Source organism: Pseudomonas sp. PGPR40 (assembly GCF_022014505.1).
Taxonomy (GTDB): domain Bacteria; phylum Pseudomonadota; class Gammaproteobacteria; order Pseudomonadales; family Pseudomonadaceae; genus Aquipseudomonas.
On record NZ_JAKLSP010000003.1, the window covers coordinates 113,646 to 169,106 of the forward strand.

At 56.7% G+C, this 55,461-nt stretch carries 59 protein-coding genes and 5 pseudogenes (2 of these 64 running past the window's edge); 25 read left to right on the top strand and 39 right to left on the bottom strand.

Annotated elements, in window-relative coordinates:
- From MEB48_RS04400 to MEB48_RS04410, 4 genes and pseudogenes are all read right to left on the bottom strand, one after another.
- Window positions 1-424 carry the 5' portion of an N-acyl homoserine lactonase family protein gene (locus tag MEB48_RS04400; protein ID WP_237882246.1) on the bottom strand. 389 nt of this gene lie to the left of the window's left edge, so only the first 424 of its 813 coding nucleotides appear in the window; it begins with the start codon at window positions 422-424; its stop codon lies off the left edge, out of view.
- A gap of 76 nt (window positions 425-500) precedes the next feature.
- Complete coding sequence (locus tag MEB48_RS29100) at window positions 501-911, bottom strand: NAD-binding protein (protein WP_269137398.1); 411 nt, start codon at window positions 909-911, stop codon at window positions 501-503.
- Window positions 909-1,439 (bottom strand): annotated as a pseudogene (locus tag MEB48_RS29105) (NAD(P)-dependent oxidoreductase); the annotation flags it as partial. The gene MEB48_RS29100 and the pseudogene MEB48_RS29105, both read right to left, overlap by 3 nt.
- Before the next feature lie 69 nt (window positions 1,440-1,508).
- On the bottom strand, window positions 1,509-2,183 hold the full coding sequence (locus MEB48_RS04410; RefSeq protein ID WP_237882250.1) for a GntR family transcriptional regulator: 675 nt from the start codon (window positions 2,181-2,183) through the stop codon (window positions 1,509-1,511).
- 192 nt (window positions 2,184-2,375) lie between these two features.
- Between MEB48_RS04410 and MEB48_RS04415 the strand changes: the two genes are divergently transcribed.
- Genes MEB48_RS04415 through MEB48_RS04430 form a run of 4 tightly spaced genes read left to right on the top strand, consistent with a single transcriptional unit; the run spans window position 2,376 to window position 7,074 of the window.
- Window positions 2,376-3,503 (top strand): zinc-dependent alcohol dehydrogenase family protein, encoded by a 1,128-nt coding sequence (locus MEB48_RS04415; RefSeq protein ID WP_237882253.1) that lies wholly within the window; start codon window positions 2,376-2,378, stop codon window positions 3,501-3,503.
- 14 nt (window positions 3,504-3,517) lie between these two features.
- Entirely contained in the window at window positions 3,518-4,951 is a 1,434-nt protein-coding gene (locus MEB48_RS04420) for an aldehyde dehydrogenase family protein (RefSeq protein WP_237882255.1), read from the top strand.
- A 33-nt stretch (window positions 4,952-4,984) separates the two neighbouring features.
- Window positions 4,985-6,652 (top strand): MFS transporter, encoded by a 1,668-nt coding sequence (locus MEB48_RS04425; protein ID WP_237882257.1) that lies wholly within the window; start codon window positions 4,985-4,987, stop codon window positions 6,650-6,652.
- A gap of 29 nt (window positions 6,653-6,681) precedes the next feature.
- Window positions 6,682-7,074 (top strand): carboxymuconolactone decarboxylase family protein, encoded by a 393-nt coding sequence (locus tag MEB48_RS04430; protein WP_237882259.1) that lies wholly within the window; start codon window positions 6,682-6,684, stop codon window positions 7,072-7,074.
- Between the two features lie 80 nt (window positions 7,075-7,154).
- On the opposite strand, the gene MEB48_RS29110 is transcribed toward MEB48_RS04430, so the two are convergent.
- Entirely contained in the window at window positions 7,155-7,280 is a 126-nt protein-coding gene (locus tag MEB48_RS29110; protein ID WP_269137387.1) for a hypothetical protein, read from the bottom strand.
- A gap of 183 nt (window positions 7,281-7,463) precedes the next feature.
- Between MEB48_RS29110 and MEB48_RS04435 the strand changes: the two genes are divergently transcribed.
- The 6 genes from MEB48_RS04435 to MEB48_RS04460 are packed head-to-tail and all read left to right on the top strand — an operon-like array spanning window position 7,464 to window position 11,111.
- Window positions 7,464-8,102 carry a TVP38/TMEM64 family protein gene (locus MEB48_RS04435; RefSeq protein ID WP_237882261.1) on the top strand — a complete coding sequence of 213 codons (639 nt, stop codon included), beginning with the start codon at window positions 7,464-7,466 and terminating at the stop codon, window positions 8,100-8,102.
- A 10-nt stretch (window positions 8,103-8,112) separates the two neighbouring features.
- Window positions 8,113-8,496, top strand: a complete 384-nt coding sequence (locus MEB48_RS04440) for a nuclear transport factor 2 family protein (protein ID WP_237882262.1) — start codon at window positions 8,113-8,115, stop codon at window positions 8,494-8,496.
- A gap of 56 nt (window positions 8,497-8,552) precedes the next feature.
- Window positions 8,553-8,939 carry a nuclear transport factor 2 family protein gene (locus MEB48_RS04445; RefSeq protein WP_064052537.1) on the top strand — a complete coding sequence of 129 codons (387 nt, stop codon included), beginning with the start codon at window positions 8,553-8,555 and terminating at the stop codon, window positions 8,937-8,939.
- Between the two features lie 44 nt (window positions 8,940-8,983).
- Window positions 8,984-9,433 (top strand): SRPBCC family protein, encoded by a 450-nt coding sequence (locus tag MEB48_RS04450; protein ID WP_237882264.1) that lies wholly within the window; start codon window positions 8,984-8,986, stop codon window positions 9,431-9,433.
- A 56-nt stretch (window positions 9,434-9,489) separates the two neighbouring features.
- Window positions 9,490-10,080, top strand: a complete 591-nt coding sequence (locus MEB48_RS04455; protein WP_237882266.1) for a flavin reductase family protein — start codon at window positions 9,490-9,492, stop codon at window positions 10,078-10,080.
- On the top strand, window positions 10,077-11,111 hold the full coding sequence (locus MEB48_RS04460) for an aldo/keto reductase (RefSeq protein WP_237882268.1): 1,035 nt from the start codon (window positions 10,077-10,079) through the stop codon (window positions 11,109-11,111). The genes MEB48_RS04455 and MEB48_RS04460 overlap by 4 nt, the downstream gene beginning before the upstream one ends.
- A 49-nt stretch (window positions 11,112-11,160) precedes the next feature.
- On the opposite strand, the gene MEB48_RS04465 is transcribed toward MEB48_RS04460, so the two are convergent.
- From MEB48_RS04465 to MEB48_RS04480, 4 genes are all read right to left on the bottom strand, one after another.
- Entirely contained in the window at window positions 11,161-12,456 is a 1,296-nt protein-coding gene (locus MEB48_RS04465) for an NAD(P)/FAD-dependent oxidoreductase (RefSeq protein ID WP_237882270.1), read from the bottom strand.
- 104 nt (window positions 12,457-12,560) lie between these two features.
- Complete coding sequence (locus MEB48_RS04470) at window positions 12,561-13,304, bottom strand: SDR family oxidoreductase (RefSeq protein WP_237882273.1); 744 nt, start codon at window positions 13,302-13,304, stop codon at window positions 12,561-12,563.
- Between the two features lie 72 nt (window positions 13,305-13,376).
- On the bottom strand, window positions 13,377-14,480 hold the full coding sequence (locus tag MEB48_RS04475) for an alkene reductase (protein WP_237882275.1): 1,104 nt from the start codon (window positions 14,478-14,480) through the stop codon (window positions 13,377-13,379).
- 50 nt (window positions 14,481-14,530) lie between these two features.
- A complete protein-coding gene (locus MEB48_RS04480) occupies window positions 14,531-15,112 on the bottom strand; it encodes a TetR/AcrR family transcriptional regulator (RefSeq protein WP_237882277.1) in 582 nt (193 codons plus the stop codon).
- A 140-nt stretch (window positions 15,113-15,252) separates the two neighbouring features.
- On the opposite strand from MEB48_RS04480, the gene MEB48_RS04485 reads away from it, so the two are divergent.
- Complete coding sequence (locus MEB48_RS04485) at window positions 15,253-15,600, top strand: LysR family transcriptional regulator (protein WP_237882279.1); 348 nt, start codon at window positions 15,253-15,255, stop codon at window positions 15,598-15,600.
- A gap of 108 nt (window positions 15,601-15,708) precedes the next feature.
- Window positions 15,709-16,341 carry a TetR/AcrR family transcriptional regulator gene (locus MEB48_RS04490; RefSeq protein WP_237882281.1) on the top strand — a complete coding sequence of 211 codons (633 nt, stop codon included), beginning with the start codon at window positions 15,709-15,711 and terminating at the stop codon, window positions 16,339-16,341.
- A gap of 33 nt (window positions 16,342-16,374) precedes the next feature.
- Here MEB48_RS04490 and MEB48_RS04495 read toward each other — a convergent pair whose 3' ends face one another.
- Window positions 16,375-17,577: a pyridoxal phosphate-dependent aminotransferase gene (locus MEB48_RS04495; protein WP_237882283.1), complete on the bottom strand. Its 1,203-nt coding sequence runs from the start codon at window positions 17,575-17,577 to the stop codon at window positions 16,375-16,377.
- A gap of 279 nt (window positions 17,578-17,856) precedes the next feature.
- Here MEB48_RS04495 and MEB48_RS04500 point away from each other — a divergent pair, with 279 nt between their 5' ends.
- Both MEB48_RS04500 and MEB48_RS04505 read left to right on the top strand, forming a co-directional pair.
- A complete protein-coding gene (locus MEB48_RS04500; RefSeq protein WP_237882285.1) occupies window positions 17,857-18,528 on the top strand; it encodes an NAD(P)-binding oxidoreductase in 672 nt (223 codons plus the stop codon).
- Window positions 18,525-19,181, top strand: a complete 657-nt coding sequence (locus MEB48_RS04505) for an NAD(P)H-binding protein (RefSeq protein ID WP_237882286.1) — start codon at window positions 18,525-18,527, stop codon at window positions 19,179-19,181. The genes MEB48_RS04500 and MEB48_RS04505 overlap by 4 nt, the downstream gene beginning before the upstream one ends.
- On the opposite strand, the gene MEB48_RS04510 is transcribed toward MEB48_RS04505, so the two are convergent.
- Window positions 19,178-19,759 (bottom strand): TetR/AcrR family transcriptional regulator, encoded by a 582-nt coding sequence (locus tag MEB48_RS04510; RefSeq protein ID WP_237882288.1) that lies wholly within the window; start codon window positions 19,757-19,759, stop codon window positions 19,178-19,180. The two genes, MEB48_RS04505 and MEB48_RS04510, sit on opposite strands and share 4 nt — an antisense overlap.
- A 133-nt stretch (window positions 19,760-19,892) precedes the next feature.
- The gene (locus MEB48_RS04515) at window positions 19,893-21,338 is read right to left on the bottom strand and encodes an APC family permease (RefSeq protein ID WP_237882290.1); all 1,446 of its coding nucleotides are present in this window, start codon (window positions 21,336-21,338) and stop codon (window positions 19,893-19,895) included.
- 374 nt (window positions 21,339-21,712) lie between these two features.
- On the opposite strand from MEB48_RS04515, the gene MEB48_RS04520 reads away from it, so the two are divergent.
- Both MEB48_RS04520 and MEB48_RS04525 read left to right on the top strand, forming a co-directional pair.
- Window positions 21,713-22,726, top strand: a complete 1,014-nt coding sequence (locus MEB48_RS04520; protein ID WP_237882292.1) for a helix-turn-helix domain-containing protein — start codon at window positions 21,713-21,715, stop codon at window positions 22,724-22,726.
- 63 nt (window positions 22,727-22,789) lie between these two features.
- Window positions 22,790-23,677: a LysR family transcriptional regulator gene (locus MEB48_RS04525; protein WP_237882294.1), complete on the top strand. Its 888-nt coding sequence runs from the start codon at window positions 22,790-22,792 to the stop codon at window positions 23,675-23,677.
- Window positions 23,678-23,722: 45 nt separating this feature from the next.
- Here the strand turns inward: MEB48_RS04525 and MEB48_RS04530 are convergent, their stop codons facing one another.
- The 5 genes from MEB48_RS04530 to MEB48_RS04550 form a co-directional block, all read right to left on the bottom strand.
- On the bottom strand, window positions 23,723-24,250 hold the full coding sequence (locus MEB48_RS04530) for a DUF1097 domain-containing protein (protein WP_237882296.1): 528 nt from the start codon (window positions 24,248-24,250) through the stop codon (window positions 23,723-23,725).
- A 140-nt stretch (window positions 24,251-24,390) separates the two neighbouring features.
- Window positions 24,391-25,512 carry an LLM class flavin-dependent oxidoreductase gene (locus MEB48_RS04535; RefSeq protein ID WP_237882298.1) on the bottom strand — a complete coding sequence of 374 codons (1,122 nt, stop codon included), beginning with the start codon at window positions 25,510-25,512 and terminating at the stop codon, window positions 24,391-24,393.
- A 47-nt stretch (window positions 25,513-25,559) separates the two neighbouring features.
- Window positions 25,560-25,976 carry a carboxymuconolactone decarboxylase family protein gene (locus MEB48_RS04540; protein WP_177410650.1) on the bottom strand — a complete coding sequence of 139 codons (417 nt, stop codon included), beginning with the start codon at window positions 25,974-25,976 and terminating at the stop codon, window positions 25,560-25,562.
- 97 nt (window positions 25,977-26,073) lie between these two features.
- A complete protein-coding gene (gene ribB, locus MEB48_RS04545; protein ID WP_237882300.1) occupies window positions 26,074-26,721 on the bottom strand; it encodes a 3,4-dihydroxy-2-butanone-4-phosphate synthase in 648 nt (215 codons plus the stop codon).
- A 44-nt stretch (window positions 26,722-26,765) separates the two neighbouring features.
- The gene (locus MEB48_RS04550; protein ID WP_237882302.1) at window positions 26,766-27,269 is read right to left on the bottom strand and encodes a flavin reductase family protein; all 504 of its coding nucleotides are present in this window, start codon (window positions 27,267-27,269) and stop codon (window positions 26,766-26,768) included.
- A gap of 147 nt (window positions 27,270-27,416) precedes the next feature.
- Between MEB48_RS04550 and MEB48_RS04555 the strand changes: the two genes are divergently transcribed.
- Window positions 27,417-28,043, top strand: a complete 627-nt coding sequence (locus MEB48_RS04555; RefSeq protein ID WP_237882304.1) for a glutathione S-transferase family protein — start codon at window positions 27,417-27,419, stop codon at window positions 28,041-28,043.
- Between the two features lie 17 nt (window positions 28,044-28,060).
- Window positions 28,061-28,822, top strand: coding sequence for an SDR family oxidoreductase (locus MEB48_RS04560; protein WP_237882306.1), 762 nt, complete (start codon window positions 28,061-28,063; stop codon window positions 28,820-28,822).
- A 109-nt stretch (window positions 28,823-28,931) separates the two neighbouring features.
- Here the strand turns inward: MEB48_RS04560 and MEB48_RS04565 are convergent, their stop codons facing one another.
- The 12 genes from MEB48_RS04565 to MEB48_RS04620 all read right to left on the bottom strand — a co-directional run bounded on the left by MEB48_RS04565 (window position 28,932) and on the right by MEB48_RS04620 (window position 43,176).
- Window positions 28,932-30,173: an alpha/beta fold hydrolase gene (locus MEB48_RS04565; RefSeq protein ID WP_237882308.1), complete on the bottom strand. Its 1,242-nt coding sequence runs from the start codon at window positions 30,171-30,173 to the stop codon at window positions 28,932-28,934.
- A gap of 166 nt (window positions 30,174-30,339) precedes the next feature.
- Window positions 30,340-31,074, bottom strand: coding sequence for a GntR family transcriptional regulator (locus tag MEB48_RS04570; protein WP_237882310.1), 735 nt, complete (start codon window positions 31,072-31,074; stop codon window positions 30,340-30,342).
- Window positions 31,075-31,349: 275 nt separating this feature from the next.
- Entirely contained in the window at window positions 31,350-33,029 is a 1,680-nt protein-coding gene (gene ggt, locus MEB48_RS04575) for a gamma-glutamyltransferase (RefSeq protein WP_442969062.1), read from the bottom strand.
- 221 nt (window positions 33,030-33,250) lie between these two features.
- Complete coding sequence (locus MEB48_RS04580) at window positions 33,251-34,510, bottom strand: cation:dicarboxylate symporter family transporter (protein WP_237882315.1); 1,260 nt, start codon at window positions 34,508-34,510, stop codon at window positions 33,251-33,253.
- 112 nt (window positions 34,511-34,622) lie between these two features.
- Window positions 34,623-35,048, bottom strand: a complete 426-nt coding sequence (locus MEB48_RS04585; protein WP_237882317.1) for a VOC family protein — start codon at window positions 35,046-35,048, stop codon at window positions 34,623-34,625.
- 381 nt (window positions 35,049-35,429) lie between these two features.
- Window positions 35,430-37,397 (bottom strand): SDR family NAD(P)-dependent oxidoreductase, encoded by a 1,968-nt coding sequence (locus MEB48_RS04590; RefSeq protein WP_237882319.1) that lies wholly within the window; start codon window positions 37,395-37,397, stop codon window positions 35,430-35,432.
- A 24-nt stretch (window positions 37,398-37,421) separates the two neighbouring features.
- Complete coding sequence (locus MEB48_RS04595; RefSeq protein ID WP_237882514.1) at window positions 37,422-38,042, bottom strand: hypothetical protein; 621 nt, start codon at window positions 38,040-38,042, stop codon at window positions 37,422-37,424.
- 10 nt (window positions 38,043-38,052) lie between these two features.
- On the bottom strand, window positions 38,053-39,534 hold the full coding sequence (locus tag MEB48_RS04600; RefSeq protein ID WP_237882321.1) for an aspartate aminotransferase family protein: 1,482 nt from the start codon (window positions 39,532-39,534) through the stop codon (window positions 38,053-38,055).
- On the bottom strand, window positions 39,531-40,208 hold the full coding sequence (locus MEB48_RS04605; protein WP_237882322.1) for a class II aldolase/adducin family protein: 678 nt from the start codon (window positions 40,206-40,208) through the stop codon (window positions 39,531-39,533). The genes MEB48_RS04600 and MEB48_RS04605 overlap by 4 nt, the downstream gene beginning before the upstream one ends.
- Window positions 40,205-41,833, bottom strand: coding sequence for a xylulokinase (locus MEB48_RS04610; RefSeq protein ID WP_237882324.1), 1,629 nt, complete (start codon window positions 41,831-41,833; stop codon window positions 40,205-40,207). The genes MEB48_RS04605 and MEB48_RS04610 overlap by 4 nt, the downstream gene beginning before the upstream one ends.
- Window positions 41,834-41,842: 9 nt before the next feature.
- Window positions 41,843-42,724 carry a TorF family putative porin gene (locus tag MEB48_RS04615; protein ID WP_442969063.1) on the bottom strand — a complete coding sequence of 294 codons (882 nt, stop codon included), beginning with the start codon at window positions 42,722-42,724 and terminating at the stop codon, window positions 41,843-41,845.
- 26 nt (window positions 42,725-42,750) lie between these two features.
- Window positions 42,751-43,176, bottom strand: a complete 426-nt coding sequence (locus MEB48_RS04620; protein ID WP_237882326.1) for a DUF2147 domain-containing protein — start codon at window positions 43,174-43,176, stop codon at window positions 42,751-42,753.
- 156 nt (window positions 43,177-43,332) lie between these two features.
- Between MEB48_RS04620 and MEB48_RS04625 the strand changes: the two genes are divergently transcribed.
- From MEB48_RS04625 to MEB48_RS04635, 4 genes and pseudogenes are all read left to right on the top strand, one after another.
- A complete protein-coding gene (locus MEB48_RS04625; protein ID WP_237882328.1) occupies window positions 43,333-44,010 on the top strand; it encodes a TetR/AcrR family transcriptional regulator in 678 nt (225 codons plus the stop codon).
- 436 nt (window positions 44,011-44,446) lie between these two features.
- Window positions 44,447-44,932: an AraC family transcriptional regulator ligand-binding domain-containing protein gene (locus tag MEB48_RS04630; protein WP_269137389.1), complete on the top strand. Its 486-nt coding sequence runs from the start codon at window positions 44,447-44,449 to the stop codon at window positions 44,930-44,932.
- A pseudogene (locus MEB48_RS29115) lies at window positions 44,917-45,027 on the top strand (AraC family transcriptional regulator); the annotation flags it as partial. The gene MEB48_RS04630 and the pseudogene MEB48_RS29115, both read left to right, overlap by 16 nt.
- 21 nt (window positions 45,028-45,048) lie before the next feature.
- The gene (locus MEB48_RS04635) at window positions 45,049-45,510 is read left to right on the top strand and encodes a helix-turn-helix domain-containing protein (RefSeq protein ID WP_237882518.1); all 462 of its coding nucleotides are present in this window, start codon (window positions 45,049-45,051) and stop codon (window positions 45,508-45,510) included.
- Between the two features lie 56 nt (window positions 45,511-45,566).
- On the opposite strand, the pseudogene MEB48_RS04640 reads toward MEB48_RS04635, so the two are convergent.
- Window positions 45,567-45,662 (bottom strand): annotated as a pseudogene (locus tag MEB48_RS04640) (transposase domain-containing protein); the annotation flags it as partial.
- Window positions 45,663-45,937: 275 nt separating this feature from the next.
- A pseudogene (locus MEB48_RS29225) lies at window positions 45,938-46,266 on the bottom strand (LysR family transcriptional regulator); the annotation flags it as partial.
- 144 nt (window positions 46,267-46,410) lie between these two features.
- Between MEB48_RS29225 and MEB48_RS04650 the strand changes: the two are divergent.
- Genes MEB48_RS04650 through MEB48_RS04660 form a run of 3 tightly spaced genes read left to right on the top strand, consistent with a single transcriptional unit; the run spans window position 46,411 to window position 48,776 of the window.
- A complete protein-coding gene (locus MEB48_RS04650; RefSeq protein ID WP_237882330.1) occupies window positions 46,411-46,860 on the top strand; it encodes a MarR family winged helix-turn-helix transcriptional regulator in 450 nt (149 codons plus the stop codon).
- Window positions 46,844-47,593, top strand: a complete 750-nt coding sequence (locus tag MEB48_RS04655) for an anthrone oxygenase family protein (RefSeq protein WP_237882331.1) — start codon at window positions 46,844-46,846, stop codon at window positions 47,591-47,593. The genes MEB48_RS04650 and MEB48_RS04655 overlap by 17 nt, the downstream gene beginning before the upstream one ends.
- A gap of 10 nt (window positions 47,594-47,603) precedes the next feature.
- Window positions 47,604-48,776, top strand: coding sequence for an FAD-dependent oxidoreductase (locus MEB48_RS04660; protein ID WP_237882334.1), 1,173 nt, complete (start codon window positions 47,604-47,606; stop codon window positions 48,774-48,776).
- Between the two features lie 245 nt (window positions 48,777-49,021).
- Here the strand turns inward: MEB48_RS04660 and MEB48_RS04665 are convergent, their stop codons facing one another.
- From MEB48_RS04665 to dmpH, 8 genes and pseudogenes are all read right to left on the bottom strand, one after another.
- Window positions 49,022-50,083 carry an aromatic ring-hydroxylating dioxygenase subunit alpha gene (locus MEB48_RS04665; protein ID WP_237882336.1) on the bottom strand — a complete coding sequence of 354 codons (1,062 nt, stop codon included), beginning with the start codon at window positions 50,081-50,083 and terminating at the stop codon, window positions 49,022-49,024.
- Between the two features lie 11 nt (window positions 50,084-50,094).
- Window positions 50,095-51,045, bottom strand: coding sequence for a PDR/VanB family oxidoreductase (locus MEB48_RS04670; RefSeq protein ID WP_237882338.1), 951 nt, complete (start codon window positions 51,043-51,045; stop codon window positions 50,095-50,097).
- A gap of 109 nt (window positions 51,046-51,154) precedes the next feature.
- Window positions 51,155-51,457: pseudogene (locus tag MEB48_RS04675) on the bottom strand (OprD family outer membrane porin); the annotation flags it as partial.
- A gap of 101 nt (window positions 51,458-51,558) precedes the next feature.
- Window positions 51,559-52,908, bottom strand: coding sequence for an MFS transporter (locus MEB48_RS04680; protein ID WP_237882340.1), 1,350 nt, complete (start codon window positions 52,906-52,908; stop codon window positions 51,559-51,561).
- A gap of 179 nt (window positions 52,909-53,087) precedes the next feature.
- Window positions 53,088-54,107 carry a 4-hydroxy-2-oxovalerate aldolase gene (gene dmpG, locus MEB48_RS04685; protein ID WP_237882342.1) on the bottom strand — a complete coding sequence of 340 codons (1,020 nt, stop codon included), beginning with the start codon at window positions 54,105-54,107 and terminating at the stop codon, window positions 53,088-53,090.
- Between the two features lie 10 nt (window positions 54,108-54,117).
- The gene (locus MEB48_RS04690) at window positions 54,118-55,050 is read right to left on the bottom strand and encodes an acetaldehyde dehydrogenase (acetylating) (protein ID WP_237882344.1); all 933 of its coding nucleotides are present in this window, start codon (window positions 55,048-55,050) and stop codon (window positions 54,118-54,120) included.
- 1 nt (window position 55,051) lies between these two features.
- Window positions 55,052-55,243: a 2-hydroxymuconate tautomerase gene (locus MEB48_RS04695; RefSeq protein WP_237882346.1), complete on the bottom strand. Its 192-nt coding sequence runs from the start codon at window positions 55,241-55,243 to the stop codon at window positions 55,052-55,054.
- Window positions 55,244-55,253: 10 nt separating this feature from the next.
- A protein-coding gene (gene dmpH / locus MEB48_RS04700; protein ID WP_237882348.1) for a 2-oxo-3-hexenedioate decarboxylase crosses the window boundary here: on the bottom strand, window positions 55,254-55,461 show its 3' end. 593 nt of this gene lie beyond the right edge of the window; only the last 208 of its 801 coding nucleotides appear in the window; its start codon lies off the right edge, out of view; it ends in the stop codon at window positions 55,254-55,256.

Below are 55,461 nucleotides of genomic sequence, written 5' to 3' on the forward strand. Positions count from 1 at the left end.
TCTCGACGTCATAAGCTTCGTGCGCACATTTATGTGCCATGTGCCGCCCGGTTGCGAACACCATCTCGCTGTCTTGAAGGTGATAGGTCGCCGATGGGAACAGATCGAAGTTACCTACATGATCGTAATGCAGGTGGGTGATGATGACGTTGTCGACTGTGGACGCCTGGATCCCGAGCGCGCGTAGTGATTCAGCCGGGCAACGGATGAAGTCTCGCCCGCGCTGTTGGGCAGTAGCCTGGTTGAAGCCAGTATCAATCACCCAGGTGCCGGTGCTGTTGGTCGCGACCCAGATAAAGTAATCCATGGGCATCGGCCCATCATGCGGGTCGCCGCCGAGGAAGTTCAAGGAGGCGGTACGGCGATGCTCAGCATATTTCACCGCGAACACGTCAAAAGGCTCAATCGCGGGGGCGATGTGCATGGTTCGGATACTCAGAATTGGACGAAGAGCCGGGGCGTAGCGATGACGCCCCGGAACGTAGCGCGCAGCTTGTCGACTAGCCGTGAGCGTCAATGATGCGGTACATCTCGGTGTGATCGGTCTGTGGCGTGGTGCTTTGCGCTGCTTCCTGCCAGACCGCCAGGCACTCATGCCCGAGCTTCATCTGCTGCCCCATCTGCTCTGCAAGGGTGACGGCGATTTTCAGGTCCTTGACCATCAGTTGCAACGCAAAGCCCGATGCGTAAGTGCCGCTAAGCATGAACTGGTTGACCTTGTTGGCCGTGGTGAAGTTACCGCCGGAAGCATTATTGAGCACGCTGGTCATCACCGCGGGGTCCACACCGAATTTCTCGCCCACATGCAGCGCTTCGACGGTGGCCAACAGCCCAGTGGCAGACACAAAATTGTTCAGCGCCTTGACCGCATGGCCTGCGCCATTTGGGCCTACGTGGGTTGAACTACCCATGACGTCCAGCAGCTCGCGGTGCTGTTGGAGCACCTCGGCATCCCCGCCCACCATGATTTGCAGCGTCCCGGAAATAGCGCGTTTGACGCCGCCTGAAACCGGCGCATCCAGAAAACTCAGCCTGAACTCACTTAACTGTTTAGCTAACGCCTGGGTTTCGAGCGGCTCTGAGGAACTCATGTCGATGATGCATGCCCCCGGCTCCAAGCGTTTGGCGACGCCATAATCGCCCACCAGGACCTGATTCACGATGCGAGAGTTGGGCAACATCGTGATGACGATATGGACGTCCGCCAGCGACTGTGCGTTTTCCAGGCGACGAGCGCCCACCTCGGTACACAACTCGCTGACGGCCTGATCATTGGTGTCACTCACTAATAAGGGATAACCGGCCTTGGCAATGAGACTTGCCATCGGGCGCCCCATCATTCCCAGACCGATGAACAGGACTGTGGGACGCGTGCCTTGGTTAACGTCGTTCATAGTATTTCTCGCTTGTAGAATTATTCTCTGGCCACTTCGCACATATGCCGTGGCCTGCTTTGTGAGAACACCCTAAGCATTGTAATACAATATGTCAATAATACACACGAACCATCAATCGTTACTTTCCAGCATGCCTAACGCAGCATTTTCGGCATTCTTGATGTGCAGTTGCGCAGCCTCGCGTGCGCCTTCCGCATCACGAGCCTTGATGCGAGCCACCATTTCGTCAATTTCCGCCAGGCTCTCGGCCAAGCGCTCAGGACGGGAAAACGAGGTAGCGCGCAGCAGGTTAATACGCGACAGGAGCCCCTGGAGCACCTCGTTGATCAGGCGGTTACCGCTCCCCCCCAGCAGTACGTCGTAAATTTTTGTCTTGGCGACCAGCAGTGCCCGACGATTGGGAATCTTCGCCTGGGCGTGTAACTCCTTCACGGTCCGCTCCAGCGCTTTGATCTGCGCGGCATCCGCCAGGCGCGCGAACTCATGCACCGCGAAGCCCTCAAGCAAGGCGCGCAACGCATAGAGCTCCTTGGCCTCGCGAATGTCTAGGCTGGCGACCACGGGCCCTTTGTGCGGCACGATCACCAGTAGCTTTTCCGCTTCAAGTCGACGCAGTGCCTCACGCAACGGCGGCCGACTCACCTGCAACAGCTCGCACAGTTCACGCTCGACAAGCCGTTCGCCTGGCGCGAAGCGGCCATTCATGATCGCTTCACGCAGAAACGTCTCGACTTGGCCGCGCAAGGTTTCCGGCCGGCCCATCACCGGCATTTCTTCGTTTTCCATTCCTGTCTCCGTGGCCTTTGGTGACACGAGGCGCACCTACGATCTGATTGATTGACCGGCATATTGTATTGCAATTTTTTCCGGGCCGCTGTGCAACAACCGTATTGTTGATCCTGTAAGATTGTAATACAGTGATACGAAGCAAGGGTTATCTCAACTTTACAAAAACAATTGATTCAGAGGAAACCTCACATGCAAATCAGAGCCGCCGTGCTAGACCAGATGGGTTTGTCCGCTCCATTTGCGCAAAGCCAACCCTTACGCATCACCACGATCGAGCTTGGCGACCCAGGACCGGGTGAGGTATTGATCAAGATAGCCGCCGCAGGCATCTGCCATTCCGATCTTTCAGTGATCGAAGGGGTGCGGCCGCGCCCACTGCCGATGGTGATTGGCCATGAGGCAGCCGGTGTCGTCATGGCGGTTGGGCCTTATGTCGACGACTTGGTTGTGGGTGATCATGTCGTGACTGTTTTCGTCGCCTCCTGCGGCCATTGTGTTGAATGCTCGGGCGGGCGCCCTGCCCTTTGCGCCCCCGGCGCGGTGGCGGGCGCGGCCGGCACGCTGTTGCGTGGCGATCGACGCATGCAGCGCGGGGAACAAGTCCTCAATCATCACTCGGGCATCTCCGCATTCGCTGAATACGCCGTGGTTTCGACACGGTCTCTGGTGCGCGTTGCCCGGGATATTCCCTTGGAACATGCGGCACTGTTCGGTTGCGCCGTGTTGACCGGCGTTGGCGCAGCCACCAATACCGCCAGTATCAAACTGGGATCGACCGTCGCAATCGTCGGCATGGGTGGCGTAGGCCTGGCGGCTCAGCTAGGCGCGTTAGCGGCGGGCGCAAGCCAAGTGATCGCCATCGATACCAATTCGGAAAAACTGGCGATGGCCAAGTCATTGGGGGCACAGCATGTATTTAATGCGGCCGACCCGAACCTGGTCGAAGCCATTCGCGATCTCACCGGCGGCGGTGTTGATGTGGCGCTGGAATTCGCGGGAGCATCCGCTGCGTTGCAAACGGCTTGGAAAGTCGGCAAGCGCGGCAGCGAGGTCGTCACTGCCGGCCTGGCTCGACCGGACGCGACATTCGAAGTGCCAATGGTCGGCCTGGTGGCTGACGAGCGCACCCTGCGCGGTAGCTACATGGGCAGCAGCGTGCCCAGCCGTGACATCCCGCGCTACCTGGAATTATTCCGTCTCGGTCGCCTGCCGATCGACAAGTTGGTGACGCACCGATTGACCCTGGATGAGATCAACGTCGGCATGGATCGCCTGCGTGACGGCGAAGCCGTTCGCCAGATCATCACGTTCGATTGAGCAGGAGTGTCGCGATGTACCCTACAGACAAGTTCTACATTGATGGGCGATGGGTCGAGCCGATTGGCAAGGCCACGTTTACCCTGATCAACCCGGCTGATGAGCAAGCCTATGGCGAACTGGCCATGGGCAACGCCGACGATGTGGAGCGCGCAGTACGAGCTGCACGCCGTGCATTCGCGGACTATTCACGCTGGACACCGGGGCAGCGCATCGATTTGCTTGAGCGGGTATTGAGCATCTATAAGCGCCGGTACGAAGAGTTTGCCCAGGCGATGACCCTAGAGATGGGCGCGCCGATTGCTTTCTCCCGGGCGGCCCAGGCGGCGCGGGGCTCGCTGCATATCGAGGAAATCATTCGTGTATTGCGCGGCTTTGAGTTCGACGAGCAGCATGGCACGACCCAGATACGTCGCGAAGCGATCGGCGTATGTGGGTTGATCACTCCGTGGAATTGGCCGATCAACCAGATCGTGGTGAAGATCGCCCCCGCGTTAGCGGCCGGTTGCACGATCGTCCTCAAGCCCAGCGAGTTCTCTGCGCTATCTGCCTTGCTGTTCGCCGAAGTGCTGGACGAAGCAGGCGTACCACCGGGAGTTTTTAACCTAGTCAATGGCGACGGACCCAACGTGGGCCACGCTATCAGCGCACACCCGGACATCGACATGGTGTCTTTCACCGGCTCCACCCAAGCCGGCATCCGCGTGGCAAAAACCGCGGCCGACACGGTCAAACGCGTCGCACAGGAACTGGGGGGCAAGTCGGCCAATATATTGCTTGGCGATGCTGATTTAAGCCAGGCAGTCTCCAAGGGAGTCGCCGCGTGCTTCACCAACAGCGGGCAATCCTGCTCGATCCCAACCCGAATGCTGGTGCCGGCAGAACGCATGGCTGAGGTGGTGCGAATCGCTCGGGCTGAAGTCGCGAAGTACCGCGTAGGTGATCCACAGGATGAAAACATTCAGTTGGGCCCCCTGGTCAACCAGGCGCAGTTCGAACGCGTTCAAACGCTTGTCCAAACTGGCATTGATGAAGGCGCCGAGCTGATCTGTGGTGGCGTTGGCCGTCCTGCCGGGTTGCAAAAAGGCTACTACGCCCAACCCACGGTGTTCGCTAACGTAAGCCCGAACATGACCATTGCCCAAGAGGAAATCTTCGGCCCGGTTCTGTCGATCATTGCCTATCACAGCGAAGCAGAAGCGATCGAAATCGCGAATGGCACGCCCTATGGCCTGGCGGCATATGTGCAATCCGCCGACTTGAACCACGCCCGCAACGTGGCCGAGCGCCTGCGTGCAGGTCAAGTTCACCTGAACTATCCGCCAGCCGATATCGGCGCGCCATTTGGCGGCTTTAAACAGTCCGGCAATGGCCGAGAGTGGGGTGCGCACGGCCTCATGGAATATCTGGAAACCAAGGCCATCGTTGGCTACGCACCTGCCAACTAAACACACCAATAAAAACAATATAGGTTGTGAAAAATGAAAACGACTCTTGAGTCGGTGGACTTGAAGCCCACCCAAGCTGTAGATCGCTCTACGCTCAAAGTAATCGCTGCCGCGTCCCTAGGCACCGTATTTGAATGGTATGAGTTCACCCTGTATGGCGCACTGGCGTCGGTAATCGCGATTAATTTCTTCTCCGGACTGGACACTGCCACCGGATTTATCTTCGCGTTGCTGACCTTTGCTGTCGGCTTTGTCATGCGTCCGGTTGGCGCAGTCGTGTTCGGACGAATTGGCGATCGTATCGGGCGTAAGAAAACCTTCCTCATTACCATTGTGATCATGGGTATTTCGACGGTTGCAGTTGGTCTATTGCCGACCTATGAATACGCCGGGATCATTGCACCCTGCCTCTTGATCGCGCTGCGGATGCTTCAAGGTCTGGCGCTTGGCGGCGAGTATGGCGGTGCAGCGACCTACGTCTCCGAGCACTCAACGAACCGCCAGCGTGGCCTCAATACTGCCTGGATCTCGGCTACCGGTACCCTTGGGCTGCTGCTCGCTTTCGGGGTGATCCTGGCATGCCGTTACATCAGCGGCGACGACTTCAACACCTGGGGCTGGCGCATCCCGTTCCTGTTCTCGCTGGTGCTGTTGGCGATCTCGATTTCGGTGCGCATGGGCATGGAAGAATCGCCGGCGTTCAAGAAAATGAAAGCCGAAAAGCGCCTGTCGAAATCACCGCTACGCGAAACCTTTCTGAACAAGGCCAACCTGCGCCGCCTGGTGATCGCCTTGTTCGGCATCTGTGGAGGCATGACCTGCGCTTACTACATCGCAGTGCTGTACCCCACGTTCTTCATGACCCAGAACCTCAAGGTCGACCCTCAGCAAGCCAATACCACGCTGACCCTGGCGCTGATGACTGCACTGCCGATGTTCTTGTTGGCGGGCTGGCTGTGTGACCGCCTAGGACGCAAACCCGTCCTGTTGGCGGGGTTCCTGATGTCTGCACTGTCCATCTTCCCTATCTACAAAGGCGTGGCGCTCTACGCTAACCCCGACTTGATGGCCGCGGAACAGCGTATGCCGGTGACGTTGGTCACCGACACGTCCCAATGCTCGTTCATGTTCAATCCGACGGGCACCCGCACCTTCAGCAGCCCGTGCGACGTTGCCAAGCAAGCCCTTTCCGCAACCGGCATCAGCTACGAAACCCAATCGCTGCCTGGGCAAGTCAGCGCGGTGATTAAAGTCGGCTCGGCACAGCTGATTTCTGATGGCACCGTTGGCCTCGACCCGGCGGCCGCCAAGATTCGCGTGGGTGCGCTGAAAACCTCGTTGCAGAGCCAACTGGACGAGGCGGGATATCCCCTCAAAGCCGACCCTGAGAAGTTCCAGCGCGGCAAGGTGTTCCTGCTGCTGATGGCACTGGTGTTCTGCGGCGTTATCTCGCTGACGCCCGTCGCGCCGATGCTGGTGGAAATGTTCCCGGCGCGCATTCGCTATACGTCCATGTCGTTCCCCTACCATTTTGCCAGTGGCTGGATTGGCGGACTGCTGCCAACCATCGCCTTCGCCCTTTCAGCACAGATGGGCAATATCTATTTCGGCCTGTGGTACCCGGTGGCGTGGATCGGTGTGTCGTTTGTGGTCGGTCTGTTTTTCCTGCGTGAGACGCGTGATATCGACATCAATCTCTAACCTCCCCCTCCCCTGAGCCAGGTGAAACCATGAGCAATAACGAACTGTTCGATAAAGGCTTCAAGAATCGCAAAACCGTGCTGGGTGCAGCCCACGTTGAGAAGTCCTGGTCGTCGGCGGACGACTTCAATAAACCCATGCAAAAATTGGTGACCGAGTATTGCTGGGGCGCAGTGTGGGGTGACGAGACCCTGCCGTTCAAAACCCGCAGCCTCCTCAACATCGGCATGCTCACAGCCATGAACCAACACCACGAGCTAGGCGTGCATATGAAGGGCGCACTGACCAACGGCGTGTCCGTCGAGGAGATTCGCGCAGCGTTGATGCAGGCTGCAATCTACGCGGGTGTGCCGAGCGCATTGGCGGCGTTCCGGGTCGCGACGGAAGCCATCAAAGCCTGGGACACGGAGCACAGCCGTTAAGCCTCGAAAACCAAAACGCAGCCCTCGGGTCGGGCTGCGTTGTTCGTAGTGATTACAGTGCCGCGACCTATCGACAGCGATCAAACGACATCAATTACCACCTTTCCCACCATCTTGCCCGACTCCTGCCATGTGTGCGCGACGTGTACATCGGCCAGGGAGAAGTGCTGCTCGTCCAGCGTGTTCTCCAGCAGGCCGTCAGGCATTGGTCGCAAAGCACCGTCGAACGTCCACTTCGCTTTCACCAATGCCGTCAGCAAATGTCTTGACACTAACTGTAGTGACCACTATAAAATACGTACAATACGTAGCGATCGCTACTTAAATAGCTCTCGGCGATGTACTGGACGGGAAGCGTTCCCACCGACCGAATGAATGGGGTAGGCAACGTGATAGACCTGGCCGTACACGACATCGCGCAATGGCTCGAGATTATTCGCTCGCTCGGCGTCGTCGGGATTGCGCTCTATGCCGCGATGTTTGTGGTAGGCACTGTCGCCTTCGTACCCGCCTCGATGCTCACAGCGCTCGCAGGTTTTTTGTACGGCCCGATGTGGGGAACACTCCTCATCTCGCCCGCTGGCTTGCTGTCTGCAGCGGTCGCGTTCGCCTTGGGCAGATCGCTTCTGCGCCCTTGGGTCAAACGACGCCTGGCGAATAGCCCCAAATCAGCGGCGGTCGACCACGCCATCGAGTCAGGAGGTTTTCGGATTGTTTTTCTCTTGCGCCTAGCGTCCATCGTGCCGTTCGCTCCGCTGAGCTACGGACTTGGAGCCAGCCGAATCGCACGTCGAGATTTCCTGCTGGCGACCTGGATTGGCCTGTTTCCTGGAACATTTCTATATGCGTACCTGGGCTCTCTGGCGGCTGATGTCGCACAGATAATCAGTGGCGAGGTAACGACCAATCGCTCGACTCAAGTGATGACTTGGGCGGGTTTGGTCGTTGCATTAATTGCCTTACTGACCATCGCTCGATATGCACGTAATGCAATCAACCAAGCCCTTCTTCAACCCTCTTCAAACTAGGAGTAACACCATGAGCAACCCAACTTACGTCAAAGACTACAACGCCATTGTCACGGTGCTGAACCACTACAACGAAGGTGGCAAGCAAGCCAAAAGCAGCCTCATGAAACCTGCCTTCAGCGAGCAGGCCACGATCTTTGGTGTAGATGGCGAAGGCAAGCTGACCGGGGGGCCGATCCAGGGTCTGTTCGACATCATCGACAGCGCCTTCCGCCCGTCACCGGAAGCCAAAGGTGCCATCGTCAACGTCGATATCGTGGGCACCGCTGCCAGCGCACGTATCGATACCAATGACATCTCCGGTTTCTGCTTCACCGATTTCTTCAACCTGCTGAAGGTTGATGGAAAGTGGACCGTCATCAGCAAGATCTACCACACCCACGTTGCTCCTTAACCCAACCGCTTGAACCGCGCCCCATTGGCGCCAAAACCATGCAAAGGAGTTTGACCATGAGCAAAAACATCAAAGCAGTACCCACCCAAGACTACAACGCCGTTGTCGCCGTGGCCCAGCAATACGCAGACGGCCTGCGTGCCGGCAGTCCGGAAGTTCTGGAGCAGGCCTTTCACAAGGAAGCGGTGATGTACGGCTTCACCAACGGCAAACTGTTGGGCGGTCCGATCAGCAACCTGTTCGACTTCGTCCGCACCAATGGCAAGGCCCCGGATATCAGCACACGCCTGGACGTGCTGGCAATCACCCCAACCACTGCCGTGGTACGTGTGGACATGGAAAAGGACGCGATTGGCGCCGACTACAACGATTACCTGACGCTGATCAAAATCGACGGCACCTGGAAGGTGATCGCCAAGGTTTATCACCAGTTCGAAGGCTGATCCGAGCGGCCTGAAAGCAATGCTGTTTCTTAAGGTGATGAATCATGGCAAAAGTTGAATACAGCGCCGTTGTAGACGGCGACGCCGAGCGCGTTTGGGATGTACTCAAGCGCTTCGGGAAGATCAGCCAGTGGCACCCGGCGATCCCGCAGAGTGTCATCGAAGATGGTCAGCCTGACGGTCTGGTTGGCTGCATCCGGCGGCTGACGTTGCAGGACGGCGCTATTCTGCGCGAGCAGTTGTTGTCGGTAGACGCGGTGAATCTGCAATTCTCCTACCGCTTCGTTGAAGCGCCACTGCCCGTCGACAACTACGTGTTGAGCGTGCGATTGATCCCGCTGACCGGCGAGCAAAAAACCGTGATTCTGTGGTCTGCGACTTTCGACACACGTGAGCCTGATCCCCAGGGGCAATGGACCTCGACCATCGAGTCGCTCATTGTCGGTGGGCATGAAAGCCTCCAGGTTTACCTGAACCAAACCGCCACAGCGTGAATGTGCCCTACCCCGCTCCAGCAATGGATGCGGGGTTTAATTTTTCTGGAGTTACGATGCACGACCACATTGCCGAAGTGCCGCTTGAAAAAGCCTATCGGCTGATCAACCACGGCCCCACCGTGCTGGTTTCTGCTCAACACGAGGAGACTCGAAATGTGATGGCTGCGGCATGGGCCTGTGCATTGGATTTCTCACCGCCCAAAGTCACTGTGGTGCTGGACAAGATCGCCAAAACCCGCGAGCTGGTAGAGCGTAGCGGTCTGTTTGTGATTCAGGTTCCGACCGTGGCACAGCTGCAATTGACCCGCGATGTCGGCAGCATCAGCCTGCAGGAAGATCCACAGAAGCTGGCTCATAGCGGCGTCGAGCTATTCAGTATCAGCGGCCATGACGTGCCGTTCGTGGCCGGCTGCTCGGCCTGGCTTGCGTGCAAACTATTGCCCGAACCGCACAACCAGTCGACCTACGACCTGTTTATCGGTGAAGTCGTCGCTGCCTGGGCCGACACACGGGTATTCAGCGACGGCCATTGGCACTTTGAGCGTGCGCACCCGGATTTTCGTAGCCTGCACTACATCGCAGGCGGCCACTTTTATGCGATCGGAGAGGCATTGGACGTCGCGGCAAAGCAGGACACGCAATGAACCTGATCGAGAAACGCCCGCTCGGTCAATCCAGCGTGGCAGTCAGTGCCGTTGGCTTGGGCACGGTGCAGATCGGCTATAACGGCCACATCGATTACGACCAGGCGCTGGCCATCGTGCAGTCAGCTTATGAGGCGGGTATCCGCTATTTCGACACGGCACCGATGTATGGCACTGGCCGCGCGGAATACACCTTGGGCCGTGCTATACGCGAACTGAATGTACGCAACGATGTGGTCGTCAGCACCAAGGTGGGCCGCGTACTCGACACCGGCGGTATCCCGGCTGCCCAGCGCCCGGCGGACTCAAGATGGTTCCTGCACAACCCTCACTATCAGTACGATTATACCTATGACGGATTCATGCGCTCGGTGGACCACAGCCTTGAGCGCTCCGGCCTGGATCGTATCGACGTACTCCTGGTGCATGATCTGGGGCGTGCCTGGCATGGCCGGCGCGCAGAGATTTACTGGAATCAGATCCGTGAGAGTGGATTCAAAGCACTGGACGAACTGCGCAGCACAGGGGTGGTGTCTGCCGTCGGCTTGGGTGTCAATGAAACCGAAGTGGCCGTGGAGGTTGCGCGGGAGTTCGCCATCGACTGCGCGATGATTGCCGGCCGTTATACACTCCTCAACCATGCAGCACTCAACGGGCATTTCGATGAATTGCAACGCCGCGACGTATCGATCATCGCGGCGGGCGCCTTCAATTCAGGCGTGCTGGCGATGGGTGCACGCCCCGACGCAATGTTTGATTATCGCGCCGTCCCGGCCAACATCGCGGCACGCGTGGCTGTCATACAGTCGATCTGCGCCGACCATGGTGTGGCGATGTCGGCTGCAGCGTTACAGTTTTGCGTCTGCCACCCAGCTGTACGGGCGCTGGTGTTCGGCGCTCAGTCGGTGGCGGAAGTTCAGCAGAACGTCGCAGCGTTTTCGACACGGATTCCTGGTGCATTTTGGGCACAGCTCAAGCATCAGAAACTTATTCCCGAACACGCACCGGTGCCTGGCCAAGCCCCGCGCTGACGCGCCCAGAGCGCAGCCCACAAGGCGCTGCGCTTCCCCACTCGATGATCTAGTGCAGTTTCAACCGAGGCTCGGTGCCTCGTCCGAGACGGTTACCCAACATCAGCAATGCAGTGGGCATCAGGCCGTAGAGCGCGACCTGGTGCATGCGGTACAGCGATGCATAGAACACCCGCGCCAACCATCCTTCCAGCGTCACACTGCCCGTGAGTTTACCCATCAGGTTACCCACAGCCGAAAAGCGTGACAGCGAGACCAGTGAGCCATAGTCCTTGTAGACATAAGTCGGCAGGGTTTTGCCTTCAAGCCGGGCTTGCAGGCTCTTGACCAGCATCGACGCCTGCTGGTGCGCTGCCTGAGCCCGCGGTGGAACGTTGTGCTCACTTCCCGGCTGCGGGCACGCGGCACAGTCGCCGAACGCAAAGACATCATCATCCAGCGTGGTTTGCAACGTGGGGCGCACCCTCAGTTGATTGATATGGTTAGTCTCCAGGCCATCGATGTCCTTGAGAAATGACGGCGCTCGGATTCCGGCGGCCCAGACTTTGAGGCTGGCCTCAATCACGTCGCCGTTACGGGTCTTTAGATGCCCGGCGCAGACCTCGCTGACAGTGGCATTTGTCATCACCGACACCCCAAGCATTTCCAACGCGCGATGGACGGGCTCGCTGATGCGTTCCGGCAGTGCTGGCAGCACTCGCGGTCCGGCCTCAATCAAGGTGACGTGCATATCATGCGGCTGGATGCGATCCAGCCCGTAGGCAGCCAGCTCATGGGCAGCGTTGTGCATCTCGGCGGCCAGCTCCACGCCCGTTGCGCCTGCACCCACGATCGCCACACGGATTTTCTCACCCGCATCGCCGAGCGCCTGTGCACGCAGATAGTGGTTGAGCAACTGTTGATGGAAGCGTTCGGCTTGCTGGCGGGTGTCGAGGAACAGGCAGTGCTGTGCCGCACCGACGGTGCCAAAATCATTGGTGGTGCTGCCGACGGCGATGACCAGGGTGTCGTAGTTCAAAACACGTTCAGGCACAAGCTGCCGGCCGGCGCCATCCAGAGTAGGTGCAAGCCGAACGGATCTGGCGGCACGGTCCAGGCCGCTCATGCGGCCGAGTTGGAAATGGAAGTGGTTCCACTTGGCCTGGGCCACGTAGTTCAACTCTTCAGAGTGGGCATTCAGTGAGCCCGCCGCGACCTCATGCAACAGTGGCTTCCAGATGTGTGTGAGGTTGGCGTCAACGAGGGTGATGTGAGCGGTGCCGCGCTTGCCAAGGGTCTTGCCCAAACGCGTCGCAAGTTCCAGACCGCCAGCGCCACCGCCGACAATCAAAATACGGTGTGTCATTGAAGGGTCTCATTGCTTTTACAGGGGAGACAGGACAGATCCTGTAGCGCCCAGGCACACAGCATTGCGCCGGCGCCTGGGCTGGTGGTTTCAGCGATTACTGCTTACCAATCCTGACGGGTCGGCGAAATGATCAGGTCGTTGACGGTGACGTTTTCAGGCTGATTCAGTGCGTACACCACCGCGCGACCAATATCGTCCGGCGAGATAGCAATTTTATTCAGCTCTTGAGCCGCTTTACGGCCTGCCGGGTCGGTGACTTTATCGGCCCAACCGGTGTTGATCACACCCGGGCTGACCGTGTTGACACGAATGCCGTGCTGCACGCCTAGCTCTTTGCGCATCGACTCAGTCATAGCCTGCACGAAGAACTTGGTGGCGCTGTAGATACCCGCAGCAGGCCCGACCTGATGACCGGCGACCGAATCCATATTCAGGATCTGGCCCGACTTCTGTTTCAACATGAACGGCAACACCGCTGCGATACCATGCAGGTAGCCTTTGATGTTCACGTTGATCATCTTTTCCCAATCATCGGTGGCCAGGTCGATCCAGTTGGAAAACAGCATCAAGCCTGCATTGTTGATGAGGATATCGACCGAACCGAAAGAGTCCTGAGCGAATTGCGCGAGCGCTTTCATGTCCTCAGGGTTGGTCACGTCGCTGACGCGACCCACTGCCTCACCGCCCTTGCCTTTCAGCTCGTTGACGATGGCATCCAGGCCTTGCTGGTCCAAGGCTGCCGCGACAATTCGAACGCCTTTCTCGGACAAGGCACGTGCCGATGCAGCACCCAGGCCGGACGATGCGCCAGTGATGATCGCGGTTTTATTCTGCAGATAGTTCATGGGCGTTCCTCTCGTTGGTGACTGCCCGTCTGTGCGGGCAGTTTTTGGGGTATCGCGGATATACAGCCGGGATCAGTAGTCGCCGAGCGGCCAGTCGGTGTAGCCCTTGGCGCCACCGCCGTAATACGACTCGCGCGGCGCGATGGCCAGCTCGACCCCACGACGCAAGCGCTCAACCAGGTCCGGATTGGAGATAAACAGACGGCCAAACGCTACGGCGTCGATCTTGCCTTCAGCACGGCGTTCAATAGCCATGTCCAGGTCGTAGTTGTTGTTGCCTATGAAGGACCCTTTGAACTGCGCGCTCAATGCGTCCATGTCCACGCCTTCCGGCACCTCACGCGAGGTGGCGGTAGCGCCTTCAACGAAGTGCAGGTAAGCCAGGTCGAATGCATTCAGTTGCTGGATCAGGTAGCCATACATCGCCATGACATTGCTGTCGGGCGGCGTGTTGCCGGCGTCGGGGGTTACCGGCGACAGGCGGATACCCACGCGATCATTGCCCCAGATTTTGACGATTGCCTCGGTCACTTCCAGGGTCAGGCGCGCACGGTTTTCGATGGAGCCGCCGTACTGGTCGGTGCGATGGTTGGTCGAGTCCCGCAGGAACTGGTCCAGCAGGTAGCTGTTGGCCGAGTGAACCTCTACACCATCAAAACCAGCGCGTTTGGCATTCTCGGCAGCACGCTTGTACTGCTCGATGATCCCGGGAATCTCATCGGTTTCAAGCGCTCGTGGCATCGACACCGGGACGAAGCCTTTGGTGGTGTAGGTGTAACCTTCAGCCTTGATCGCAGAAGGCGCGACCGGTGCAGCACCGCCGGGTTGAAGCTCGACACTGGAGAAGCGTCCCACATGCCACAACTGGCTGACGATCTTGCCGCCGGCGGCATGCACGGCATCCGTGACTTTCTTCCAGCCGGCAACCTGCTCTTCGCTCCAGATGCCGGGGGTGGCCGCGTAACCGCGACCTTGCGCGGAAATATTGGTGGCTTCGGCGACGATCAAGCCCGCCGTGGCGCGTTGAGCGTAGTACTCGGCGTGCAGCTCGTTGGGAATGCCATCTTCGGCATAGCGGCTACGGGTTACAGGCGCCATCAAAATACGGTTGGCGAGTTTCATCGCGCCCAGGTTGATGGGGGTGAATAAGTCGGTACGAGTGGCGTTATCTGTCATGATAGATCTCATTTAAATAGACCGGTCGTCTAGTAAGTTGATAAAAATAGCTACGATAAAAGTCGCTTTGCCAGAGTCAGGGACGTCTTAAAGGCGTCGTCGCGCTTGCCGATCTTCATCATCAACGAAGCGCCGAGCCAAACCTGATAGAGCGATTGCGCAAGCGTCGCGCTTGGCGCTGTGGACGTGATCGAACCATCGACAAGCCCCTGCTCAATACAGCGCTCCAGCTTCGCGTGGATGGCTTGCGTACCTCGGTCGAGCACAAGGCGCATGCCCTCCGAGAGATCACAGACCTCGGCGCCCAATTTGACCACCAGGCACTTGTCGGTAGGCAAGTCAGAGCACTGGGTTTGCGCCCAATACTGGAAGTAACTCAGCAACCTTTGCGCGGCGGGTGCAGAGCCCGTCAACAACGTGTCGACCGTTGCGAGGTAGTTGGAAAAATACTGTTCAAGCAATGCCTGACCAAATTCATCCTTGGATTTGAAGTAATGGTAGAACGAACCTTTCGGCACGCTCGCAGCTGCGACTACCTCAGCCAAACCTACGCCGGTATAGCCTTTGTGGGTCATCAACGTTCTGGCGATATCCAGGATGTGTTGGCGTGTTTCAGAATGATGCTTTTTCATAATGCGGCCACCCTAACAAGAAATAGACCGGTCGTCTAGTAAATTTTAGAATGGCTTCGCTTCCTATGACCAACGGTTAATGGTGACACACGCCACGGTTGAATCCGAGGCATCAATCCAACTGCGACGAGGACAATAGCTTGTCAGCCTCTCCACCCACGCCATTGTTCAACACCGCATGCTTTGCGCACTTCAACCTCAATTGCCTGGTGATCTTCGCTGCGCTTTATCAGGAAAAAAGTGTTACCAGGACGTCTGAGCGTCTTAATATCGGGCAACCCGCAGTCAGCAACAGCCTGTCCAAGCTACGGCTGATCTTTCAGGACCCACTATTTATTCGTCGGGACGGAGAAATGGTGCCCACCGAAATCGCCGATGATATTGCGAAGCGTGTGATGCCGCTCTTGAGCGGTATTGGACAGGTGCTCGAGCGGTACACCGTTACGACACCCTCTTGCACCTCAAAGCAAACTGAAACCGCAAAATGACCCAACACTCGACTCGTTCAAACCGAGAAGTTTGTTTTGTGTATCATTAGCGCAGACATCTCTTCCAGACATACTCGTCTGGCGATACGCCCCAAGGTGCTGCACTCAATGACTGACCCCATTCCACTCTCTGTTCCACGCGCGAAAGGACGCCCGCGCGCCTTCGACCGCGACCAGGCCCTGTTACGTGCTCTGGCAGTGTTTTGGAAGCGTGGTTACGAGCCGGCCTCTGTGGCGGAATTGTGCTCCGCGATGAGCATCAGCCCTCCCAGCCTTTACGCAGCATTCGGCAACAAAGCCAAGTTGTTTCTGGAAGCGGTTGCCTACTACGAGGCGACGTTCTGGGATGCCACTTGGGAGCGTATGGACACGGAACCGGACATCGTGCGCGCCATCAGCGACTTCTTCCATACCTCAGCCTTGATCCTGACAGAGCCCGAGGCTCCGTGCGGTTGTATGGTCGTGCTCGCGGCTGTCAACGTCTCCGACGATGCTGGCGAAGTCACCGCCACCCTTAAAGCCTTGCGCCAGGAGGGGCGTGACTACTTGCAGCAGCGCCTGGATCGCGCGGTTGCAGACGGTCAACTGCGCCCCGACACCAATACCCGTCTGCTTGCCGCAGCCTTGAACACATTGCTCGAAGGCATGTCACTGCAAGCACATGACGCTGCAAGCCGCGAAGACCTGCAAGGTATCGGGGCCACAGCTGTAGCGATGCTGGCCCCTTCCCTCTCTGTTTGACCGGAATCGACCTCGCAAAACCCACCGCATCATTCAAGCAAGCTGTTCGCACGCCATTCTGATGCGCTCGCACGCCTGCACCAGTAGCGCCGTGGAGGTAGCGAAAGAAATGCGGAAGTATCCTTCCAATCCAAATGCGCTCCCCGGCACAACCGCCACTTGGGCGGCCTCGAGCAGGTACTGGCAGACCTCCACATCATTCGTCAGCACTACGCCCGCCGGAGTTTTGCGGCCGAACAACGCCGAGCATGCAGGGAAGAGATAGAACGCGCCCTCCGGACGGCGACACACCAGGCCGGGTGTGTTATTAAAAGCGTCTAGGCAAAGGTCTCTGCGCTGACGAAATACTTCATTGCGCTCAACCAGAAAATCGATAGACCCATCCAGCGCGGCCACCGCAGCAGCCTGGGAGATCGCACAGGGGTTGCTGGTGGTTTGGGACTGGATGATGGCCATGGCGGCAATCAGAGATTTAGGACCGCCGGCATAACCAATGCGCCAGCCCGTCATCGAATAGGCCTTTGAAACGCCATTTACCGTCAACACACGATCGTGCAACGCCGGTACCTGCGAAGCCATGGTGGTAAATATCCAACCGTCGTAGCTCAAGTGCTCGTACATGTCATCCGTCAGCACGTAGACATGTGGATGTTCCAACAGCACGGCGCCCAACTGCTCGAGTTCTGTAGCGCTATAGCCAGCACCGGTCGGGTTGCTTGGCGAATTCAAAATTAGCCATTTCGTGCGCGGCGTGATCGCCTGCTGGAGTTGCTCGGCGGTGATCTTGAAATGTTGATGAGCCGCGCAAGAGATTTCCACGGGCGTGCCCCCTGCCAGGCGCACCATGTCCGGATACGACACCCAATAAGGTGCAGGAATGATGACTTCATCCCCGGGGTTAAGGGTGGCCTGCAGCGCATTGATCAGCACCTGCTTTCCGCCGGTGCCGACACTGATTTCGTCGGTCGCGTAGGTGATCCCGTTTTCACGCTGAAACTTTCGAACGATCGCCGCTTTGAGTTCGGGAGTGCCATCCACATCGGTATAGCGGGTCTGGCCTGCATCAATCGCCGCTTTAGCAGCCGCGTTGATGTGATCAGGGGTCAGAAAGTCCGGCTCGCCTGTCGATAGGCTAATGATATCGACCCCGTTGCGGCGCAGTTCTGCCGCCTTGCGCGTGATCGCCAGCGTGGGTGAGGGTTTAACCGCTTTCAGCAGATTTGCAAGCAATTGCATGGCCCACTCTTTCAGCTTTCGTTGATAGTGCATGAATGCTAGCGGCGCGGAGAGAACAATTAAAACAATATATATGGATGTAAAAAATCAATTTTCTTTATGCATGGTTCTCCGTTGCTTGCCCCTGACGCGGTGTTAGTTGCACAGCCGTGGCCAGAATCAAACGCGTCCGACGCTTGACAATTTTTGTAGTGATCAATATAGAATATGGTTCGGCATGCATTTGCAATGCTCGCTTGAGCGGGCCATTTGTGAAACATCGCCTGATCTGGAGGAACTATGAATTCAGTTTTTATCGTCGGTGGTTCGGGCAAAGTCGCTCGTAGCCTGGCCCAACAACTGGCGCAACGGGGTCACCAGGCACGCTCGTTATACCGCCATGCGGAACAAGCCGAAGGGCTCAAAGCACTCGGTGCCATCCCCGTTGCCGGTAATCTGCTTGACCTGGATAAAGAGGCGCTAGCCAAGCTTATGGCAGGCAGTGATACCGTCGTGTTCGCGGCGGGTGCCGGCGGTAAAGGCGGCGCGCAGATGACGGATGCCATCGACGGTCACGGCCTGGAACTGTCCGTAGCCGCGGCTCGATTGGCGGATATTCGGCGCTTTATTCTGATTTCGGCGTTTCCAGAAGCATCGCGTGGCGAAACGGTTTCCGAGACATTCGAAAACTACATGGCTGTGAAGAAGCGCGCCGACGTGCACCTCGCGGCAAGCGAGCTTGACTGGGTCATCCTGCGCCCCGGCACGTTGCTCGACTCGCCTGGCACTGGCAAGGTCCGCGCCGGCCTTGCCATCCCTTATGGTGATGTACCGCGCGAGGACGTTGCGGCAGCCTTGTTGCAGATTATTGAACAGCCGGGCGTGAATCGCGTCATCATCGAGCTGACACAAGGCACTACACCGGTCGAGGAGGCTATTCAGCAGTTTGATCAGGATTGGCGTCAGGCATGAACCAGCCGACAACAATCAAGCTGCTACTGGTTGGTGCGAGCGGACTCGTCGGCCGTCACGTCTTGGATTTAGCGCTATCGGACCCGCGCGTCAGCGTGGTCTATGCGCCGACGCGCAAAGCGCTGGCGGCGCACCCCAAACTCATCGCCACCCTTACCGATTTTGAGCATCTGGATGAACAGGCGAAGCGATGGCAAGCGGATGCGGTGATCTGCACCCTTGGCACCACGCTGAAAACAGCAGGCTCCAAAAAAGCGTTCGAACGGGTCGACCATACGTATCCGTTGGCATTGGCCCGGTTAGCCCGCGATCACGGCACATCGGCCTATGTGCTCAATTCGGCGATCGGTGCCGATGCCGGGTCTTCATTTTTCTACAACCAGGTCAAGGGCCGCCTTGAGCAGGATCTGGCGAAGATAGGGTTTGAATCGCTGACTTATGTGCGGCCCGGTGTCATCGGGGGCAAGCGTGAAGAGGTGCGCCGTACCGAGCGCGCACTGATCCTCCTGCTCAAGCTTGCGTCGCCGCTGTTACCAAAACGCAGGCGTCTGAACCCACCAGAGCTTATCGCTCAAGCGTTGCTGGAAGCCGCGATTAATCAGGCCCCGGGCGTACATGTTGTTTCGTCGAGCAGCATGACAAGGCCCGTTTAAGCCAACAAGCGTCGACTCATCTCAAGCGCCGCGTCAAAGGGCTCGCGGGTCCGGTTGACCTTCACCAGCAACGAGGCGCCCAACCACATCTGGTAGAGCGCTTCAGCCAGCATCGCGGCGTCAACGGACGCGCCGACAGAGCCATCGGCTTTGCCCTGCTCAACACAACGAATCATCCGCTCGATGATCAGGGCTGTCCCTTTCTCGAGCACTCCACGCATGTTTTCGGACAGATCACACACTTCCGCGCCCAATTTGACCATCAGGCATTTTTGATCAGTGTGATCAAACGCCTGTGTCTCGGCCCAATAGCGAAGATAGCTCAGCAGACGTTCGGCGCCGGCGCCCTCACTGGCCAACTGCACATCGACGCGCGAGAGGTACTCTTCGAAGTACTCTTCGAGCAGCGCTTGGCCAAACTCGTCCTTGGAACGAAAGTAGTGATAGAACGACCCTTTAGGTACACCCGCGGCTGCGAGCAGCTCGGTAAGGCCGACGGCGGTGTAACCTTTCTGGGTCATAAGCGACCTCGCGACATCAATGATGTGCTGGCGCATGTCTTGGACGGGTTTCTTCATAATGCGGCGCATGCTAGCAAAAAAATCCTCAAGCGTCAGGCGCCCGGTGGAGCGCCTGACGCTCTCACATGCTTTGCAAGGAAGCAGTTCGATGCGTCAAAAACGGCCTATCAGGATCGGGTTGCCAGGAAACTCAACCCACCTGTTTCAACAGCGCAAACCTTGCAGGGCTCATCACCTTCATCATCAAGGCGGCGCCACAGCCCACGACAAATGAAACCATCACAATCATTTCCATGATCGAGGCCGCAAGCCCTGCATTCTCACCACCAACCAGCGCGGGGAGATTCTGGACCGCCACGATCAGGCAAGCGACCAATCCGAGGAAACCGCCAGTGGGTGCTACAACGGTGTTCCAAAAAGGATGCGGCGTGTCACTTCTTCTGAAATACACCAGTACCGAAATACACGTCAGAGACAGGATTACCATGTAGCCCAAGGTTCCTGCGGTCGCGCCCCACGCATAGATCTGTGTGACCGGGTCCATCCCGATCAGCGCGCAGACAGCAACCGCCACCAGCGACAATGTTGTTTGCAGAACAGATGACACAAAGGGCGAGCCGTGCTTCTGATGAACACTGCCCAACTTCGAATGCAGCACACCAAAGCGACCGAGTACATATTGATAGCGAACGACGATGTTATGCAGCGACAACACGCATGCAAATAAACTAGTCACCAGCAAGACCTGCATCACATCCACAAAAGCTTTATTGGTGAACCGCTCCACCATGGTCAAATACATATCGCCCGGGTGATCGGTTGCTTGCTGTACCACTTGTGATAACCCAACGCCATTCACCTGGCACCACATCGACACCGCGTAGAACACCCCAATTACAAACACAGCGATATAAGTGGCCTTTGGAATGGTCACATTCGGGTTCACCGCTTCTTCGCGGTACACCACCGTGGACTCAAAGCCCGTGAAGCAATAAATCGCGAACATGATCCCCAATCCTGGCGAGCCGGACAGTATCGTTGTCGCCGAAAACGGCTCCAGCGCATCCGGGCCGATACTGCCGTTGCCGATAATAGCTGCGTCCACCACCAACACGATGAAAATTTCCAACACCAACGCCACGCCCAGAAACTTGCTGCTTAGCTCAATTTTTTGATAGCCCAGGACTCCCACCAGCGCGGTGATAGCCAATGCCAGAATCCACCAAGCGATATTAATCCCAAGTGTGGTCAGCAATAGCTGCGACAAGGCGAAACCGATATAAGCCTCCAATGCCACTAGGATCATAAAATACGAGATCACTGCCATCGTCGCCGAGCCCAACCCGACGGATCGGCCCATACCTTTTTGAATGTACGAATAGAATGCCCCGGCGTTGGTGATGTATCTCGACATGTAGATAAAACCTACACTGAAGAGAAACATGATTACGGTTGCAACCATTGCATCAAAAGGCGCCGCCGCCCCGTTGCCCATGGAGATAATGAGCGGCGTATTGGCAACCATCACGGTCAATGGCGCGGCCGTTGCAATCACCATTAGCACGATGGAGGTGACACCTAAAGATCCGGACAATCCCGCTTTTTGATTAGTTATGCCTGACTCTGCACTGTGCATATTCGCCCCTAGGATATTATTGTTCCAGCAAGGAGATCACTGAATATCTACGACGTCCCTGACGATCCAGTAAGTTCGCAACTGTCTAACTGGCAAGTGAAGCGATTCGCACAAAAACAATATTTTTGATATGCATACTCGCCGAAGTGACAACTTGCGTCGTCTTTATTGTTGCTCGTACACAAAATTTTTCGCTATCAAATATCGGCGCGTGCTAACTCCGAACATGAGTTTTTTAGCACGCACCAAAAGGGAGAGCGCGCGCTCCATAGCGGTGCGCTTCCAGGTTATTTATTTCATCTAAATAGTTCAGTGCAAGCGCCAATCTGGAACAAACATTGCTGCACCAACGATAAACTTCGGAGGCTTTCGTTATGCGCCGTGACCCAGATATCGTATTCCCGCTCAGCACGCTTCCTAGAGTGGCGTGCGAGCAATCAAATGATCCTTTTCTTCAATCGAGAATTCTTCCTGATTGGATGCAGGATTACACCCAACTCTCCTGCGGTAACTTCGAAGGCGGTATAGCGCGCGCTTCTCTTGGACGGGTCCAGGTATTTAGAGAATGGATCAATCAAGCTATCGATCAACGATCAGTCGCTGATACCGATATCGTAATGATCGGGGTCACCTTGCATCAAGGGACTTGCTCCTGGCAGAACAAGGAGATGCGGGCCGACTCGTTATTCATCATGCGCCAAGGCGAGGAAGCCCGTTTCTGCGCGACGGCCAAATCCGACATCCTTGCTGCGACCATTGACGCGTCATTCCTGAACACTCTGTCCCATGGCCTTTACGGAGTAAGTGCGGATCGCTTGGTAAATGGCGCCTGCCTGCTCACAGGCGATACACAAGGGATCGCACGATACAAATCATTGCTGCTTTCAACGCTGGGGGCTGCCGTGGCCCGGCCAGACTTGATCGATAGCGAAGACACACGCTTGCAACTCTCTGAGGACGTTACCGTCGCGGCGCTTGAAGCCATGGGGAGCCTATCTATTACGCCCTCATTTTCGCCAAGAGATCATCGAGTTCATCGAACGATGGTAGACCGGGCGCGATCATTTGTTCTGAGCAATCCCACAGCCAACCATTCAGTGGAAGCCTTGTGCGAACATTTGCACATGAGCAGGCGTGGACTTCACAGCGCATTCATCCAGGTGGTGGGCGTCAATCCCTGCACCTATATCCGTCAGGTTCGCTTGCACGGAGCTCGCAAAGATATCTTGAGCGGTGCACCTTCAGTGTCCGAAGCTGCCATGCGCTGGGGGTTTTGGCACTTTGGAATGTTTTCTCGATATTACAAAAACCAATTCGGCGAGTTACCTTCTGAAACGCACCGCAACCCGCCACGTGTAGGGATGGGAACCTGGCCCACATTGGCCTGACGGAGTGCAGGAGCGAAAAAAATATAAATGTATTTTCAAGTCAAACATAATTAATATTTGCGCATGATCAAAGAACTGAAAACACTTATCGCTGTGGCGAGGGAAGGTACTTTTGCTGCAGCGGGCAGCAAGATAGGCCTAACCCAAGCCGCGGTCAGCGCACAGATGCAACGTCTTGAAGCGGAGCTTGGGGTAGAGTTGTTCGACCGCCAAGGACGTTCGGCCCAACTCAATCAGATGGGACATCAAGTTCTATTGCAGGGTCAGGAACTGGTGCGTCAGTTTAAAAATCTAGGCACAAGCACGACAGGCCTTCCTGCCAGCACCTTGGTTACTATCGGGGCAATCGCGTCTGTTCAACGCTCTTATTTACCCGACGCGCTCGCTGAATTTCATCAGCGCTCCCCGCAGTGTCGGACACGGGTCGTACCTGGCCTTTCGATGGAACTGGTGCATCAGGTTGATTCGGGGGAAATCGATATGGCCGCGGTCATTCGCCCCCCCTTCTCTCTCCAGAGCGATCTACGATGGACAACCTTGGCTCGCGAGCCCTACCGACTGATCGTCCCCGCTGATATGCCGGGAGATGACTGGGCTGAGCTGGTATCGACCCAGCCCTTCATCCGCTATGACCGCTCGTCATTTGGTGGACGTCAGGTTGATAGGTTTTTGCGGCAAACCCACGTTACTTTGCATGAAGTGTGCGAACTCGATGAGCTGGATGCGATCATCAAGCTTGTTGCAAATGGCGTCGGTGTCGCCTTGGTACCGGAAACGGCCACCCGCACGGAGTGGCCTGCCGAAATACGTCCAATCGACCTGAAACAGAGGACATTCCATCGCGATATTGGCTTGGTTCATCGTGCACGCCGCAGCCTCAGCGAGCCGGTAAAGTTATTGGCTCAACTGATCATCGATCAGACAGTGAAGAAGCATCAGCCCCACGCGTAGATAAATCATGTCTGGTCTGTTAGAGGCCTGGAGGCAAACAGCCGTTTAGGTGTCAGTTTTACTCGTACGAGACAGCGTCCACCGCCCGTGATCATCCAGGAACTTGCGTCCCGAATGATTGATGAAACCCAACGCTATCCCAAGACAAAGCGTGACCATGATGTAAAACCACTTGTCCGGTCCAACAAAGAACGTACAAGCAACGGCACCGAACATCATTGGAATGTTGGAAAACATACCCCACGGGGTGAACAGCAAGTGCGTAGCGCACAGCGCTATCGTGACGAGGCCAACCGAAAGTGCCGACGCAACCATCGGGTGTATGCCCTGATGTGAAAATAGCGAATCGAGATAAATAAACACGCCCCCCCAGACCACTCCCGCTACCGCGCTAAGGCAGGCGTCGGTGAATTTATCGGCTCGCGCGCCACCCGTTAAATAGATAGGCAACGCGACAAACGTACACGGCAGCGCACCCAATAAGCCGAGCGGGCTCATCAAATACAACAGCACATAGAGCCCGACGGTAATCCCAATCCACACGCTTAAGTTCAACGAAAATCTAGTCGACATCCTATTCCCTCCTGCAACATGCTTATTATTGTCTGTTGTGCATCAGGCGTTTCTGGAAAACATCGATTTGTTGTTCTTCGCATTGGCAGACGTCAGCCAAGCTCCATCGATATTGGAGCCTGGCCTCGTTGACTCAACACTCAGTTACGCAGACCTGCCTGCTTGAGCAGCGGCATTACCCGCTCATTGAAAAACGGCAGTTCTTCGTTGTAATCAACCATGGTCAACAACGTACCGTCGACCCCCGTTTTCTTCAGGTCGATCAGCCCTTGGGCCACTTGCTCAGGCGAACCAATCAGTGGATAGCCGCCCCAGCCCGCAATAAAGCGTTCCTTGAACTTCGCGTACATCTCTGCGGAATGGTTTTGCGATTGGACCTGCAGCACGTCGGCCAGATTGTCGCACGCCACCCGGTCGCCCTTCTCTTTGACGTAGTAGTCGTAGTATTCACGCGCCTCCTTTTCCGTTTCTCGCACAATGACCGGGCACGACGTGAAGGTTCCCAACTCCCGGCCAAACTTGGAGCGGGCCAGGTCTTTGACATGTTTTACCCAGGCAGCGCCTTTTTCCATGTCCTGCATGAAACCGAAGTTGAAATCACAGTGCTTGGCGGTGAAATCCAGGCCTTTACCCGACGACCCTGCGCAAATCATCACCGGGCGCCCTGCCTTGTTGTAAGGCTTGGGCTCCATGACAGCATCTTTGGTTTTGTGGAAGTCGCCGTTGTAGTCCACGCCATTACGCGCCCACAGCGCCGCGACGATATCCATCCACTCATCAGCGTATTCATAGCGCTGGTCGTGCTCCATCATCTCCCGCCCAAACATCTCCATTTCCGGAGTAAACCAGCCGGTCACTAGATTCAAGCCGAAGCGGCCCTTGGAGATATGATCGATAGTGGTCGCCATTTTAGCCGCGACGATCGGGTGAATAGTGGGCACGTGGGTGGTGGAGAAAAACTGTAGTTTGGTGGTGACCGCTGCCATAGCGGCAGCCCATGTAAACGTCTCCATGTTGATGCCGTTGAAGTTTGTCACACCACCGAACCCACGCCAGCGCGCGATAGGCACCATGCATTCCCAACCCGCCACTTCCAACTGCTGGGCGATTTTTACGTTATGCTCGAAGGTAGGCTCAAAGGTGGATTCGGCAGTGGTGATCGCACAAGCGTTTGAGCAGTTGGTTCCAAATACACCCAGTTTCAGCGCGTTATCGTTGAACATTGGGTTGCCGGTTTCGTGAAAACGTTCCTGCATGTCCATTTCAGATTCCTCTTTTTATTGTTGTTAATGCTGGGAAAACCCTGGAATTACACACCCATGTCGTCAAAGACTTCCTGCGCCAGGCGGAAGCCATCAATGGAAGCCGGTACACCACAATAAATAGCTACTTGGAGCAGCACTTCACGAATCTCCTCTTTGCTCAAACCATTGTTGATCGCGCCGCGCACATGCAACTTCAATTCGTGGGGACGGTTCAGCGCCGAAATCATGCCCAGATTCAGGAACGAGCGCGTGCGACGGTCCAGCCCCGGGCGATTCCAGATGGCGTCCCAGCAGTACTCAGTGACCAGTTCCTGTACGGGCCAGTTGAAATCACTGGCCTTGGCAATGGAGCTATCAACGTAAGCTTCACCCAGCACTTCCCGGCGGGTCTTGAGGCCGTCATGGAAACGCTCGGAAAGTTGGCTGCCATCAGGCGAAGTGATTTTTGCTTGGCTGTTCATTTCATCTTCCTCGGGGTGAGTTAATACCTTGGCGACCTTATGACTGCCTACACAGTCATCGCGCTAAAGTGTTGCGGTTAAAAAATCAGATGTCGTTTTATGCCACCAGACAGGGTCTTACTTGTTTGGCTCGCACCGCATTCGCGGCTTTCCACACAATCAAATCTGCAATCGAAATAATGATGAGTCCGTTGTGCTGCGCAAACTTTTCTAGGTCTGGCCGACGGGCCATGCTGCCGTCGTCCTTGAGGATCTCGCAGATCACGCCGACCGGTGACAACCCCGCCAATTCGGCGAGATCCACAGCCGCTTCGGTGTGACCGGCGCGCGCTTCAACCCCACCGCTGCGCGCGATCAGAGGGAAAATATGTCCAGGCCTTGAAAGTGACTGCGCTGTTGTATCAGCCGCCGCGAGCGCCCGGAGTGTCAAAGCGCGTTCGGCTGCCGAAACCCCGGTGGTAATCCCTGCAATCAGATCCACCGATACGGTGAAGGCGGTTTTCATCGAATCGGTATTGCGCTCCACCATCAGCGGTAATTCCAGCCGGCGCGCAAAGCGCTCGGTCATCGGCGCACAGACGATCCCACGACAACGGCTGACCATAAAAGTGAGCGCTTGCGTCGTGGCGAATTCCGCAGCCATCACCACATCACCTTCGTTCTCGCGCCCCTCGTCGTCCACCACGATAACCATGCCACCTGAGGCGATCACTTCCAGTGCTTTCTCAATCGTTGCGAAGCCCATAACAACCTCTACTGAACGCTGACGGTCTAACGACCCGGGACACATCACTTGATAGCGGCGGATCTGGCGAAGCGCCCGTCTTCGTACAACAGCGGTGAAATATCCACCCGGGTATCGACCCAAAGTACCCGGCCAAAAATCACATCGTGAGACCCGATGGTGGCGACTTCACACACCTCGCACACCAACGCTGCCTGCGCATCGGCCAGCACCGGCACGCCGTGCTGCTCCACCCATTGACCGTGTTCAAAACGCTCCTGGCCTTTGAGCTGGCCACTGAAAATCGGTACCAGGTCGACATGGGAAAGGTGAAGCATGTTGACTGCGAAGCGTCCGCTCACCTCCAACGCCGTACTGATCGAGGCAGAGCGATTGACACACACCAGGATAGTGGCGGGGTCGGCAGTCACTGATTGCACGGCCGTCGCTGCCATGCCGAATGGCTGGCCCAGATGGCGCGTGGTGATAAGCGAGATGGTCGAAGTCAAGCGACGCATCGCTTGCTTGAAGTCGTTAACGAGTTCTTGTTCTTGTTTTTGTTCTTTCATGTCTACCTCTTCCAAGGAGTTCCATGGGGTGTTGATTTCAAAAATTACAGATCGTCAGACAATCTGTCAAAACATTTTGCATGATTGACAGATTGTCTGACGACTTTTATAAGTAGACGCGATTTTACTTCAACGAGGAATGCATCCATGCCACGCACGCTGTATGGCCACATGAAATCCAGCAATGTCATGAAAGTCGTCTGGCTGATGGACGAGCTGGGGGTCGAATACGAAAGGATCGATCTGGGCAACGTTTTCGGCGGGCTTGAAGAGGACGATTACCGTGGCATGAACCCCACCAGCCTGGTGCCCACACTGGTAGATGGCGACTTCACGATCTGGGAAAGCAACGCGGTATTGCGTTACCTGTGCAACGCGTACGCACCGACCAGCACGCTCTACCCAGCAGAGCCAAAACTACGTGCGGTGGTCGATCAGTGGCTGGACTGCCAGCAGACGCAACTGACCCGGCCACAGACCGTGGTGTTTTTTCAGTTAATTCGCACCGCCCCGGAAAAACGCGATACACACGCGTTGCAAACCGCGATCCGCGAAGCCGGCAGGGTCTGGGGCTGGATCGAACAGCGCCTGGCTGCACACGAGTACATCTGCGGGCAAACGATGACCATCGCCGACATTGCCTGGGCCGTGCACGCACACCGTTGGCTGAACATGGACTTTCCCCGTGCGGAGCTGCCTAACCTCAAGGCGTGGTACGCAAGGATGCTGACGCATGAATCCTTCCGGCAGAAATGGGCCGGCCCGGTGGTTTGATCAGAGAGATGAACGCTATGGAATTGAATAACAAGGTCTGCATCGTCACCGGCGCCGCCAGCGGCATTGGCAAAGCGGTTGCCACCCTGTTTGCGAAAAACGGTGCCACAGTGATTGTGGCCGATGTCAACGTAGAGGCCGCGCGCGCCACCGCAGAAGAGATCGATGCCATGGCCATCGCCTGCAATGTCGCGGTTAATGCTGACGTGCAGGCGATGGTGGAAACGGTCGTTGAGCGTTTTGGTCGTATCGACGTGCTGGTCAACAACGCCGGTTTCGGCATGACTGGCAACGTGGTGACAATTGATGAGGAGGATTGGGACCGCCTGATGTCGGTCAACCTCAAAGGCATGTTTCTGTGCGCCAAGCATGTGGTGCCCGTCATGTCCCGGCAGAAGTCCGGTTCCATCATCAATACGACGTCCTATACGGCAACCAGCGCAATCGCCAATCGCACCGCCTATGTCGCTTCCAAGGGCGGCGTATCCGCGCTCACACGTGCGATGGCGTTGGACCACGCGGCCGATGGCATACGTGTGAACGCCGTCGCACCGGGGACCATCGACAGCCCCTACTTCGAGCGGATCTTCGCCCAGTCAGAAACCCCGCAGGCACTGCGGGCAGCTTTCGACGCACGCGCCGTGTTGAATCGAATGGGGCAGCCTGAGGAAATCGCCGAAGCCTTTCTGTTTCTGGCATCCGACCGCTCGCGCTTTGCCACAGGCAGCATCCTGACGGTGGATGGTGGTTCCTCGATCGGCAACCATTTGGTTGATTGACCCTATACCTGTGACCTTGCCCGGTGAATGCCGGGCTTTTTTGTCCCACGGATAAACGCAAACCGCCGGTCGCCCGCAAGGTGAGACCGGCGGCTTTACATCGGCGTAATCAGGCGGTAGTCAGCACTGATCTGTGTAGAACATGGGCCAGGCCCTGCATCAGATAAGACCGGAAATGATCCGGGTGTTCAGTCATTGGGAAATGCCCCAGGCCGTCCATGACTAAATGCAACGCCCCCGGTATCAACGCGGCCAATCTGGCACCGTCCGCCGGGGTGGCTGAATAGTCATAAGTTCCCGAAAGCAATGCCACCGGTGTACGCCCGGCATCAATTCGCGGCGCGATGACGGCCCCGTCGAACTCGTCACTGTAGAACGCCAGGTCACCGGGATAGATGCCTGGTCCGCCTTGGGAATAAATCCAGCTGGCGCGGCGCCGATCCTCGACAGGGCTGGTCGGGCTCATCAAGCCTCGTACATAGGCGCCGTTGTGCAGCCCGCCATGGACTTGTACATGGTTCTGGTAAGGGTTGCGACGGCCACGCGACTGGAAGGGCGGCTCCAACGCCACCACACCGATCAATTGCTCAGGATGCTCGGCTGCCAGCACCAGGGACATCGCCGCGCCCATGGACCCACCGACCACAATGGCCGGCGCGCCGATCACCTGCTCGATAAACGCCGTGCACCATTGTTGATAACCTTCGCTGGTCAGCAGATACGGTGCCCCATCCCACGTTCGCGGCGGCATCGACTTACCATGGAACGGCAGATCGATCGCATACATACGAAATTGCTGCGCCATCTGGACGTCCGCCATCTGCGCGAAATATTGCCGCCCATCAGCACCTGCTGTGTGCAAGAACAACAAGGGGATGCCCTCCCCAGCCACTTCGTAATACATCTCGTAGGCCTGCCCCGCCACACGAACGTCGGCATACTGGCCTTGAATCTGGGAAAGAGATCGCTCGACAGCGTCCGCCGGGGTGGACGACGTCAGGGTCACCAACTCGAACAAGCGCTCAAGAAAGGGCCTCGCCTGGGCAATCAGCTGTGCATCGCCGCTCACCTCAAATGCCGGGTTGGCAATCTGCAGCGCCGTAAAGCTGTGGTAAGTAGCAACAGGCGGGGAACACAGGACGCACTCCCAATCAGATTCGCCAGCGCCGATGCGAATCGTTGGCTCACCTGTAAAGCCTTTGGACAGTCGTCCATTGACAACACTCAGTCCAATGGTCTGGCCGCCCACGCTAAATTCAACGTCCACCGATAGCCCAGGTGCCAGCCGGCGAAGTTCGGGGTCCGGGTAGGCGCCAATCAGCCGCTCATTCAAACTGATGAATGCAGTCATTATTTTTCTCCTGCGTCACTGTTGCAGTAACGCATCATCACGTCAGTGTCCTACCGCCCGAAGAGGGCCGCATGGGTCGCAAGCCGGTGCGCATTTATCAACTGCCAAGCGACAGCATAAAGGCGAGAGCACGCCGTGATGAATATCCAGATTTGCAGACAATCTGTCAATCGGACAGCTGAGCCTCCGCCTCGATACTCTCCAGGTAGCTGATAGCCACATTGGCTGACAGCTGGATATGCTTGCGACAGGCCTCCCCCGCCCTAGCTCCATCTCTGGCTTTAATCGCCGCGACGATCTCCTTGATCTCCTCAACCGAGCGCTGGAGCCGCCCCGGCTGCGTCATTGACATCGCCCGCAACAGCGTGATTCGGTTATGCAGGGTCGTTAGCATCTGGACGATGAATACGTTGTTACTACCTTCCATCAAGCACACGTAGAACTGGGTTTTAGCCTCGATCAGAGCATCACGCGCGAGACGCGTGCTTTCCGGGTCGCGATCAGGGTATTGCCAGTACTGTTGGGCGCGAAACTCAAACATCGCTGCCGCTTCCTCGAGCCGCCGAATCTGCGCATCGGTGCCGACTAACGCGAATTCCTGCCCGGAAAAACTCTCCAGCAGGCCGCGCACGGCATACAACTGGCGCGTTTCGTCTAGGGAGATCTTGTTAACCGAAGGCCCTTTGTGAGGGTTACAGGTAATCAGGCCTTCCGCCTCAAGTTGACGCAACGCCTCTCGAATGGAGGTACGCCCTACCCCGGTCATTTCACACAGTTCACGTTCAACCAGACGCTGGCCGGGGCGCAGCACGCCAGTAGAAATGGCTTCCCGAATCTTGTCTTCCACCAACAAACGCAGGGTCGCGCCACGTTTGGGAACCTGGAGGCTTGATTCACTCATCGACACACTCTCCTCATACGAATCTCTTTTCTCAGGGCTGTTCACCAGACGGGTTCAGGGGACATTGGAGTCGAAACTCTTCGTCCCGAAACCAGGGATTGTCTGATTGTATGTGAACGACGCTACTTACAGCTACAGGAAGGCGGATTTGCGGGCACGACTAAGCCCTCAGCCAAGCAGCAGAGAAGGAAGCTCAAGAGTGATGAAGGTTGATCAGCAAAGGAGAGCAGTACAAATTGAATTACAAGGGGCGCATGGCAGCGCCCCTTGATTCGCTATCTTGCAATGGCGGTCACTCCCCTCCCCCTCGGATCAGACACAGGTTCAGGTACGCCGTGTTGCACCTTGATTGCCTGGATATCACCATTGAAGCCTTGGTTAGCAAGGTTATATCCCGCGGTTTCAACATCCGTCGCCAATTGCCCGGAAATAGGTGCATAAGGCTCCCAGAAGATCGTATTCGCGGGCAGCAACTGGTGGTGAAAACGCAACGCACCCACTGAATCTTCCAGCCCAAGGTGGAAGTCATATACGTTACTAACGACCTGGAAAATGGACGTAAAAATCCGTGAGCCACCGGGTGTACCGATGACCAAGGCGACTTTGCCGTCCTTCAGAAAAATCGTCGGAGTCATCGAAGACAATGGCCGCCTTCCGGGTTCGATGGCGTTGGTGTCGGTGCCGACGACGCCCAATTGATTAGGCACCCCTGCCATTGCCGAAAAGTCATCCATCTCATCATTGAGCAAAATGCCCGTTTTATCCGCGACCACGCCCGAGCCGAAAAATCCATTGAGCGTGTAGGTGTTGGAAACGGCATTGCCCCATTTGTCGACGATTGAAAAGTGAGTGGTCTGAGGTTTTTCCGGCGACTCGATGTTCAGTCCTGCGACGACTCTATTGGTGTCCGAAGGACCTGACAAACTGACCTGCGACGCACGACCCGCCAAATAGTGTTCGTCGATCAATTCATGCACCGGCACGGTGTAAAAATCTGGATCACCCAGGTACTGCGCCCGATCGGCAAACACCCGCTTCTCGATTTCCGCCACCAGATGCATATAGCGCGCGGAGTTGAGCGGCACGTCCTGAAAATCTTCGCGGCGCATCTCTTTCATCTTCAACAGTTGCACCAGCGCGATCCCACCGGAACTGGGCGGTGGCGCGGTGACGATCTGAAAGCCGTTCCAACTGGCTTGTATCGGCGCACGCCAAACGGCTTTGTAGTCGGCGAGATCTTGCGCGCTGATCAGGCCGCCATTGGCACTCATATCGGTCACGATTAGCGCAGCGGTTTTACCGGCGTAAAACCCTTTCGGGCCCTGCGCGGCGATACGTTTTAGAACTCCCTCAAGTTCAGGCTGCTTGAAGGTGGTACCTGCCTGCAGCTTACCGAAATGTTCAGAAAAGTTGGTTTTACCGGCAAAGCGTTTTTCATTTTCGCTCGTGGCAATGTTGGCCAATGCTTCATCAACGACGAAGCCATGATGCGCATAGTCAATTGCCGGCTCGATTAGCTGCGCCCATTTGAGCTTGCCGAATCGTTTGTGCGCCTCCCACATACCGGCGACAGTGCCCGGCACGCCCACCGATCGGTGGCCGATCACGCTACCTTGCGGCTGATCGGCAGCAATAACTTTTTTACCCGAACTGTCGACAAACATGTCTCGCGTCGCTTTCAGCGGCGCACGCTCACGGTAATCGAGGAAATAGGGTTTTCCCTTGTAATAGACGGTCATGAAACCGCCTCCGCCGATATTCCCGGCTTCCGGGTAGGTCACGGCCAGGGAGAATGCAACGGCGACGGCCGCATCAATGGCATTCCCGCCTTTGGCAAAAATCGCGTTGGCGGTGTCTGCAGCAAATTGGTCAGGTACGGCCACCGCAGAATGCGTCAGCTCCGTGCGTGGGCTGGCGATCGCCAGTTGATAAGTTCCCATAAATAGCAACACCATCCATAGGGCGACGCAGCGACGCGTCCAATCGAACACTGATTTCTTGCACATAGACCACCTGTTTTTTTTGTAAATAATGGCAGCACAGAGGCAACTAACAGGGCGCGAACCGAGCACCCCGGTGCCTGAAAAGAATGAATACGCAAAAACTTCTTATTGGTTTAATCAGCCAAAAAAAGAGCCCTCGACACGGTTAACGTGGAAGGCTCTTGTGTCACCGATTAAGCGTTCTGCTCGGCCCCTACAGAGCCTTTTCGTTCCAGGGGGGCTTTCTCCCACTTGGCGATGACCAAGGGTGCAATTGCATTACCCAGCACGTTCAAGGTGGTGGTGCCGCTATCGATAATCCGGAAGATCCCGGCAATCAACGCGACCCCTTCCAGCGGCAGCCCGGCAGACGCCAGCGTGGCCGACAAAATGATGATGGCAAACCCAGGTACACCCGCAGCGCCCTTCGACGTCAGCACCATCGTGACCACTAGCAGAATCTGCTGAGTCAACGACAGATCGATGCCGTACAACTGGGCAATAAAAATCGTCGCCACCCCAAGGAAGATAGAAGCCCCGTCCAGGTTGAAGGCGTAGCCCACCGGTACCACGAAGCTGACGATACGCCGAGGCACTCCATACGTTTCCAGTTTGGTCATTAACTGCGGCATAACAGCGGCTGAAGCAGCACTGGAGAAGGCCAGGATCAGTTCATCACGGAAATACTTGATCAACTTGAAGAGGTTTTCGCCGATGAGGTAGCAAATGCCGCCCAGCATTACCAAAGCAAACGCAATCAGCGCCAGGTAAACCACGCCAATCAACTTGAGCAACGGCAACAACGAGGCAAATCCAAAGGTCGCTACGGTTGCGCCTATCATGCCGAACACGCCGATTGGCGCGTAAGCCATGACAAACGACACCACCTTAAACATCGCATCGGAAAAGCCCTGCACAACCGCTACAACCGGTGCACTCTTCTCTTTGGGCAACGTGTTCAATGCCATGCCCAGCAAGACCGCAAAGAACAGCACTGACAGCAACTTCCCTTCCGACATCGCTATGATCACGTTATCAGGCACGATGTTTTGCAAGATGATCAGCGCGCCTTTCGACGGTTCCATGTGTACGGCTGCTGCGTTGTGCGCGATGCCCGCGATTTCAGTGCCTTTACCCGGCTCGAAAATGTTGGCGAAGCACAAACCGAGTACGATGGCGAGGCTGGTGATTGCAAAGAAGTAAATGAGCGACTTAGCGCCCATGCGGCCGAAGGATTTGTTATCGCCGCCTCCGGCAATGCCGAGAATCATGCAGCAGAAAACAATCGGTACAACGACCATCTTCATCATTTTGATGAAAATATCACCGAGTGGTTTAAGGATTTCGGTACTGACCCAAACTTGATTTTCCGGGTGGGTATTGAAATACCAACCCACGAGCACGCCAAGCAACAGCCCGGCAACGATTTGCCAAACTAAGGGGATACGTTTCATGTCTAGCCTTTTTGTTGGAATGAAAGGACTGCTTGACGGCAGCAGCTAGATTCATGAGCTTCCAGCTCACTTGAGATGTCCTGGCGCAACTTTGTTTGCGCCAGGCTTTTTATTATTTTGCGAAAAGCTGACTCATATCCTTGAACGCTTTGAACTCCAATGCGTTGCCGCATGGGTCGAACAGGAACATGGTGGCCTGCTCGCCGACCTGGCCCTTGAAGCGAATGTAAGGTTCGATAACAAACTTGGTACCGAATGAATTGAGACGCTCAGCCAGCGCTTCCCATTGAGCCCACTCCAGAATGATGCCGAAGTGCGGAACCGGTACGTCGTGGCCGTCTACAGGGTTGCTGTGTACGCTTTCTTGCGAAGCGGTTTTAGGATGCTCGTGGATGACCAATTGATGACCGTAGAAATCGAAGTCAACCCATTGGGTGCTGGAACGGCCTTCGGAAAGACCAAACACTTCACCGTAAAAAGTGCGTGTAGCGGCCAGATCATAAACGGGGATTGCGAGGTGGAAAGGAGAAAGACTCATCAGGGACTCCGACTGCGATTTTTATTGATTTCTGATACGGACAGCGGGCTCGCCGTCCGACGGACTTCTTAGCCCACATCCATGCTAAAGCCGCGCATCACTAAAAAAAATCAATATAAATTTTTGTCACGCACAAATAATTTTTGTTTTTTGGGACAAAAGGCACGATCGCTTTTCACATAACCGTGTAGACCGATTCACCGCTTGCGCGCTCGCCAACGGGCACCTCAACCGCGCTGCCGGACATCGGTGAACGAGGACGACCGATTCCTTGCAGTCAGGATATGAAATAGCCCAAGCATCCATATGGCCTAGGCATTCCACCAAAATGGAAACGAACTCGCACGCCCCTCTATGTCGAGTCTTACATTGATAAACCTGTCATAACGATTGATTCGGCGCATCCAGCCGGCAAAGCCTATTATCGTCCGGCAACAAGGGCGGTACTTCCTTGCGCAAGATCCAGCATGTTATCGGTTTAGGCAGGACCATTGACAGCCGGGTCAGCCATCTCAATGTCCAGGGAAACAAATAGTCCCAGCGGTTGCTGCGCATGGCATACAACATATGCGCAACCGCATGCGCCTCCGATATTTCTAACGGTGCCGGCATGCCATCATTAGCCGTCTGGGCGGTAGCCACGAAACCTGGATAAAGGGAGAGAAAGCGGATGCCTCTGTCACCGAACTCGATACGGCAGGTATCGATCAGCAAGCGCAGTGCGCCCTTGGCTGCGCTGTACGGCCCTTGCAGAGGTACGCCCAGAAAGCCTGCCAATGAATTGGTCTGAACCACCAATCCGTGCCGCTGGAGACTCATCTGCTCCAGTGCAGGAAACAAATAATTGACGGCCACGTCGTAGTTTGAACGCATGTAGGCGGTAACCTCCGAAGCGCTCATTTGACGCATGTCCAATGCCGGTGCACCACCCGCATTGAGCACCACGACATCCAAGCGGCCGTAGAGCGCAACAACCTCATTGACCACGTCGGCGGCAGCCTTCTCGTCCAACGCATCGGCCGTGCGAACCAGACACATGCCTCCCAGTTCGGTTATCTCGCGCTGAAGCTCATTTAGCTGCTTCTCACGCCGGGCTGTCGCAACCACTTGGGCGCCCTCTTGCGCCAAGCGCAGGGCCAGACCACGCCCCATCCCGGATGAAGCGCCAACAATCAGTACCACCTTTGCGTCGAAACTGACACGTCGAGGAGCAGGCCATTGGCGTAGCAAGCCCAACAGAACGAGAGTCCCCAGCGAGAACACGCTACTGACCACCACCACGGGCTGGACATAGTCACCGGCCACCCATTGCGAGGCCACCAACGGTCCGAATGCGCACCCCAGCAACTGCATGCCTGGGACCAAAGCCGCTACTCGTCCCGATGGATCAAGCTGAAGAGCAATACGTACCTGAAACGGAGTGAGCATCAGGTAAACCAGCCCAAAGAAACCGCAGAGCATCAAGAAAACCTTAATGCCCTGACCAGCCGAAAGGTGTATCAAAATTGCAGTACTGCCTAACAGAATGGCCGCAACGCCTAGCAGTTTGTAATCCGATACCCTGCGTACCAGCAGGATTCCAAGACAACCTCCCAGCACCTGCATGAATAATGTTCCGGACACCAACAATTGAGCGCTCTGCGTATCCAGGCCCACGTATTTGCCCAGCGGCTCCAGATAAGCCCAGAGCGCGCCGATCGCTGACAGTTGCATAAACACAACAGCCATCAACAAGCCGTGCCGCACTTCCCATGTGAAGCCAGCCCCCTGCTCCGTGTTAGCGGAAGCCCCCAACCGAGCAGGCTGCCAAGGGACTAAAAGCACCGAAGCTGCGGATATCGCTGCCAGGAAAAAGAAACCAGCATCAACACTTTGTTGTGGCAGCACCCAAAATGCCAGGACCGCAGCAATGAAGCCTTGTGCCAAGGTCTGGACGACCATGAACACGCCAGACACCCGGTCCGGTGCCGGCCCCCGGACGATCAGGCTTACAGCCCCCCATAACAGTAGCCCCTCAGCCAATCCGGCCAAGGCGCGTACAACCATGAGGTCCGTATCTCCGGTCGTGGTCGTCGTCAGCATATCCAGGCCAGCGGCAGATATAGCGGCGGCGACCGTTAGACACCGCAAGTTCGTCCTCGAACGCAACAAATCCCCGAGAATCACTCCGATCCCCAACGCGACGATCTCCGCCATCGCTACCAACCCGACTCCTTCCAATGAGAGACGGTTCTCTGCCAGTAGCTCTCCAAGTAGCAGGGGTTGCAACCCCACCATCAATACTGCGACAGAACCCAATGTCAGCGCAGCAGCAAGGTGCTTACGAGAAACCAAGGACGTCATGTGCATGAGCTTTATGCCTCTTGGAAATTTTCAATATCCACGACTTTCCGGCGGTAGCTGCCCGCTGGCAAAGCACTTAACAGCCCGTTTCTCGTCTTTCCTCAAGCGACCATTGGCGATGAACACCACCCACCAGGGTAAACGAGTCAGCTGTGCGCCCGAAGCCTTGGCGAGCGTATAGGCCTTGGCACACTTCTCGAACAATTCGGCATTGAGCGCCATCCGGATACCCGTGGTGCCGAGACATGCAGGTATACCCCGTATTACTACCGCATTTCCTCCCCGTTGCAGTGATCGCGGTAGCTCTCGCTCTGCGCCGACTGGCGGGCCCATGTGCCCAATATGCCGAGCCTGCTCATCAAACAGTATCGGTATAACGCCGCCGAAATCGGCCAGGCAATTTCCAAATACACCACCGCCCAGCAGAATCGCGCCCACATCATGGCGGGCCAGATAAACGGCCATATGGGTTTGCACATCGCTCGCTGAAGCGCCAGCCCAATCGACCCGTATTGGCTCGTCGCTATCCAGTCTTCCGTGCCACATCCCCTGCTCTGTGGGTAACCGAAGGGAAAGACTGGCGTCACGATTGACCTGAGTACTCAACCGCTCTCTCAAGTCCAGCCATTGTTGTCGGAGCAAATCTCTCATCGCGCTTCCCTCAAACCAGTTGGAAAACAGCGTCGAATCGTTCAAGCGCCTCGTCGATAACCTCGTCCGTATCGGCCAGGCTTGTATAGATCCGGCTACCTGCCAGCGTGATCAAACCGTGGGCTGTGTAGGCGGCCCCCATCTCCTCCATCATGTGCTTGCGACTTTTTGCTTCATTGCGAGCCCGCAGCAGCTTTAGTGGATTGCTGGTATCGAGCAGCAGTACACCGGACGTTTGCAAATGAACGATAGAGCCCATGTTGTAGGCAACGTATGGCAAGCCTCGACGGTTGATAATCTCTTCCAGGCCTTTGCGCATCCGGTCACCGGCACGTCCGGCCACTGCAGGCGCATCCAGACGCCGCGCTTCCAGCAAGGCGTAATAACCGGCCACGCAGGACAACGGATTGGCTGAAAGTGTGCCGCCAACGAAGGCCCGACGGGCAGACGTACCGATACCGCCAGCGAGCAATTGCATGACCTCTTTGCGTCCGCCAATGGCACCGGCCATCGGGTACCCCCCGGTCAAACATTTACCCAGTACTGTAATATCCGGCATGACGTTGAAATAGGCCTGCGCCCCGCCCAACCCGGCACGAAAACCAGTCACCACTTCATCGAAAATCAACAACGCGTCGAACTCGTCGCACAGCTTGCGCAACTGTCGATTGAAATCCAAGTGAACCGGACGGGTTCCACTTTCCGGTCCAAAGGGTTCAACCATCACGGCGGCAGTCCCGCCACGCAAACGGTTGATCTGCAATCGACGACGCAACGCATCCAGATCGTTGGGAGGGCTCTCCTGGGTATTCGCCGTGGCACCTCGGGGGATACCCACCGCTTCCATACGCCCAGTGCCGGGCAAACGCATCCCATAAACCAACTGGTCACTCCACCCGTGGTACGCACCACCGATTTTGATCACCCACTTCTTGCGCGTATAGGCACGGGCAAGACGAACAGCGCCCATCACCGCTTCAGTACCGGAGCCGAGTAAACGCACCATATCCACGCCAGGCATAACCTCGCATACCAGCTCCGCCAGCTTGACCTCATACTCATGCAGCAAACCGGTGACAGGCCCACATTCATCAAGAATTCGGTTGACCTGCTCACGGATGGCCGGGTGATTGGAGCCCAACAGGGTCGGTCCACCGGCCTGCAAAAAATCGATATAGCGGTTGCCATCGACGTCTGTCAGGTAAGCGCCCTTGGCCTGGGAGATCGCGAGTGGGAACGGATGATTGAACGCCAAGTTGTGCTGCACACCGCCAGGTATGAATTTTTTTGCGGCCTCGGAGAGTCGCTTCGAACCTTGGCAATGCTCATCGAAATAGCCCATGACCTTACTCAACGCGTCCCGCTTTAACGGGCGGATCGGCTGTTTGACCAACTCATCGAACCGCCGATACAAGGCGTCTACATCAGGCCACTGTGAAACGGCGGGCGAAGTCATCTGAGGCATAGCAGCGAGTTTGATAGGTTCGTTCATGATTGAGTCTCTAAAAAATCCTGAGGGCTGACAGCATGGGATGAGGCTAAAGCGTCAATCAAACGAGCCACGGCAACGCGCGACTCAGGCCGACCTCTGGCCTGCTCATTGATCTGACTCACTAAATGGTTCCGACAAAGGGTCTCGAGATCCTCCAGGCGCGCCAAGGTCGTGTCGATATCCGGACCACAACAAAGCACACCGTGGTTACGCATTAAGTAGGCGTTATATTCGTCGCGTACGACCCGTTCGAGTTTGTTCGCCAGCCAACGGGTTCCCGAAGGGGCATAGCCGACCAGCGGGATTCGCTGACCCAGCGTCTTCCAAAACTGCGGGTAACCGACTTCCATCGGTTTACCCAACAATGTGCAGGCGCTGGCCAAGGGTTGATGGGTATGGATGCTGCAATTCACATCTGGGCGATTACGTAAAATTTTTGCGTGCAGCCCGCTCTCCACGGAAGGAGCCCGCTCACCTGATATCTGCACCAGATCCTTCAAACGCAACACGCAGACATCCTCGGCACGCATGCTGAAGTAATCGGTGGCCGAGGGCGTGACGGCGATATGAAACGCGTCAATGCGCAACGCTAGATTTCCACCCGTGGCGGCAAAAAAACCGCGACGTGACAAGTGACGTGATAACTCAACGATCCCCTGCTGTACATTGGTCATGAAATGGTCTCCTGCGATGGATTCAAGCGGCGATAAAGCGGAGCAAGTCGCTTGCGAACCTCCTTGAACGTGGCAAAACGATCCTCATAAAGCGCCCGCGTTTCGCGCGCCGGCTCGTACAGTTGGGAGGTTTTTTTCAAGCCAGGGAGATCGTCGAATTGCAACTTTCCAAGGGCGACAGCGGCGATGAACGCTGCTCCTCGGGCGTTGGTCTGGATAGGATTGTGGGGTTGCTGGATCACATGGCCGGTAACATCGGCCATGATCTGGCACCACACATCGGATTGCGCCCCCCCACCGGTTGCTACGATCATTTCACTTGGCCGCCCGAGGAAGCGCGAGAAAGGCTCCAGCATCCAGCGCGTATTAAGCGCAACGCCTTCCATGAATGCCCGAATGATGTCTTCGCGTGAATGTTCAAGCTTTAAATTGAACAAGCCCGCACGCAGGCTCGGGTCATTTATCGGGGAGCGCTCGCCACTTAACCAGGGCGTATAGATCAAACCTCGCGCACCCGGCGGTACCCTTGCCGCGATGCGGTCCAGCAAGGCATATACATCCGGTTGCTGCTCATCGCTGAGTAACTCATCCGGGTGATACAAGACCTTGTCCCGTAGGAACGAAAGATTTGCCCCAGCAGCCGACTGCATGGCCAATGCCAGGTAGCGGCCATTGACCGCGCTCGGCACGGCTGCAATATGGTTGCGTACACTGGATTTCTTGAACGGCACGTGAGCGCCCACCCATGACGACGTTCCCAAATACAGGTGAGGGGCAAAGTCACTCACGGCGGCACCTACGGCAACGGCAGAGGTGTCCACAGACCCCGCAACCACTTGAGTGCCTCGAGACAGCCCTAGCGCATCAGCCAGTTCAGGAAGCAGCAAACCGATTACCTCGGTTGAGCCCACCAGGTCCGGCAACTTACTAGCTTCAATACCCAGCGCACGTACCAGATTGTCGTCATAGCGAATGCGATGAGGATCACGGTTGTCGGTGACCCAGGTCGTCAGTATCGAATCACTGGTGGCACAAAACCGACCGGACAACCGCAGGTTCATATAATCGAGCACGTTAAGGAACTTGTGGGTTCGCTCATACCGCAGCGGATCCTGATCCAGGACATAAGCTATATGCCCAGCGGAATCCATACCGGACAAAGAGGCGACGCCGCCGGTCAAGCGCAATGAACGCCAAAGCTTGAACGGGTCATAACCGGACAGGCTAAACCGGCCGCCCCCCATACGACGCTTGACGGCAGCTGCTCCGCGCTTATCCAACCACAACATCGCTCGCCCCAGGGCCATCCCATCCGCCCCCACGCAGACCGTCCCCTCACTTTGAGTCGAACAGCACACGGCAATCACTTGTCGACGTCTGACCGGGTCACTGCTGAGTAATTCGCCGGCCCCACGCATGAAAGCATCCCACCAATCCTGTGGTTCCTGCTCTGCACTCAATCCACTGACATGTAAGGACACGCTGTGGAATGTCCATGCCCGTATTTCTCCTTCGAGGGAAACCAGCGCACACTTACAGCCAGAAGTTCCAAGATCGACCGCGAGGACGAGTTGCTCCAACCCGGTCGCCGTTTCCGGCTCCCGAGAAAAGAAAAGCGACGTCATAAAAAGTACTCAGAATTGACGGGAAACTGAAAAGACCCAGCTGCTGTCGTCTGTCGCCCGGGTGTGACCGTCGTCGTCGGCCAGGTACAACTCACGCGCCCGGGTTTTAGTAGTGACCCAATCGACACCCCAGTCGACGCCCCACCAGTGATGCAACAGGCCTACACCATAATCGGCGAAGTTCCCTTCAGAGAAGTTCTCGAGCTGCTGGTAGCCGGCATGCAACTTCAACGAAGTGTTCATGCCTAGCGCATATTTGTAGTCCAGGTCATACAGCATGCTACCGCGGGAATTGCGATCCCCTTTTGCATAGCACTCCAGTCCTTTTGTCGGATCTTCGCGGTACAACAACAGCGTTCCGCAGACACCTCCGGTATTGGCACCGCGATAGGTTTTGGAAAGAACGCGGGCGACCCTGCCTTCCAACGCGCCGTACCCTATTTCCAGTACAGCGAACTGACTGTTGTAGTTGGTGCTGCGCTCATCTGTCAGGGTGAAGGTATTGAAATCGAATCGATTCGGCGCTTTGTACTGAGCACCGGGGAACATTTCAGCTGCCAGTCCCAATCCGAAATGCCAAGCCTCGGGATCACCGAAGCGATAGCCGCCCGCGAGCAACACCCCCGCTCCGTTTCCTTCCAGGAACTGTTTTTTACTAACGGTAGTGAACTCGGCGAGCGCTACCAGGCCGCTTTCATGGGCGACCTGAACAGTGATTTTGGCGCCCGGACGGTTCAGTGAATCGGAAACGCCGCGAGTTCGGATATCGGAGCTGATCCGCGCCGTGATATCCACGGCATAGCTGGCGACTTCGTCGGCCAATACCGAAGATGAAGTTGCGATGGACAGCAGTAAAGCCGCCATTGGGTAATGGCTAAGATTTGCTCGCATGAAGCTCTCCCACGAATAGGTCAGGTTTACAACTTGCAAACCGGTGCAGGAGGCAGTGTGTCGATACGTTCGAATTGCTCCGTCTTGCCCAGAATTTCCGCGCCGACGAATGCCCTTACGTTGAGATGATCTTCCTTGACCCGAACGACGCCTTTATATTTTTTATGATCGCGAGGGTCGTAGACCCACCCGTCGCGCCAGGCGTCTTTTTCATAACGATCCAATTGCAGGATCTGAACACCACAATCGCTGGTTAACGACGCTACGTCCCTGACCCAGACGACCTGGCCGCAAATCGCGCCTGCTCTGGCGGGACAATCGTCGAGCTTGACGACCGCATCCTTTTCCGCCGTAAGCCAGAGCCCTTTGACGTCCATGGGCCCCGCCGCTGCAAAGCTTCTGCCGGAGCACATCAAAACGAGAGAAAGGAACAGAAATCGCCGTGCGTTCATAGTCGTACCCTTTATTTTTTGTTTTAGAAAGACCGTCACACAAACGACGCATCAGATATGATAGTCATCGCTACACGATAGTTATAACTACCATTTTATGGCGAATCAACATATTTTTTCTTGCTATCCTTGCTTTCATTTTTGTATAGGGCGCCCATGACTAAGCTCAAACCCCACCCATCTCCCTCCGCCGCTGGCGCTGAGGTGCTGGAACAAAAAAAACTTCCCGCCCAGCAACGGGCCACCGAAACCTATGAGCGAATTCTCACGGCTACGGCTGAAACTCTTTGCGATGTGGGCATAGAACGTCTGTCGACGAACCTGGTGTGTGAGCGCGCAGGACTTACACCACCGGCGCTATACCGCTACTTTCCCAACAAGTACGCCCTCTTGAGCGTGCTGGGAGAGCGCCTGCTGGAAAAACAAAACGAACGAATCGATCATTGGATTACTCAGGAGCTGCTGGCCGGCACGCCTGCGCAATTGGAATTGGCGATGGCCGAGCTAATCCTCGACACTTATCGGGTCACCCACGCGACCCTCGGGGGCATGTGGATCCTCAAGGCGCTTCGAGCGGTGCCAGTGCTGGAACATGTCAGGCTCGACTCCCACCGCCGAGTCACCAATGCCCAACTACAACTTCTGATAGCGGCTTTCCCGCTCGCTGATCCAGAGGTTCTATCAACCGTCGCCCGGATAGGGGTGGAAATGATTCACGCGACAGTCGAATTGTTATTTGATGAAACCCTGGATCCTAAGCGCGTATGCGCCATGGTGGCGGCGATGATTGTTAGTCATCTGGACCGGATCGGTCCGGTGGAAAAGAACGACTGACTATCAGCGCCCCCTCCCCGAAACACGTCTCGCCCGTCGTGACGCTCGTACCCAAAAACGCCCACTGTGCGAGCGGCGCGCTAAGTGGCGGCTGTCGCCCGTTGAAGCCAACTAAAACCAAACGCTTGCACAATCGATTGTGGCCTTTGCGGCCCCCTAGATGGTCGCCATCTACCCTCTTGTCGATAGGGTCCCGTCCGTTACTCTCACTCGAACAAAAGTGAGTTGCGCCAATCGCTTCTGGACCCGCTGACAAAGATCGTTTGCTGCAGCCCTGGTTACCAGCCGGTTGCCATCTGATCAAAAACGAGGCTGCTGGCGAGGTGCGCCCCCCCCTTGCGTCACACGCAGGACAGTCCGATCAACATCGGCAACCTTGTACAACTGAGGCTCGAAAGGAGCTCAAAGCGTCATTTAGCTCAGAAGGATGCTTCTCATGAAGCCCACCACCGCCCCGTCGTTTTCACAAGCCTCAGCCCCGTCGCATGTCCCTCGGATGCTGTTGCAGTACGCCACTGAGCGAGGCTGCAATATCGAGCATCTTTGCCAAGGGCTAGGCTTTGCTCCGAACGACCTAAAAAAAGCGGAATTGCGCCTTTCTCATCGGCAAAGTGATCTGTTGGTACACCGGGTTCTTCAGTGTTTGGGAAACAATGGTTTGGGCTTGGAAGTTGGCGGTCGTCAGACAGCGGTTTCCTGGGGGTTCATAGGGTTGGGCATGCAAGCCTGTGCCACGCTGGGCGAAGCATTAGAACTCGCAATCCGCTACCAGAAACATGCCGGTGCACTTCTTGAATACAGCATGACGCTACAGAAGGATCGTTGCCAGGTTCTTGCCGAACCGCTGCTCTTTGATCCCGACGTAGCCACCTTTATCTGGAAGAAGCGTTCTCCAGCGCCCTTGCGATCGTCAGGCACCTAAGCGGGCGCAACGACCTGACGATCCGGTGTATTGAACTTGAATACGTACAACCTAGCTGTTGGCGTCGATACGAAGCGTTTTTTCGGTGTCCCATCAAGTTCTCATCGGGCCGCAACATGATCGAATTTGACGCTGAATGGCTGAGGTTTCCCCTTGCCACTCGAGATGACTACGGTGCCGCCGAGGTTGCCCAATTGTTAAGCCATGAAAGCTGGGGAGATCAGAAGCCATGTGACGTGATCGAGACCATACAACGCGAGATCCGCAAAAGCCTGTCCTCTCCCCCCCTGCTCCATAATTTATCGAAACAGCTCAATTTGGCAGAACGTACCCTAAGGCGGCGAATTAACGAGGCAGGTCTATCTTATTTTGGCATGGTCGACTCGTTACGTCGGGACAGAGCCCTCTTACTATTAAAGCATCAGAAAATGCGACTGATCGATGTCGCCAGCGAAACCGGCTTCAGTGACGCCCGTAGCTTCCGTCGGGCCTTCAAACGCTGGACTGGTTTATCGCCCCGCGAGGCGAGGAAGAATATTCAAGCATTCCCAAATGGCATGCATAACACAGAATGCTGAAGATCGAGTCCATGGTAAACGTATAGGTAACCCATCTTGCGCGACCAAGCCGGGTGCCATCTATGCGGCATCAGCTCCGCAATCTCCCTCGCCCACTGTGTTGGCAACCGCATCAATACATCCTTGAGATAGGCATACACGCAATGCCCGTGACCAGTCGGTGTGGCTCGACGGGCATGGTCCGTATGCTTAATTGAAGGATGTTCTGGTCGCGGTAGGGACGGCAGTTGCCTGCCGCGCCCCCCCGCCCAGATCCGTACGTGCGGAACTACCGCATACGGCTCCTGCCTCGGTATGTGACGCAAAGCGATCCTCAGGGTAAGGGTGTGCGTTCTGGGTCTAGATATGTAGAAGTCAGCAGGGCGTCCATAGCGTGACCATTGAAGCCGATTACGCTGGCTACGACGTTTGAGGGCAGCCGCCATAGACGGCAGACCGCCGCCGACCAGGCCGGCAGGCGTGATGGAGTGATTTCATCGGACAGCGCGATGCGCAATTGGCCGTGAAAGCCGCTAGCTGCAGCCCTCATGCTATCGCGGGCTTGCTCCAAAACGGAAAACACACGCGGCACAAGCTTCAGAAAAAGTCTGCCCGCCCGAGTCAGGCGTGTGTCCCCCCTGGTGCGAACGAACAACTGCACACCCAGTACTTTGATGGCCCGCGACAGCGGGGCTTGATGCACAGCTTTTCCACTGCGCGGCCGAAGTGGGGTTCCTTCGCTACGGCCTGGAAATATCGAAGATGTCGAAGCTCCATATGCCAGTCACCTCCTTTGACCTAGATCAAACACCTTGCATGAAGCGTGCGGATGTTGCAGTCGATAATTGACAACCAGTTTCCAAAAATGCAAACTGGTTGTCAATTGTTTAGGCTTATTTGAATCCGAGTAAGGCAAAGAAGTTGACCAGCATTGCGCTATCCGTTTTCGAGTTGAACGGCCAGTTCATCGAATGGGGCGATCACTTTACGCAACCGCGCGGCCTGACCAGTGCACGATGGCAGATGCTTGGTGCCATTTCGATGGCTCCGCAACCTCCGAACATCCCGCATATCGCCGCGACGATGGGAGTCACCCGGAAAGGCGTCTTGAAGCAAATCAACCTGTTTGTCGATGAGGGTCTTGTCGAGCCCCAGCCCAATCCGACACATAAGCGTTCGCCTCTGTACTCGCTTACCAAAAAGGGTCAAACGACCGATCAGGCCTTGACCGAACGGTGGCAGAAGCATGTGAGGGAGTTCCTCATATCCCTCGTGAAGCCCTTGGAGGAAAATCCCGATTCAGCGTCAGCTTGGAATAGAGGCGACGTCGGCTGTTCTCGTCAATGTGTTCACGTTGGATGCCGACGATGAGCCGATCTTTCTTTCTGGATACCTGGAAAGACGATACCGAGTTCATGAGGCTTCAGTCGGCTTCATATCGACGCAGCTTCATCGCGCCATCGGCGAAAGCCTGGCCTACCTGAACTATGCGGTGTGGGAGTTCACGGCGGCTTTCCTCGCGGCTCTCACTCATCCCGAGTTCAACGCCACACTCTCGGCTAATCCATCGTCCGCCGTCGCCGCTCCGCATCTGCCCAGAAGATCGGCGTGGCCGGCATTTGTACCCCCTAACGCCGGATCACGGCAGGAGAAGAACTTGCAACTCTTATTCAGAATCCTGGCAGTCGCTGGATCAGCAATGTTCGCAGGCGTCATGCTCGCCATCGGTGCGATCCTCGGTGGCTACTGGAAAAGTCTGCCGCCCACTGAGTTCCTAGATTGGTTTGCGCAGTATAGCGATTTGATCATGCGCGCAATTCCATTGGTCATCATCCCGACTTTGATAGGTTTGGCTGGTGCACTCTGGTACGACTGGAACGAACCAGCTACGCGCGTTCTATGGCTTGCATCCGCCGCCTGCATCGCCGCTGTCCTCAGCCTCACAATGGCCTATTTCATGCCGATCAATGCGGCCTTCGCACGCAAGGCGATTACGCCCGATCAGGTACCCGCGCAGCTCAAGTCCTGGCTGCTGCTACACAACGTCCGCATCGCTCTTGCACTGGTCGCGTCGATGCTGGGGATTGCGGCCATCAGTCGCTAGGAGAATCACGATGCCAAGAATCATTCATCCAGTCGCCGGCCTGGTCGCCATCCTCACAATCGCGACGTTCTGGCTCTCAACGGTCATTTCCGAACTGTTCGCCTCCGAGTCCACGGTGATGGCCATCAAGACAGCCATCCCTTGGGGCTTCATCTTGTTGGTGCCGGCCCTTGCCGCTACGGGCGGCTCTGGCTTCTTCCTGTCAAAAGGACAGCAGCAGGGACTGGTCGGCGCCAAGCTCAAGCGTATGCCCCTCATCGGCGCAAATGGTCTACTGGTGCTGATTCCGGCGGCCCTGTACCTAGCATCAAAGGCAAAAGCCGGCGAGTTTGACGCAACTTTCTACACCGTGCAGTTGCTGGAGTTGATCGCGGGTGCAGTCAACATTACCTTGCTGGGTCTTAGCATGCGTGACGGCATGGCCCTTACGAAGTGGAAGCGTAAGAGCTTTCTCCGGCCAGCCGCCACCTTCGTTGCCCGGCTGACGGTCAAGGAAGAAGTAGCCAAGGCAACAGTAGCGTTCCGCATGAGCAAGCCCGAGGGCTTCAAGTTCGTGGCCGGGCAAGCTGTGTATGTCTCCATCCCCGGTCTGAAAAAGGCTGACGCCAAGGGGCAGGTCAGAACTTTCTCTATCGCCAGTGCACCGCAAGATACTGAGTTGGAGTTTGCGACGCGGCAGACCGACTCCAGCTTCAAGTGTTACCTCGCAGCTGCGAACGTCGGCGCGCCTGTCCAGCTTGAAGGTCCTTACGGCGATTTGGCACCGCATCACGACGTGAATCGTCCTGTGGTCTTTCTGGCGGGTGGAATCGGCGTTACGCCGTTCCGCAGCATGGTGCTTGATGCCACGAACCTAGGGGGCGCGCACCGCCTGTTCCTGTTCTATAGCAACCGCAAGCCTGAGGATGCCGCGTACCTTGTCGAGTTCCGCGAACTCGAACAGAAGAACCCGCGGTTCAAGCTGATTGCGACGTTCACCGAGGGCGAGGCTGTCCTGCAAGGCGGAGCCGTGGAGCATGGCTATATCACCGCCGAAATGATCGCCAAATATGTGGGCGATCTTGCCTGCCCGACCTTCTATGTCGCCGGGCCGCCGGCGATGGTGTCGGCGATGGAAGGAGTACTCAAGAATGCCGGCGTCAATCAGAAGAACGTGCATGTCGAGAAGTTCGCCGGCTACTGAAAGGCATCCACGCCCGGACATCGAAGGGCAAACTAAAAGAACCTAAAAACACTAACGGTCAGCTCATTAACTTTCGTCATCACGGCCCTTGCATTGGCACCGTTTGCGAATGCGGCCGATCCTGTACGCGAACGCATAGACGGCTTCAAGCTGTTACATTCGATTTAAGTGCTTGATGAACAGCCGAGGGGCGAACCGCCCCCCTTTGCCGTAATGTTCATGCATCCGAGTTACGCATCCTGAAGCTACGGAATGATGAGTTCATTAAGCGCTTGCTCTTGTCTGATCATTTTGTCCAAAAGACGTCTGGCGCGCACTGCGCCACCATCGCTTGCCAATAGAACAGGATTAAGCGTCCAGAAATCCTGATCACCCAGGACCTCCTGCTGGGCCTGAAGCATCGGCATGTCCTCATTGGTAAAGGGTTGCAGCAACCACTGAATATTTTCTTCTGCCAACCGACGGCCTTCTTCGCCGAGCGTCTTAGGGAAGGCAATGCCGAACCAGTAATGGGTGGCGCTGGACGTTTCCGGGGTGAACATGTGAGCAACATATACTGATTGCCCGGATTCACGTGATTCACGTGATTCTCCGCTTGGCGTATAGCCGCTGTCGAGGAGCATATTGGATGGAGCATTCCAGCGAACATTCAGCCATCGGTCCACTCTTTGCCCTGCAGGAATCCCCCGCAAACGCTCCAATTCTGGAGTCAGTTGTTCGTTGTGAGTGGTGCGTTTGGAATGCACCGTTTCGCCGTGTTGTTCAACCTCAATAACTCCCTGGGCCACGGCAGCGCTTCCCAAGGAGCTACCGTGCAGGAATTCGATGTGGCTCAAATCAAGAATATTATCGGTTTCAAGCATGTAGTTGGCTTTAACATGCAGGTAACTTTTGCCGATATAAGCGGATTGCGGGTCCATTGCGCTGAAATCCGGTATTGCTCCAGGATCAGCTCGGTCAGCCACCCCCATCCAGATCCACGCAAAACCGTAACGCTCCAGCATAGGATACACACGCACTTTTGCAGCTTTAGGAATCGCACCATTGCCGTGGGGATTGTGCACACAAGCGCCGCTGCAATCAAAACTCAGCCCATGGTAGGCGCATCGAATCTGGTCATTTTCAAGCTGTCCCAAATGTAAGGGTACAAAGCGATGGGGGCAACGATCTTGAAGCGCTTGCAACATGCCTTTGCTGTCACGAAACATTACAATTTTTTCATTAAGAAATATTCTGGGCACTAGTTGCCCCTTAATGAACTCGTCGGCCCAACCGGCGATATACCAGCAGTTACGTAAAAAACTCATGACAATCTCCTTCAGATATCCAGTTTCAAAAAAGGGCTAGTTGCCCGGGAACAACACAGCAACATCTGATCGTTGGAAGCTTTTTCCTCATCAGTCAGAAAGAGATCCCGGTGATCAGGAATCCCCCCCAGTACGTGGGTCAGGCATGTGCCGCAAATTCCCTGTTCACAAGAAAGTGAAACCTCGACACCGGCCTCTAGCAGTACTTCGGCTATGCTGCGGCCCTCAGGCACCTGAAGGATCAAACCGGAGCGCTCTGCATGCAGTGTGAAGCTCTTGCCTGTGGCGTCGACGTCTGCCGCGAAGTACTCGTAATGCACGTTTGACGACGGCCATTCGTGCTCGCGCGCAGTGTTGATAACTGCATCCATAAACCCTCCTGGACCACAGACATAGAGATGCCGATTGACTTCCGGTACTCGCAACAGCGCGGGGATGTCCAGGCTCCGAGCATCGTCATCGATATGCAGATCCACTTTGTCTGCAAATGGTGCCTGCTCCAACAATGCCAAAAAGGCAGCGCGCGCTCGACTGCGCACGCAGTAATGCAACTCGAAGGAAGCGCCGAGGGCATGCAGCCGCCAGGCCATGGCCAGGATCGGCGTGATGCCGATCCCGCCGCCCAGCAGCACCGAGTGGGCCGCCAGCTCCTGCAGGCGGAATTGATTACGCGGCTGGCTGATGCGTATCAAAGTACCGGGTACAAACGTTTTATGAATCTGCGCCGAGCCGCCCCGTGACGCCGGCTCACGTAGGATGCCCAGGCGATAACACCGGCGGTCCTGGGGCGAACCGCACAGTGAATAGTGGCGGCTTAGGCCCGGTGCAATATGCACCTCGACGTGCGCACCAGCCTCGAACGGCGGCAGCCAGCCACCTGCTGGATCCACCAGTTCCAGGGAGATGATGCCCTCGGCTTCCTCCTGGCGCCGGGCGATAAGTACATTCAGAAAATCGCTCATTACAGCCTCCTCAAAACAGTGCGTGGGTATAGGTCACGTACAGTCGGTTTTCGTCCAGATCGCGCTGTGTCGCCACGGTGCTGCGCAACATCGCATTGCGCCACTGCACGCCGCGTCCGGAATCCAGGCGAATGCCGAGCATGCCCAGAGCGTCTACACCAAAGCCTACCGGGCCCTGGGTGTAGCCGGAGGTGAAGTTGAGGATGAAGCCCTGGCCCCATCCTTCCAGCTTCGAAGGCTGGGCCGGGCCGCTGCGGTTGTCCTGGTTGAAGTAGACGTTGCGGGCTTCGATTTTGGCGTGGGAGTCGTCGATAGAACCTTCCGCGCAGGCGTTGGAAACAGCGGCCACCGCGAACACCAGAGGCAAAACACGGGCGCACGAAGGCGCCGATTCCAATACGGATTTTTTCATTGGGATACCCATTACTTTTATTGTTATACGGGGTGAAGTGCCAGGCAGTGGCGCAGATCTACTGTGGAAACTGGCTTGCCTGCCCCACATTGATCGGGTTGTCAGGTGGGAAGCGCGGTGACCTCAGGTGCCTTGCGGCGTTCGGTCATGCGCTGCAGCGAAAAGATCGCGATCGAGCCCAGCAGCGCTGGTATCGCCAGCACGATAAAGAACACCGACGGCTGCCTCAGTTGCGCGATCAACCACGCCCCCAGCACCGAACCTATGATCGAGCCGACCCGCCCGTTGGCCATGGCCCAACTCACGCCGGTGGCCCGCGCCGCCGTCGGGTAGATGCTGGCTGACAGCAGGTTCAAACCGTTCTGCGCACCCGCCACGCCGAAGCCGACCATGAACACCGTCAGCCCCAGCCAGAACGCATCGGCCAGCGCGAAGCCCACCAGCGCAATCACCAGTGCCGAGCCCAGATAGGCCAGGCCCAGCACGCGATACGGACTCACGCGGTCCATCAGCAACGCCATCAGAATCGCCCCCACTGTGCCGCCCAGCGGCACCATTGCACCGATGCGCGCGGCACTGGCGATGTCGTAGCCGACGTCCTTGAGGATGCTCGGCAGCCAGCTGGTGAGCAGGTAGAACACAAACAGCGAGCAGAAGAACGTGCCCCACAACAGCACTGTGCGCAGTGCGCGGCCTTCGACAAACAGTTGGGAGATGGGCGAGCGCACGGCCACCGGGCTTTGCGGTTCAATGAAGGTGATGTCGTGCAGGTCGGTGCGGCCGGTGATCTTGCCCATCACCTTGCGCAGAGCCTCGGCATGTTGTGCGTTAGCCGCCATAAAGCGCACCGACTCCGGCAGTAGCCAGGCAAGCAATGGCAGCAACAGCAGCGGCACAATCCCGCCGATCATCAGCACCCCGCGCCAGCCGAACACCGGGATGATCTGGCTGGCCACCGCGCCGCCAAGCGCCAGGCCGGTGGTGAACCCGCTGTAGCTCAGGGTGACCATGATCATCCGCCGCCGGGCCGGCGAGTATTCGGAGCTCAAGGTGATGCACGTCGGCATCGCCCCGCCCAGGCCGATACCGGTGAGAAAGCGCAGTGCGGTGAGCATGTCGATGGAGGTGGAATACGCCGAAGTCAGGGTGCCGAGGCTGAAAATCAGCACCGACACCAGCAGCACCTTTTTGCGCCCGTAGGCATCGGCCACCGGCCCGAAGATAAAGGCGCCGACCATCAAGCCCAGCAACCCGGCGCCAAACGCCGGAGACAACTGGCTGGGTTGCAGCCCCCATTCCTGGCGCAGGGCCGGGGCGATGTAGCCGATGACGGCGGTGTCGAAGCCGTCCACCAGCACCACCAGGAAGCACAGGACCAGCACCATGACCTGGTAGCCGGAAATCCTGTTGTTATCGATCATTGCGCCTATGTTGGCAGTCTTGCCGTTCATGGATGTTCCCCCTTTTATTGGATTTGTCTGTGGGGTGAATGAGGTGCACTGCAACGCTAATTTTCCGATTTGAAATCCGATCAAATGTGGGAGCTGGCTTGCCTGCGATGCAGGCACCGCGGTATCTCAGGCACACCGCAGTGATGCCATCGCGGGCAAGCCCGACTTCCACAGGTAGGTCAGCGCTCCAAGAGGTCCAGCGCCACATCAACAATCATGTCCTCCTGCCCGCCTACCATCCGGCGCTTGCCCAGCTCCACCAGAATGTCCACGGCCTTCAAGCCATACCGCGCCGCCGCCACTTCAGCGTGCCGCAAAAAACTCGAATACACCCCGGCATAACCCAACGCCAAGGTCTCGCGGTCTACCCGCACGGGGCGATCCTGCAACGGCCGCACGATGTCATCGGCGGCGTCCATCAGCGCATACAGGTCGGTGCCGTGGTTCCAGCCCAGGCGGTCGGCTGCGGCGATGAACACTTCCAGCGGTGCATTGCCCGCACCGGCACCCATGCCGGCAAGGCTCGCATCGATACGGTCGCAGCCCTCCTCCACGGCCACGATGGAATTGGCCACGCCCAGGGACAAGTTATGGTGCGCATGCATGCCGGTTTCAGTTTCGGGCTTGAGCACGGCTTTTACCGCACGAAAGCACTCGCGAATGTCCTGCATGCTCATGGCACCACCGGAGTCCACCACGTAGATGCAGGTGGCGCCGTAGCTCTCCATTTTTTTGGCTTCCAGCGCCAGGTTCTGCGGGCTGGTGAGGTGGCTCATCATTAGAAAGCCAACGGTGTCCATGCCCAGGGTGCGCGCGTATTCAATGTGCTGGCGGGCGCAGTCGGCCTCGGTGCAATGGGTGGCGACACGCACCACCCGCGCCCCCGCGTTGTACGCTGCCTTGAGGTCGTGAACGGTGCCGATGCCCGGCAGCAACAGCGTTGCCACCCTGGCGTGGCTGATCACGTCGCTGACGGCCTCGATCCACTCAAGGTCGGTGTGGGCACCAAAGCCGTAGTTGAAACTGGAACCCTGCAGCCCGTCGCCATGGGCCACTTCGATGGAGTCGACGAGCGCCTTGTCCAGCGCGCGGGCGATGGTCTGCACATTGTCGATGGAATACTGGTGACGTACCGCATGGCTGCCGTCACGCAGGGTCACGTCGCTGATATACAGCTTCTTGCCAGGATTGAAGGTCATGGTGTCTACCTCACAAAGACTGCGCCATGCGCTCGGCCGTGGCCAGCGCAGCGGAAGTCATGATGTCGAGATTGCCGGCGTAGGCTGGCAGGTAATGGGCGGCGCCTTCGACTTCGAGGAACACCGTGGTCTTCAAGCCGCTGAAGCGACCCAAGCCCGGAATGTTCAGTGGCGTCTCGGGGGCGATCACTTCGAATTGCACCTTTTGCTTCAGGCGATAACCCGGCACATAGGCGGTGACCGCATTGACCATGTCTTCGATGGATGCTTCGACCTCAGCCTGATTCGCTGCTTCCGACAGCACATACACCGTGTCCCGCATCATCAACGGCGGCTCGGCCGGGTTAAGCACAATGATCGCTTTGCCCTTGCCCGCGCCGCCCACGGCCTCGATGGCCTGGGCGGTGGTTTCGGTGAACTCATCGATGTTCGCGCGAGTGCCGGGACCGGCGGATTTGCTGCTGATGGACGCGATGATTTCGGCGTAATGCACCTTGGCCACGTGGGACACCGCTGCCACCATCGGAATCGTCGCCTGCCCGCCGCAAGTGACCATGTTGACGTTAAGGGCCGCCAGATTGGCGTCCAGGTTGACCACGGGCACGCAGTACGGGCCAATGGCCGCCGGAGTCAGGTCGATCACGCGGATGCCGGGTTTGTGCTGGCGCAACAACGCATCGTTGTGTACGTGAGCAGTGGCCGACGTTGCGTCAAACACAAAATCGATCTCGGCAAATTCCGTCATGTTCACCAGGCCGTCCACCCCTTCGTGGGTGGTGGCCACACCCAGGCGCCGTGCTCGTTCCAGGCCGTCGGAGCCGGCGTCGATACCCACCATCACCGCCATCTGCAACTGCTTGCCGTGGCGCAGGATCTTGATCATCAGGTCGGTGCCAATATTGCCGGAACCGATGATCGCAACTTTCTTCTTTTCTGTGCTCATCTCAGCGCCCCAAGGCCTTGGCGGTTTTGCCGGCAATCCCAAACTGGGTTTTCGGCACTTCGGTGATGATCACCCGCACGGATTCCGGCGGGGCCTGGATCGACTCGACCGCGGCGTGGGTCAACGCTTCGATCAGCCGCGCCTTCTGTTCCTCGTCGCGGCCTTCAATCAGATAAACCTGCATGATCGGCATGGTCGACTCCTCAAGCGGATTTGGAGGCAAAGCGCATGGAGACGCTGCCCAGGTGCTGATAGCGCACGGTGATCTGGTCACCCGCTTCTACCGCGATGGCTTCGGTGACGCCGCCGGTCATGATGAAGGTGCCGGCGGGCAATTCCTTGCCTTGGGCGGCGAGCATATTGGCAAGCATCGCCACGCTTTGTGCCGGGTGGCCAAGTACGGCGGCACCG

Coding starts and splice junctions, on each gene's coding strand:
- MEB48_RS04515 (WP_237882290.1), bottom strand. CDS start 21,338: ATGCACAGTGCAGAGTCAGGCATAACTAATCAAAAAGCGGGATTGTCC.
- MEB48_RS04460 (WP_237882268.1), top strand. CDS start 10,077: ATGAACCTGATCGAGAAACGCCCGCTCGGTCAATCCAGCGTGGCAGTC.
- MEB48_RS04570 (WP_237882310.1), bottom strand. CDS start 31,074: ATGAGTGAATCAAGCCTCCAGGTTCCCAAACGTGGCGCGACCCTGCGT.
- MEB48_RS04620 (WP_237882326.1), bottom strand. CDS start 43,176: ATGAACGCACGGCGATTTCTGTTCCTTTCTCTCGTTTTGATGTGCTCC.
- MEB48_RS04555 (WP_237882304.1), top strand. CDS start 27,417: ATGCCACGCACGCTGTATGGCCACATGAAATCCAGCAATGTCATGAAA.
- ribB (WP_237882300.1), bottom strand. CDS start 26,721: ATGGGCTTCGCAACGATTGAGAAAGCACTGGAAGTGATCGCCTCAGGT.
- MEB48_RS04560 (WP_237882306.1), top strand. CDS start 28,061: ATGGAATTGAATAACAAGGTCTGCATCGTCACCGGCGCCGCCAGCGGC.
- MEB48_RS04670 (WP_237882338.1), bottom strand. CDS start 51,045: ATGAGCGATTTTCTGAATGTACTTATCGCCCGGCGCCAGGAGGAAGCC.
- MEB48_RS04625 (WP_237882328.1), top strand. CDS start 43,333: ATGACTAAGCTCAAACCCCACCCATCTCCCTCCGCCGCTGGCGCTGAG.
- MEB48_RS04495 (WP_237882283.1), bottom strand. CDS start 17,577: ATGCAATTGCTTGCAAATCTGCTGAAAGCGGTTAAACCCTCACCCACG.
- MEB48_RS29100 (WP_269137398.1), bottom strand. CDS start 911: ATGGGTAGTTCAACCCACGTAGGCCCAAATGGCGCAGGCCATGCGGTC.
- MEB48_RS04610 (WP_237882324.1), bottom strand. CDS start 41,833: ATGACGTCGCTTTTCTTTTCTCGGGAGCCGGAAACGGCGACCGGGTTG.
- MEB48_RS04615 (WP_442969063.1), bottom strand. CDS start 42,724: ATGCGAGCAAATCTTAGCCATTACCCAATGGCGGCTTTACTGCTGTCC.
- MEB48_RS04550 (WP_237882302.1), bottom strand. CDS start 27,269: ATGAAAGAACAAAAACAAGAACAAGAACTCGTTAACGACTTCAAGCAA.
- MEB48_RS04415 (WP_237882253.1), top strand. CDS start 2,376: ATGCAAATCAGAGCCGCCGTGCTAGACCAGATGGGTTTGTCCGCTCCA.
- MEB48_RS04440 (WP_237882262.1), top strand. CDS start 8,113: ATGAGCAACCCAACTTACGTCAAAGACTACAACGCCATTGTCACGGTG.
- MEB48_RS04530 (WP_237882296.1), bottom strand. CDS start 24,250: ATGTCGACTAGATTTTCGTTGAACTTAAGCGTGTGGATTGGGATTACC.
- MEB48_RS04590 (WP_237882319.1), bottom strand. CDS start 37,397: ATGCACATGACGTCCTTGGTTTCTCGTAAGCACCTTGCTGCTGCGCTG.
- MEB48_RS04410 (WP_237882250.1), bottom strand. CDS start 2,183: ATGGAAAACGAAGAAATGCCGGTGATGGGCCGGCCGGAAACCTTGCGC.
- MEB48_RS04445 (WP_064052537.1), top strand. CDS start 8,553: ATGAGCAAAAACATCAAAGCAGTACCCACCCAAGACTACAACGCCGTT.
- MEB48_RS04660 (WP_237882334.1), top strand. CDS start 47,604: ATGCCAAGAATCATTCATCCAGTCGCCGGCCTGGTCGCCATCCTCACA.
- MEB48_RS04500 (WP_237882285.1), top strand. CDS start 17,857: ATGAATTCAGTTTTTATCGTCGGTGGTTCGGGCAAAGTCGCTCGTAGC.
- MEB48_RS04680 (WP_237882340.1), bottom strand. CDS start 52,908: ATGAACGGCAAGACTGCCAACATAGGCGCAATGATCGATAACAACAGG.
- MEB48_RS04695 (WP_237882346.1), bottom strand. CDS start 55,243: ATGCCGATCATGCAGGTTTATCTGATTGAAGGCCGCGACGAGGAACAG.
- MEB48_RS04630 (WP_269137389.1), top strand. CDS start 44,447: ATGAAGCCCACCACCGCCCCGTCGTTTTCACAAGCCTCAGCCCCGTCG.
- ggt (WP_442969062.1), bottom strand. CDS start 33,029: ATGGTGTTGCTATTTATGGGAACTTATCAACTGGCGATCGCCAGCCCA.
- MEB48_RS04600 (WP_237882321.1), bottom strand. CDS start 39,534: ATGAACGAACCTATCAAACTCGCTGCTATGCCTCAGATGACTTCGCCC.
- MEB48_RS04505 (WP_237882286.1), top strand. CDS start 18,525: ATGAACCAGCCGACAACAATCAAGCTGCTACTGGTTGGTGCGAGCGGA.
- dmpG (WP_237882342.1), bottom strand. CDS start 54,107: ATGACCTTCAATCCTGGCAAGAAGCTGTATATCAGCGACGTGACCCTG.
- MEB48_RS04665 (WP_237882336.1), bottom strand. CDS start 50,083: ATGAGTTTTTTACGTAACTGCTGGTATATCGCCGGTTGGGCCGACGAG.
- MEB48_RS04430 (WP_237882259.1), top strand. CDS start 6,682: ATGAGCAATAACGAACTGTTCGATAAAGGCTTCAAGAATCGCAAAACC.
- MEB48_RS04535 (WP_237882298.1), bottom strand. CDS start 25,512: ATGGACATGCAGGAACGTTTTCACGAAACCGGCAACCCAATGTTCAAC.
- MEB48_RS04635 (WP_237882518.1), top strand. CDS start 45,049: ATGATCGAATTTGACGCTGAATGGCTGAGGTTTCCCCTTGCCACTCGA.
- MEB48_RS04605 (WP_237882322.1), bottom strand. CDS start 40,208: ATGACCAATGTACAGCAGGGGATCGTTGAGTTATCACGTCACTTGTCA.
- MEB48_RS04565 (WP_237882308.1), bottom strand. CDS start 30,173: ATGACTGCATTCATCAGTTTGAATGAGCGGCTGATTGGCGCCTACCCG.
- MEB48_RS04690 (WP_237882344.1), bottom strand. CDS start 55,050: ATGAGCACAGAAAAGAAGAAAGTTGCGATCATCGGTTCCGGCAATATT.
- MEB48_RS04420 (WP_237882255.1), top strand. CDS start 3,518: ATGTACCCTACAGACAAGTTCTACATTGATGGGCGATGGGTCGAGCCG.
- MEB48_RS04480 (WP_237882277.1), bottom strand. CDS start 15,112: ATGAAAAAGCATCATTCTGAAACACGCCAACACATCCTGGATATCGCC.
- MEB48_RS04585 (WP_237882317.1), bottom strand. CDS start 35,048: ATGAGTCTTTCTCCTTTCCACCTCGCAATCCCCGTTTATGATCTGGCC.
- MEB48_RS04425 (WP_237882257.1), top strand. CDS start 4,985: ATGAAAACGACTCTTGAGTCGGTGGACTTGAAGCCCACCCAAGCTGTA.
- MEB48_RS04455 (WP_237882266.1), top strand. CDS start 9,490: ATGCACGACCACATTGCCGAAGTGCCGCTTGAAAAAGCCTATCGGCTG.
- MEB48_RS04580 (WP_237882315.1), bottom strand. CDS start 34,510: ATGAAACGTATCCCCTTAGTTTGGCAAATCGTTGCCGGGCTGTTGCTT.
- MEB48_RS04470 (WP_237882273.1), bottom strand. CDS start 13,304: ATGAACTATCTGCAGAATAAAACCGCGATCATCACTGGCGCATCGTCC.
- MEB48_RS04525 (WP_237882294.1), top strand. CDS start 22,790: ATGATCAAAGAACTGAAAACACTTATCGCTGTGGCGAGGGAAGGTACT.
- MEB48_RS04540 (WP_177410650.1), bottom strand. CDS start 25,976: ATGAACAGCCAAGCAAAAATCACTTCGCCTGATGGCAGCCAACTTTCC.
- MEB48_RS04475 (WP_237882275.1), bottom strand. CDS start 14,480: ATGACAGATAACGCCACTCGTACCGACTTATTCACCCCCATCAACCTG.
- MEB48_RS04520 (WP_237882292.1), top strand. CDS start 21,713: ATGCGCCGTGACCCAGATATCGTATTCCCGCTCAGCACGCTTCCTAGA.
- MEB48_RS04465 (WP_237882270.1), bottom strand. CDS start 12,456: ATGACACACCGTATTTTGATTGTCGGCGGTGGCGCTGGCGGTCTGGAA.
- MEB48_RS04595 (WP_237882514.1), bottom strand. CDS start 38,042: ATGAGAGATTTGCTCCGACAACAATGGCTGGACTTGAGAGAGCGGTTG.
- MEB48_RS04450 (WP_237882264.1), top strand. CDS start 8,984: ATGGCAAAAGTTGAATACAGCGCCGTTGTAGACGGCGACGCCGAGCGC.
- MEB48_RS29110 (WP_269137387.1), bottom strand. CDS start 7,280: ATGCCTGACGGCCTGCTGGAGAACACGCTGGACGAGCAGCACTTCTCC.
- MEB48_RS04490 (WP_237882281.1), top strand. CDS start 15,709: ATGACTGACCCCATTCCACTCTCTGTTCCACGCGCGAAAGGACGCCCG.
- MEB48_RS04510 (WP_237882288.1), bottom strand. CDS start 19,759: ATGAAGAAACCCGTCCAAGACATGCGCCAGCACATCATTGATGTCGCG.